Below are 56,943 nucleotides of genomic sequence, written 5' to 3' on the forward strand. Positions count from 1 at the left end.
AGTGAGGTTGCGGACGCAATCGTGAGCCTTCTCAACAACGCAAGCTAGGTGTGTGAAATCGCGCGCTTACGCTTATGCAGAGGCCAGGGAGCGCAATCCACGGCGTTGGTCCCGATCAACGCGTAATTGGGAATTGAAGGATGAAGTCTGGCTCAATCCGGAGCGCATGCAGCCGGAAGAACTAAAGCAGTTTGCTTGAAGTGACACGACAAGTACGTTGACAACCGCCGCTGACAGGACGCGATGCCTAAAGAACTCATAGACGACGAATTGTGATCACTCCTAGAACCAGGGCTACCTTCGCGGGCACCGCGCAATCGCCAGTATGCGGGTCGTAAATCAATACCCGACCTAGTGGTGGCGTCTAACATAAGCACGCTGTCTTAGAAAGACCCCAAATGGTTGAGGCGGGAGCTGGTCCACGCTCGGTCTAGTTTATCCAGATCGACAGGTTGGCGAACTCCCCTATTAGCCGCTTCACGTTTGCGTGTGCAATAGCGATCCCAACACTAGTCAACCCGAAGTTGACCATCGACGAACGCGCCCAGACGTCAAACAGCTCCTCCATATATGGCCGGATTTCGATCACCTTAGACCTAACCTCAGAGGCATCCATCACATTCAAATGAAACAAATGAGTGATAGCCTGCTTGTCATGCTCTCCAATGCCAAATCGCCTGAATTCACCTTCCAGGTCGGCTAGCGAAAGCTGCCGAACCTGAATCTTGGTCCCATCATTGATGCAGGGGATAAAGAATCTTATATCCTGGCCAATTGATATTGACTTCTCTGCTATCAACTCTGCACCAAATCCCTTGGCAAAAAGCGTCCGATATTCATTGCTAAATACGTCCGGTAGCTGCCTCATTACTACGCCGGTCGTACCGCAGCCGGCAAACTCCAGATGCTGAAACGTCGCTTGATTTTCCACAAGCTTCCCGGAAAATAGACTCCTATGCTTATCAAGATAGGCGCCTAGTACGTCATGCGACACGGAACCCAAGTTCCTGGTGTATCCAAACAGAAAGATGACGGTCAACACAGCAAGCTGCTGCGCTGTCAGCTTTGGTGCAGTATTCAATGATTCATTCAGTACAATCTGAAGAATATTGCGCTCCTGCTGTTTGCTCCGATCACACAACAGGTCCACCAGCAAGTCGCCTAGTTCCTTGTCACCGCTCCGGGCATATTCGCGCTGCACCGTAAAAAGTGCGTACTGGAAGTCAGGATCATCCGCCTTCTTAAAGTTTTCGGGACTTTCCTTTTGAAGCTTCGAAAGAAATTCTTCGGTGATTTCTTCAGCTCTCGCTCTCGCAATCTCTTTTGCCTGACCTGCCATTTCGTAGAAATTGGCCCGAAAAATATCCAAGGCCATTTCTTTTATTTGCTCGTAAGATGGTCCCACTTGAACAACGGTGACATTTCCTGCAGCCTGAATAGCCGTGCTACCGTCGGAAGCTTTTTGTGATTGATCTCTGCTAAGCATTGCCTGCCTTTCTATTTCGAGCCAGATTTGTTGGAAATGTTTCCCACGTGTACATCTCCACCGGCTTGAATGCCGACCGATGAACCAGAAATTGACTGATGCTGCGCGGGTGAGCGCCTCTTGCGACGCTCGACTACAAAGCACCCAGCAAGTGCAACGAGGGTTGTTATCAACGATAGCGAGGAATCAAATCCCGGCTTCGTCAGCACCCATGCGGCCGATGCCAAAACCCCTATTACGCATAATATCTTTACGATTTTTGTCACAGTGATGATCCACTTTTTTGCGTCGTTCTAGTCTATCAATCGAGTGTTCAAAGCGAAATACGGTCCGCAGAATTTTTGTGCGAAAAGTCACCAGTACGTCTTCTAGGACAGCCCGTGAATGTATTTCGAAGTCATCTTTCCTATCCCTCTAGACCAGGTTTTACGACTCAGGATGAAGAGAGACTGCTCGTCTGTCCACGCATCAAGTTGGACGGAAGGGTGCAGCGCGTCGAGCTGAGCGAGGCTCGTTTGTTTCGTCATCAAGGCAAAGCAGTTTGCCATGCTATATCAACGACGCCGGCTTCCCCAAATGTGGATTGTCAACGAAGTGTGTAGCCGCGCCAAATGTCCGAAACTTGCCGACACCGGCCGATTTGCGGGCCTAAGTAATCGACCGAGAGATGTTCGGCAACGGTTCCCCTTTCGCTTCAAATGCCACATGCTTGTCAGCTTCGTCACCGTGCGCTTATTGGTGCGCCGCATCAGCCGACGCACGTGCGACCAGCACGGTCCCGCTAAACCACTGACTCCGCAAGCAACCGGGCCGCAATCCGCAGCGGTTCGACATGCCGACAGTGACAGCAGCAGCGCACATATCCGGCGAACCGATCAAGCCCGCTACGCCAGCCGACAGACGGTCGAGATGAACATCAGCTTGATCCAGTTGAGGCGCAAGCGCAGGAAGCGTCGCACGACCGCGACAACACCACAAGTCGGTGTGACCGACAATTTGCCCTCTGGCTTGCCAGAAGAGACGCCATGCGCTTGGCCGAGCGGCTTCGCAGCGGAGCAAGTGCAAAGCCAGCAAGCGTGCCAAAACGCCATTCCCACAAACCGCGCACGCCCGTATAGTCATCGTTTGCCGAAGGCGCCCTGTCTTCGGCGACATCAACGATCGAGATGACGCATGGGAGAAAGCAACAGCACCGAACTCTTGCCCGGGGACTTCATAACGACGGACGTCTACCACAATACGTTCGATGACCTGTACGAAAAGCTCCTCGATGAGGCGGCCTACCTCTATCACCGCAGCAAGAAAGAGGGATGGCAAATACAAGACCATGACGTTGAGGATTATCGACGTGTCCTTGGGGTCATCAACGAATTTCGGCAGACAATCGTCATTCCGTTGATGGCGACCGCTGAACTCGATCCTTATGCGATGCAGGGCTCTGTCTCTAACGCTCGGACTAAAGCTCTCCTCGACTATGTGCGTACGTCAATTGCCTGGGCAGTAACGGGCCAGAAGTCGTGGGAAGCGGGTAATCAACACAAGGCTTGGGGGTGCATGTGCCGCGCCCAATATTGGCTTGGGCGAGCAAATCAAGTCGCCCGACTACCGACCGCCGTGAAACGAGACGCGTCTAAACGAGCACAGGCAGGTGCAACCAAGCGCGATGCGAAATTCGAGCCGCTTCGCACGTTAGCGCGACATCTCGCAGCGAGAAGGCGTTTCCCAAGCAAGCGCAACGCTGCATTGTCCATCAAGCCGGAGATTCTGGCGGCGGCGAAAGAGCAGAACATCAATCTTTCCGAGATGCAAGCTGAACGCACAATCACCGGCTGGCTCGACGGTATGTCGTTTGGTAGCAAACAGTGAGTCACTTGCCTGCAAACGGTCAACCATGTGCCGGCAAACGGCGTATGTCTGGTAGCAAGCGGGCTATTTCGCATTACCGCTCCAAATTAAAGTCCGTCTTGTCGAATCACTGTTCGACAAATAGCTAACTTTAAAAGGAGCAAGATATGCAAATCCAACGTCGCAACGACCCCGTTTCCCGTCAAGCCCACGCCATTCTTTCCATCAAGCCAAGCGCCCGTGTTTTCGCAAAGCAAGCCTTTCTCCAGAAATCGGATATCGCTCCGAAGACGGATACGCAGCAAGCTGACATTCAAAATCGCGAATTGTCGGGTTCCCCGACATCTCCTCACGAGACGCCTCAAAACGAGCCTGTGACCAAGAAAACGGAGCAATCCGCACAATCCCAAGCTGAAACGCAAAGTGGTGCCAATTACGCACACGAACCTTTCGATGAGGAGACGGTTCTTCCGCTCCTCCGAAACGACGTTGCTGAAATCTGCAAAGCAGGTGATGAGCTTAAGACGGAGGAAACCGCATACAGCAACAAGACTCAAGAGCTTGCGATTAAGGCTCTGGCTAAAATCCTCGGCCTCCGCCACAAGTACTTTAATCCCATCGCAGACGATACCGTCGCAATCGATACGCTCAAGGATGAGCTTTATAAACAGTGCGAACGCAAACGGAAGTCGGAGGCTACCCACGAATTTCACCTGTTTTCGATGATCTTTCGAAAAAAGGATCGCAGGCAAGCGTCGGCAGATACAAAAGTTTTGAAACGTGCACATGCCGAAGGGCAGACGGAGGAATCTTTCGCAGCTTGGGTCAAAAAGAATCGCAGCCTGAGCGATATCGTCAAAAAGGTCAACAAGGACGAACGAGAAGCACAGGAAACGAAGGAGCAGCGAAAGCAGGCTCAGCGGGCAGCCAAAGGCAAAGCAAAAGCCCTCTTCGACGCCGCGCTCGAAGCGTCATGGATGCACATGGGACGCTATGGTCGCGACGAGTTGCCGGAATCCATGATTGACTTGATTCCCAACGCAGGCTTCTGGCGTCCGATCGCCATCAAGTACGACGGCGAAAAAGTGATTTTCTACTCACTTCAAAAGGACTCAAACTACAACGAGTTGAACGGTCACAAGATCGAAAACATTGAGCCGGAAAGCGACGCCGACGGCGACGACATCGCAGACGGGAGCATTTCAAACAAGGCTGACGAATCGGTTACAGCTTGAGTCCACTGACGGAATTGTCGGCCCAACCGACAATTCCTAGCAGCGCCGGATATGTTCGCGAGCCGACTGAAACTGGTCGGCGCAATGCGGACACGAATTGGCGCGTCCTCAACATCCACTCTTTTCTTGATGATGTGCAACCCAATAGCTATCTTCCGCATGTCAATGCGCACGGTGCCAGCATATTTAGATCCGCGCATTAAAAGAAACTCCACGGTTGAGATAGCGAAAATGTTTGCGATTACCCGTTTCCACAATTTCATGTCCCTATACCAAGGCCGGTATGCGACCGCTCTGGCAAAAACGCTGAATACATCCGTGTTCCCCGCAAAAGCACTCGACATTGCTCTCTCCACTGGCGAAATATCCCTCGACAAGCTCCATCTGCTACTCGGTTGCAGTCGCGGTCGGGCAATCGGTGCCGCGTTCGACTTAGAGGAACATGGTCTTGCCGAGCATATCGAGTCTACGAAAAACCAGAGCGGCGAATATTTCCTCGTTCCCATCGACACGCGATGCGGAGCTGCCCGGCTGTATCGGGCAAAGCTGGAACAACTCAGCCGTGACATGGGCCTGTACGAGGCATTAGAAAAAACGTTACCCGCCTTGCAGGCGATTTTCATCGAAGCCCTGTCTTCAATGGAAGCAACGCAGATCAAGCGTTGAAGTATGCGCCCTTTGCTTGGGCGCATGTTCGGCCCTGCTCGGTTCGACCGGTACCGAGAACCGCCGCGATCATTATCCTCCCTACTATCCAAGCGCTTCAACGCAGACGCAGCAGCGCCCCTCGCCTGTAACGGCGGCTGCGCGCCACGCCGATGTGGACAAAAATTTTGCGGCTGCCCTAAAGTTCGTCCTAACGAGGCCGAAAACCAGGTGTTGACGTTACGATGCGCGCCGAGCCTTGCTTGCTTTTTCCCAAAACGATATAGTTTTTATAACGATGAACCTGAGAGAAAATATAAAAACGGAACAGGTCACACGGACCGACCGGTTGACCGAAGCGCGTCGCCCAGTCGGTCGCGTTCCCAGCGCATGGCTCGCTTGCTATCCGATCTTTCAAGATGCGCTGCGCAGCGGCGAGATGACATTTCGGGCGCTGCCCGACTACGCCAAATCGGTGGCCCTCCGGCGCACGACCATCGACATAGCGGAACAGGCGATTGCATCGACAACTCTTGATCAAGTCCATGTGTCTTTTGTCGAGCTTTGTACGCAATCCGTGAGCGGGGCTGTCGAGGATTACCTTGGGAGCGCGGACAACGGGACAAACGCGTCACTCGTCGGTTCCGCTATATCGCCGCAAGGCCTCGCCGAACAGTTTGCGCCCACCAGCTATCCCTTGATTGCAAGACCTCCCTGCCTGCTCCGCCCGGGACGCCATGTGTTTCTTGATGGCTGGATGCGATTCTTCTCATACAGCTCACGCGGCGATCGGACGATCCCGTTACTCGCTATTGATTGGCTGGACTTCCATGATCGGCTGAAGGCACTAGGTGTGCCGGATGAGCTTTGGGGGCATCCGGCTAAATCAATATACTTTTTATATCAAACAGATCGACTTGTCGCTCCATTAAACATTCACTAGAACCATCATGAGTCTCGCGCCCTCCTTCACCACTGCTGTCGGACTTTGCGGAATTTTGCTCGCCTGCGGATTCTGCAGGCAGCCTAACGTTCGGTTCTTCAGCTTCATCACGATCTTCAACCGTCGAAAAAAACTTACGCCTTATGGGGCGAGAGTCTATTTGACCAGCGTAATCGTCGTCCTGCTAGGGTGCATGCTGCAAGCACTTTCCTCGGGGGGCAGGAGCGGCTTGCCAGCCTGCGACGCGACGGATACGCAAAATCTTTTGCAGCAAGCCTTTGATGGATCCCAGTTCGCGCGAGCAGAAAATCTTAGCCTTATCGAAGCATCAGACATCAAAGAGCTACCTGGCAGCAACCAATCGATGCGTGCGTGCCAAGCACAGGTTAGCTTGAATAACGCGTCGAATGCCCAGGTCACCTACAAGATGGTGCGTCACGGAGATAACGTGCTGCTTACCGTGCATGCCGACGACATTCCCGACGATGGCCAAGGCGACAACTAGCTTCGCCCCTGCAATGGCACGTTTCGCCGCGCCCTAATCGATATATTTTTTATATCGATTAAAACCATTACCACGTGCCAACGCGTGCGGCTATGAAAGTAAAAAGATAAGGAACTCAAATGATTCGACGTAGTAGCGTTGTCCTTTTGGCTTTCACATTGAGCGGTTGCGGTTCGAAGATGCCATCGGCGTGCGAAGAATTCGTAAAACTCGTGCTCGCTCAGGCGCAGCATAACGTTGACGCGAGTCAGACGCCGGACAGTAAGGCGAAAAACCAAGGCATTCTCGAATCGCTGAACAGCGCGCTCAAGCAGGAGGCCAACCTCACGCCTCCGAAGACCTACGATGCGGGTGCATGCGAGATTGCCGTTGCAAACTGGAAAACCGTCGCGACGGATGGACCGAGCAACGCGCTAAGCGCCGAGGCGATCGCGCAGCAAAATCCGGCAAATCAATCCACGACCGCGGCTCATCCAGCCGCTAGCCCGACGCAGACCGCCTCCGACGCCGCGGCAGCGGCAGCGGCAGCGGCAGCGGCAGCGGCAGCGGCAGCGGCAGCGGCAGCGGCAGCGGAGGCGGCAGCGGCAGCAGACGCAGCAAACACAGCCGCTGCGGGAACGCAACCGTCCACGCTTCCGGCTGCAACAAACGAAACGTCTGCGTACGCCCAGCAAGCGCCGACATCAGCGTCGGTCACTCAGCCCCGAGTGAACGCCGTCGACTCGTCAGCGTCCGCAGCCAGCCCGGCAGCAGGGAGCACATTGCAAGTCAGTTGTGCTACGGCTGTTTCCTGCGCAAAAGATATGCTTAATTTCGCGCGGTCGGAAAACCTCGCGGGAGCGATGCAGGCAGCGAGCGCCATCGACGCACTCGCCAAGCCAGCGCGCGGCGATCGGGCCAATGCGCGCAAGCTTAATCAAACGGGTTTAGGTGCACTCAACGAATCGAAAACGGACGACGCTGTTCACTTGCTTGAACAAGCCAATCGGCTTGATCCCGGCGACGAGGAAATTATCAGCAATCTTGCGTACGCTTATGCGATGAATGGGCAACTGGCCCAATCCGAGGATACAGCGGTGCTGGCATTGGCATTGAATCCACGCCGCACAAGTATCTGGGCGCCCCTTGCCGTTACGCTCCAAAAGGAGAAACGCCCGGATCAGGCGATTGAAGCCATGTGGCTCGCTTATCAATTTTCCGCAGACAAACAGAAGACGCTCGCGTTCATAGACTCTCACGTGACCAGCGAGCGTGACCCCGACGTCAAGTCGCTGTATGAGCGTAGCAAGGCATGGTTTGTGGCGAACCAGAAGCCTTCTTTCAACACACAAGGTTAGGACAATGCGAATTACAAGAGACGCGGCAATAGCCATGCTTGTCACGGGCAGTTTGCTTGCCGTGCCGGCGCTCTCCGCGACGCCCACACAAAGCTCCGGATTGCCATTCGACAGTCTGCCGTTTGTCCGCGCACAGGTTGAGCACAATGCCGACGTTGTGGCTGACCGGGCCACGGCAAGCGAAGCCGCAGCACAAGCCGCCAAAGCAGAGGCAGACGCAGAACAAAGCGCTGCGCAGGCCGCAGCCCAACAACAAGCCGCCGCCGCAAACGACCCGTTCCCGTACCTCGCAGTGGTCACTTGCTCCTTCAGTGGGATGAGAACCGCACTGCTCGCCTGCTTTGCCGGCAAACAGGGCAGTCCTGATACAAACTTCGAACTAAGAAACGGTAAGAGCTATGGACTTTATCAGCCGTATCAGATTGAGGAGTTAGGCCGCGAGGCCGACGACGGACTGGAAATACCGCTCACGAGACATTTCGAAATCACCGCACAAAACGCTGCCGACTCATTAATCCTCGGCATCAAGATCATCGACAAGCACTCACATAACGTTCTATTCGAGAAACAAGTTGGGCAGTTCGACGCGATCTTCGCGTCTTCCAATTACCTGGATCGCTAATTGTCCCGTTTTTTTCGCGCGGACGTTATGGGCGACAAAAATTTTCCTAGCTTATGGAATACAAAGGAGGTCGATCACCATACACCTAACACGTTTGAACAGACTCCGAGACGTCGGATAGCACTCCCAACATGGGTGCCCCGAAAACGAACCAACTTTAAGGAAATAAACATGCACAAAGCAGGCGGAATTATTGGAATTATCGCGGGTGTCTTCGGTGTGTTCGCCGCACTCACCACGCTGTTTGTTGGTGGCATCGGCTCGGCTTTCAATGCAGACGGCGCGTCAACGGTCGTTGGGCTTGGCTGGGGAGGCGTGCTGTTCTCGTTTTTGACGATTGTGTGCGGCGCGGTAGTCTTTGCGAAGCCCAAAGGCGCGGGTATCGCACTTGTTATTTCGTCGATTCTTGGCGCGGTTCTCGGCGGTACGATAGTCGCTATCTTTATGGCCCTTTCGTTGATCGGTGGCATTTTGGCGATCATCGGAGCAAAAGGTTACGCGCAAGCGCAACCGCGGGCAGTCGCCTGACGCAGGCAACCGGACCAGTTCCACGGGATGTGCGTCTCACAGCGCGCGTCCCGGCAAGCGTTCCATTCCACTACGTAATTTTCTCGCGCTAAAGAATGAATAAATTACCCACACTCAAACCGACGAGTACCGCCGACGAAACTTATGGCGGAGTCACGTACCACATCGGCGGCGAGCTTGTACCGGTGCTATCGATCGACGTGTCACGGCAGTCGGTCTTCTTCGAGCACCACATCCTGCTCTGGAAAAATTCAAATGTTAAGATTGGACTGCGCCCCATGAAAGGCGCCTTGAAGCGCATGATGGCGGGCATGCAGGTCTTCGTCACCGAGGCAAGCGGCGACGGGGTGATTGCTTTCAGTCGGGATGGAGTCGGGCATATAGTTCCGATTCATCTTGGGCGAGGGGAGGAACTTCATGTCCGCGAGCATCAGTTTCTAGCAGCAACGGCCAACATTGACTATACGTTCGAGCGAGTGCGCGGCATCAGCAATATGCTCTTCGGTCAGAGTGGCTTCTTTATCGATAAGTTTCGAGGTGAGTCGGGCGACGGTGTGCTGTGGCTTCACGGATACGGAAACGTGTTCGAAAAGGAGCTTGCGGCCGGTGAAACAATCGATATAGAGCCGGGCGGTTGGCTCTACAAGACGCCGGGCGTAAAAATGGAAACGGTAGTAGACAAGCTCTCGAGCGGACTCTTCGGCGCTGGCATGAATTTCATCGTGAACAGGTTTACGGGTCCGGGCCGCGTTGGCATTCAATCGATGTATGTAAATTACGATAGCGGCGATAAGTGAGCCATGGATGCGTCGAGCAGAAGCACGACGCAGCTCCTGCACGTTCAATGTCTGCCGACCAGCTCTTTACTGCAGCCGATTGTTATAGGCGCTATCGAGCGCCAAGCGGACCCTAAACATGCCACCGGTCATAGGCGAACGGCTCGACTGTTTCGGCAACAAGGCGAGGATTCCCTTCATCGAATACAGCATGATCAGCGCACCGGTCAGGTCGCCCACGAACATCATGACGAAACTTTCGCCAATGTTTTGCGTATTGCCTTGCAGCGCGAACCAGATGTGGTGCAACAGCGGATTCGCAACCGAGTACGCAACGGCCAGTACGAGCAGTCGCTTCGGCGTGAGATTTGTCAGCGACGCCTTCAGATCGTAGCGCTCCAGCGCAAGCCTATAAACCAGATAGGGCGCTAGCGAACCCAGAATGGCTCCCGCAATTGAGCGAACCGGGTCGTGTGGAAACCAATAGAAAAAGTCCATCAGTAAACCGCCAACCAGCAGGCCAACGAATCCATCAAACCCAACCAGCAAAGTGCTCAGAAGCCGGACGCCTGACGGAAGAAAAATCCAGTTTATGCCTCGAACGAAAGACGTGTGAGTGAACACCTCCTGGTTGATCCACAGCGACACCAAAAACGCGATCAGAGTCCCAGTGATCGACCAGAAATGCAAACGTAAGCTAGACATTGCGGTAAACTACTCTTCCATGTTTATTATCGAGCGAATCATAGCGCGCCTGTATGTCATCCCGCGAGCGCCTATCTTCAACGGTGCGTAAGCAATGACACGTCCTGCTGATATCTACCTGCGATTCCTGCAGCTGACCGAGGCCCTGCGGGGTCTGCCTACGCTTCCTGTGCTCGATCCGCTCGAAGAGAAAATCCTCGAATTCGTCGCGCGCATGGCGCAAAAAAACGATCGTCTTTCGGTTCGGGACATGATGGCTCACAGCGAGCTTGGTTCGCCCGCGACTCTTCACGCCCGTATCACGTCGATGCGGGAAAAAGGCTGGCTCACGCTGAGCGACACTGAAGACACACGCCGCAAGCAGATCGACCTGACGCCTGCCGCGCTCAAGCACTTTGACAAGCTCGCGGAGGCCTTCGCCAAAGCTGCAAAGGGTGCCTGACATTCTCCAAATTGTCGCGGCAAACGATAACTCCAGCTTTTTGCCGATCGCCATCAGCGATCAGAAGAAGTTTCGCATGCCAATTGCGATCCCAGTCTGGTTGCTGCGCCCCGGCAACTCCACAGTAGCCGCTCCATTGACCTTGTTGAAATCGACCGTGCCGTACACTTCGGTGCGTTTCGACAGTGAATATTCGGCCAACGCGACTGCCGTGTAACGGCTACCGCTCCCAAGTGTATTGGAGCCGGTCGCGGCATTCCGCATATGATCGTAGTAAACCGCGCCGGTAAGCAACAGCGGAGCGCTCACCTGCCACGACACGCCAGCAAACGGACCGTCGTCGATGCGATCCGTATTCTTCAACTGGCCGATGTCTGGAATCGGCTGCTCGGCGAGAAGCGCATCGACAAGGCCGGTATTGTCCTGCGAATGCATATACCCGAGATAGAGCTTCGTCTGGCTGATTACGTACCTGATGTCTGCGTGATAAAGCGTCTGCTTGTTGTTCGAGTTGTCGCTGACCTGCTGTACACCGGCACCGATGCTGAGCGGACCATCCGCATACGACGCGAGGAACCCGAACATATTGCCGGCTCCCATATGACCCGGAACCTGCCCAGAGAAACCGTCTGCACCGCTCGGCTCATAGTTATTGCCGAACGAGTAGATCGCGCCGATATACAGGCCACCGAACTGGCCGACGTACTTGATCGAGTTATCGACGGTCAGCCCCGCACCAAGCGCATAAGGCAGCCACGAATTTTCCGGATAGTTGGCGTAAGTCAGCGGGTCATACGTGAAGACCAGTTGATTAAACAGCGGTGTCGTCTGACGGCCCAGCGTCAACGTACCGAAGTCGCCGGCTAAGCCAACATCTGCCGTACTGTCGAAAAGTCGCCCGCTATCGCCAAGGCTACCGTTCTGCGGATTGATATTGCTTTCCAACTGGAAGACGGCTTTCAGCCCACCTCCAAGGTCTTCCGCCCCTTGCAGCCCAACGTGACTATTGATGACAGCGCCGTTAGTCATGAACAGCCGACTGTCGTTCTGTGCATCAACATTCGTCAGATAACGGATGCTCAGATCCGTCATGCCGTACAGCGTTACCGAACTCTGTGCCGAAACATGCTGGCAAGCCAGAGCCAATGTAAGGCCGCTAACGGCGGCAGCGATTCCCGTGCTTCTCAAGCGAATTCCCGATATTCTTTGACGATAAGTCTACTGATGAACCGTGTATATCCGGCAATCTCGTGGAGAACTTGAGCACGTCGGCCAAACGGATAAGTCCGACTATCGAACTTGCCGTAGGCAAGCTCATATCAACCCACGCTGCACATCTCGGTTAAATCGAGATGCTTCAAACCAGATCCACCGCTGCACGCTGCATCTCGTCGTTCACGTCAATGTATCGCTGCGTCGTCGAGATGTCCCGATGCCCCGCAAGCGCCATCAGCACTCGAACACCCACGCCCTTGCTTGCCAGATTCGTGATAAACGAGCGTCGGCCAGAGTGGCTGCTCGCCCCGTCGATGCCAACTTCTTTGTACAGCCAGTGGAAGTGCTGACACAACGTGTTGGCGGTAAACCCCTGCTTCTTCTGCGTAGCGAACAGCGGTTTGTCGGTTGACCGACACTTCAGTGTCGCAACATACGCCATCAGTTCCTTGCGAAGCCTCTGACCGACAAACACCGTTCGCGCATGCCGACCTTTCGTCTGTTCTGCAAGCAGCCGGATTTCCGATTTAATCGAGTTGTCCGCGTTCAGTACGTCGCCGATTCGCAACGCAGCGACCTCGCCTACGCGCATACCCGCCCAATGCGTTAGCAGTAGCATGGCCCGATTACGTGCTGCGTGCCGCTTCAGCGAGATGTACGTCAACACCTGCTTAAGCTCTTTCTCGGTCAAGGTTTTGGCCTGCTTCATGCCTAATTCTCCTAAAGCAATGATTTTCTCTCGCCAGAGGATGCTTTCTTTGTTTATGGGAATCAATAGAAGAGTGACGCCGCACGAAGCTCATAAGAAACAAAAACTTGCGCGAAAACCAAAGCTTTTTGCTATTTGCTTTGCTTTCGGTTTTGTCGTTGCATCCCTGTAGCTATTTGCGCTTGGGAGTTGCTGCATGTGCCCGAGCGTTAGCAGTTAGCGGCTAGGCCAGTGCGATTTTCACATCTATTTGCATCGACTTAGTTTGCGTCGCATCCTCTGCTCGAATCTACGTGGCTGGGCCCTCCAGGATCTACAGTCTTGGCAAACCATTAAAGATTCTTAATCTCAGCACGAGTCATCTTAAGGGCACTTACGCCAGCAAGGGTATGATGTGTTCCGCGTCTCAGGCGACCAACGCGTCGGTTCGCACATTGCCGCGCGCTCCGAGCATGAGTCACATCACGCAGTTACCTAGCCGGAACACTATCTATTTAACGCGACATCAATCACATGAAGCAAAACGCAGACGGCCTGAGACTAGATCAGACTTACAGCTTCGATGTCGTAGTAGACAATCACGGCACGAAGTTCGGCGGGAAACTCAACCTCTCCCCCAACAAATGCACTCTGCTCGTGTCCGGCGAAATTTCGCAGGATCGTCAGGCAAACTTTGAATTTGAAAACGTAAGCCGCGTCATATGCAGAGACGTTGCAACGACCTTCATACTGATCGATCTGAAAGTCACACATTTCTTTTCTGGAGTTCTTGAGCGTCACCCGAAGACAATCAAGACTTTCGAGATCGCTTACGAGATAGCGTATGTTATCTGTACCAGCGCAACGTCTAGCCGCAATGCGCGATTCTTCGGATTCGAACTGGACTCATCTTCAGTATCCCTATGGATCGGTGAGACGAAAACTCAGCATGACATCATATCGAAGTTTAGCAGCGGCAAACTGTTCACTGACGGCGAAGCGATCCCCTTCGAGTTTGAACAGCCGGTTGATGGAGTTGGGGTATTAGCTCTTGGCTATGATGCTTCTATGCATTTTTCTACGTCTGAATTTAGTGCAGGCGTTCGATTTCCGCCGAGATTAATCGCGTCCTTTGACGAGGCGAAGAACGAACTAGAGACAATCGAAAATTTTAATACACTACGCGATCTGCTTTCGGTCGTGGTCGGAAGCAGAGTTTCACTTCAGGCAATCAGCTTGATTCCAGAGAGTCCTTCCGGCCCCTTCCGCCCGACACTGTATTTTTCGGAACCCCAGCACTCCGCCAGTAAAGCACGCTACGTGATGTTCCCGCTTGGATGCAATCCGGCCCGGAATCAACTTGGTCTCCCTGCGTTTCCATTGACAAGCTTCAACGCCTACTTTGCCGCCGATAGCGAGATCCGAACATATTTCAAAAAGTACGTTAGGTATCGAGCATTGGAAAACCCAGAGGAACGGTTTTTGGGATATTTCCGCTTGCTTGAGAAACTCACCTTTCAGAAGGACAGTTTCGTTGACGAAGGAAGACTCGATTTGCTTCTGAACCGGGCGAAACCTTTGGTGGTGCGCTATTTCGGTGGATCGTCTGCCGTAAATAGCCTCCTCAAACAGATACGCAGATCGAACCAGTCTAAGCTGAACACGGCCAGCTGCATCATCAAGTTCATGAAACAGCTACCGACTGAATTGTCTACCGAATGGATATTCGACAAGTCCCACATCGAATCAATCTGCAAACTCCGCAATGATCTGACTCACGCGAACGAGATCGAACCGGACACGCGAGACGTCGAGGCCCGTGCGAAATTCATCGAAGTGTTGCTGGTCATCGCGTTGCTAAAGGCAATAGATGTACCGCCTGAAAGCATGACATCGATTTCGCCCAGAATGCACGGTTACGATTTGATTAGGAAACGCCTTGACCCCGTGGACGTAACGGTCACGGCATCTAAAGACATGGGAACAGCATGAATTGTCGTAGTCGAGGAAACACAAGGACCGTAACATGACACGGTCGCTGCGCCCACAGCGATCGGGACAATGTCATATTTTCCCACTCCGCACACGGGGAGAACTATCTATTCGCGTGATGGTGGCGTGATAAGCAAGCTGATAGCCCTTGGTTTCAGTTTGGGGTCGTAGTGAGGCGCAGATCTTGCCGTGCGCCGCGTCGCTGCCCGCCCCGACGTCAGCAGTGTCGCTTAACCGACAATTCACGATCAGCAATTGGCTCCGCAGATTTGGGAAAGAACACCGGCATGACGCGTCCGCTTCGACGATCTTTTTGGTACTATGCGTCTTCTTGTTCTGTTGCTCAAGAATCACTTTTGGTTTTGGTCTCATATTCCCTCGAATTCTTCCTGAAATGACCATGCGTCGCTCGTGTTCTCGAACACAATTTTGACTTTCTGCGATTGGGACCAAAGACGTATCTCGATCGGAATATTCTTATTAAGCAGCCAGTGTGATATAGCTCTCCGGTACGTCATAAACGCTTCTGCAGACGTTGTTAGATACATTTTCGGCATGCTGCTTTACCTTTCGCGGCGAAATTGCCGGCCCGGATATTTATATTGACAGACGCAGTTGTACTGGCTGGGAGACTTATAGTTGTATCTGCTAATTTCTATCGAGGGATTTCTTTTCGGAATTTTCTGGAATTATTCGCAAGTGTCGCATGCTTCTCAACCAATTCAATGGTATACAATAGGGTGTAGACGTGATAGTGGTAATCTTTAATCATTGAAACAAGTACATTCTCACGGAACAATCATCGAGTTGTTCCCGAAGAATTCCAGAAGTATCTCAGACATACTCCGGTGAAGTATTCGCGAAGAAAGCCTCGAGCGGCATTTACGAATACCACTATGGTCATTTTTGACAGACATGTGTTTCATCGCTTCCGTAGATATTTTATTATCCTACCCCGCGTCGCTATAGATAAATAAGAGGTGGTACGTGCAACGCGTACTCGCTTATTCATTGCTGTTCTATTTTTTCGTAAGTTCTTTGGGGAAACTGTGGTGGTTTCCCCTTCTTTTTGGAATTTTGCGGAATCGCGCTATTCAGCGTGACCTGCATGAGTTTTATAAATAATAAGAAGAACGCGACCTAACCAGCCGAAAAAATAAGAAGAACAATAATGACACTAGCATCCCTTTCAGGTACATACGTACCTAATCTTCATAATCCCAAGTACAAAGAGCGCACACTGAGGCGCATCAAGCAAGCATTCGGCTGGGCTTTGGCAGTGCTGGGCGACGAACCACGCGAACTAGCTAAAAACTGGATCGACGAACACCTGGGACAACAACAAAAGCCGCTATCCCAATGGCTTCGCGCAAAGCTGCTGCTATGCACGGACAGTCACTATGCTTTCGGCTCAGATGGCGCAGCATGCAAAAAATACACACTTAACCGCTCAGGCGTTAGCGAAGTACGGTCAGTTTTGCAAGGCGCAGAACCAACACCGGTTGCAGCGCTTCTGGCAAACCCAACAGCAGATACAGACGAGGCTTACGACTTGAAGCTCGTTCAGTACTGGGTCATGCACGCATATGGTGCAGAGATGCAATCACTGGAATTCGAATACCAAGAGAAAGCAAGTGCCAGACTTTGGCATCCGCTGCAAAATCTTCGTAAAGCGGCCAAAGAGCAAGTCTGGAATGCAGCCGGTCTGAAATACAACTACGACATCAAGGCATGCGCCCCAACGTTGATCCTACAACACGCACAACAGCTTGGTATGGACGAGTGGCTTTTCGGCATTGACGACTACCTGAAGAACACTGCGGACGTCCGCAAGCACATTGCGGACGTCACAAATATACTATTGAAAGACGCGAAGGTACTGGTTAATGCGCTGTTCTGCGGCGCACGGCTCGGCGCAAGCAAGGAATTCGCTCTGTTTGAACTGGTCGGTTTTGATCGCGAGAAGATCACGATCCTGCAAAACGACGCACGTCTGACCCAGCTACGTGAAGATATCAAAGTCTGCTGGAAAGCAATTGAGCCAACTATGCCAGTTGCACACACAGATAAGGGACGCAAGCTCCCACTTAACTCACGCCGCAAATGGTATCGCTACTTCGAGCTAGAACGCCAAGTTCTGAATGTCACCCGTGCGAAATTAAATAATGCAGGTGTTAAGTGCTTTCTGGAACACGACGGATGGCGTTCTGATACAGCTATTGACTTGAAGCAGATGGAAGACGTGGTATTTCAGGAAACTGGTTATCGAATTACGCTAGTTGCTTGAAGATTACCAGAGCACAGATAACAAAATTAAAAACCACTATCTGACTACACGCGCGCGAGTTCGATTCTTTGCTTGATCTCTTCGTAACCGGAACACATCCTCTTCTGCACATACACACCACAGGAGAGTTACATGAGCACGCTGAACAACCTGAAGCTGGTCGCAACGAAACGTCCCGGTGCTTTGCCCCAAATCGTGCAGCGCCGTAACCGCCTGATCGCGAAAATCTGGGAACAGACGGAACTGGCGAAAGCTCAGCAGGAAGGAAAGTCGTTCTCGCGCACGAAGTACCGTTCCGTGAAGGATGTAGAAACCGGCGAACGCCGTAACGTGGAGGTACAGAAGCGCGTTCGTGCATGGTGGTTCACCGCCGAAAACGGCAAGCTCTGCCTGCAAGTCCGCTATGGTGCGAAGGTACTGGAACTGGCCAAGGGCAAGACCGGCATTGAAGTCGGTGCGACCGACAATTTGATTCCGACGCTCGACGCATTGAAGGCTGCCGTTGCAGCAGGTGAATTGGACGCAGTGCTTGAGGCCATTAGCGCAACGATGCGATCGGGTTTCGCAGCGAACTGACCGGCAACGCTACCTCCTTGCGTTCATAAATATTCGCAAAGGAGGTAGCAATCATGCGATACATCGAAATCATTGGCGAAGTTGATCTGCAGACACAGCAGGTCGATGCGCAAAAAAAAGCAGCTAAGCGTGCAACGCGAGCGGCGAAGTCAGCGGGCCTGCGTCTGAAACTACAGAAGACGCAACAGCAACTAGCGAAAATCAACTCCAAGCCAATCTAATCGGGTCCCTGTCGTCCGACTGGTCTTCAGTGACAGATTCAGGGGCGAGGCGCAGACAGACAACAACTTTGCCGCCTCTCTTCACTGTTTACTCTGTACACAACCTTGCAGAACGAGCAGCAGGGAGACGCCCTTTCATTCTCAGCCGAGCTTTTGAGCTAGCTCCCTTGCAGACACATGGTAATACCGCTTTTCTATGAGTTCTTTCGGTGTACTGTGCTTGTAGCGATCCAAGCTTCGCGGACTCTTTTTCACCGAATACTCATGAAGCATGGCAGCAAAACGGCAAGGGGAGCACTTTCTCCCCTTTGCTCACTTGTACGCGTCTAACAAATACTCGCAGTTGTCCAGCAGATTCGAACGAGAGATGATGCTTTCGTTCACTCCGCACCACCTACAGACTGCACGCACACTCCGCTCGGTTGTTTCGCTAGCAAAAGGCGATACCACAACAGATTCGAGCATGCTATGAACGTCCACCGATACTCTCGCTGATTCTGGCTCCAACAACTCCAAGTGGTTCTCTGGACGCTCGCGAGTGATGAACATTCGAACCTCCTTTTCGTGCTCATAGGCAATCCGTTTGGTCATACACATGACATGACCATCCGCTGATAAGCAGTCGCTAGGCTTTAGGTTCGGGTCATTGAAGTCAAGATATTTTACTGAACCAATATGGATAACTGGCGTTTTTGCGCCGCTGTTCAATGCACGACGTAGCGCTCCGACGCTGGTCTTGATCGCAACTCCACCTCTTGAATATAGCCCCCACAATCCTTCAGATTCGTATCCGCTTTTGTTCCAGCAGTTGACCATCGTACAGGTCATTATATTTTTGACGATCTCACGCATTGTGGGGAGATGCGCTTCTGTATTCACCCGTAGCTGCCGCAACTGCTCTCGGATTTCAGCGGGTGCGTTCGGCGGAATAGTTCTCTCCAACCGATCGACAACCACAAGATGCTGGTCTCGGTAGCTCCTTGAAATGGAGGCCATCGCATTGATCGCAACCTGCGGGGCATAACCCTCAAACGGATCAGTTTTACTGTACCAAGCTAGAGGTGTGAAAAAGAGAGTGTTTGACTCCACGAGATCTATAAACTTGTCGAGCGATAGGTATCTCCACAGCGTATCTGTGTCTTTGAGGCTCTTACCGACTTCGAGTGTTGCCATTTGTCGTCTCGCGTTCGATTGCTTGTTAGGCGTGGCCCTCACCACGCCCAGAATCTTACCCGAGCTTCAACGCGAGTTCTTCTGGCGTCGTGTGGTAGTACCGCTTCAGCATCTGCACATTGCTATGCCCTGTCACTGCACTTAGTTCAATGACGTTAGGCAGTTTCTGCGCAAGTCGAGTTGTTGCCATGTGACGCAGATCGTGGAAGTGAAAATCTTCAATGTCAGCGCGCCTGCAGGCTCTCGGCCATGCGCAGAGCACGACGTTCTGACTGATCGGGATAACGCGCTCATCAACGCGTTCCACACTTTCAAGAATCGCGATGGCTGCGCTACTCAGCGGCACATATCGGTCCTTTCCATTCTTTGTGATGGGCAAATATGCGACGCGTCGCTCAAGGTCAACATGCCTCCAGAGTAAAGACAGCAATTCGCCCTGACGCATTGCCGTTTCGAGCGCAAGCTTAACAAGCGGCACAAGCCACTTGCTACGCGACTCGTGACGCTCTGCATGCAATTCATGCAACAGCCGCTCAAGCTCTGCAGGCTTCAACAAGCGATTTCTACCAGGCGGTAATCGCGGCTTCTTAACAAGCTTTGCAGGATTGTTGAGGCTGAGCCCCAATTCGCGTTGCGCGTGCGTGATGACGGCGCTGATCGTCGCTAGTTCACGACAGACGCATGAATTAGAGGCCTCTTTGAGACGCTGATCGCGGTAATCGGCGAGCACGCTGGTCGTGAGATTGCGCATACTGTACTCAGAGACCTTGTGCCGCATCATTTTGCCGATGCGGTATTCCTCACTGCGTCTGCTGCGTTTTGTCTGTGTAACCGACTCTTTATAACGGTCCAGCAGCTGGCCGAATGTTATGTCGGTCGTGCTAGCCGGATCGACCCACGTTCCGTCATCCAATGCTGTTTCAACGGAACGTGCCCAAACCTGACCTTCTACCTTCGTTGAAAATGATTTGTACTGCGTAGGAAATCCCTTACGGGTTATTTTGACTTGCCAGCGGCCATTACGTTGGCTGAATGTGGCCATGTTTTGCTCCCGATGTTGCGAAGGTGTTGCAAAACATGATTTCGGGACAATCGAAAATGCTGGAAAAGCCTCAGACCACGGTGAAACTTTGATCAGACCCTAATTTACAGTTGATGCACTCGTCGGTAATGAACAGGGCCATGCTTTACTCTCTTCGTCCGGCATCTCAGCCGGCTTTTTCGGTTGCCCGCGCGCCCTGGATGAGCGCGCTTCACGGAGCGCTTTAAGCGCTCACGGCACCGTTGGGTCCGGCGCAATCGGACCGACCTTGTCCTGCAAGCGCTTTTCCACCGAGGGAAAAACAAACTTGCTGACATCGCCGCCGAGTTGCGCGATCTCGCGCACGATCGTGCCCGAGATGAATTGATATTGATCCGACGGCGTCATGAACATTGTCTCGACGTCGGGCAGCAGATAACGGTTCATGCCCGCCATCTGGAATTCGTATTCGAAGTCGGAGACGGCACGCAGACCCCGCACGATCACGCGCGCGTTGTTCTTGCGCACGAAATCCTTCAGTAGCCCCTTGAAACTCATCACCTGCACGTTCGGATAGTGGCCCAACACGTCGTGCGCTATATCCAGCCGCTCCGCCAAACTGAAGAATGGCTTCTTGTTCCGGCTATCTGCAACTCCTACCACGAGCGTATCGAAAATACTCGATGCACGTCGCACGAGGTCTTCGTGACCACGCGTGAGCGGGTCGAACGTTCCGGGATAAACGGCTACAACCATGGGGCATCTCCTCTTCTGATACTTCTTCTGGTATGTCTTGCACAACAGATTGGGCCGCCACCGGCATCGACAAGACCAGAAAATTCCGCCGGTACTCCGTCGCCAACCAAGTCCACCAAGCCCGCTACATCCATCACGCGGATCAAGCCCCGTCCGCAGCCGGCCGGAGATCGCCGGCCAGGCATTTTGGAACGCGCATTATTCCTCATTTTCGCGCCGCAGCAAATGATAGCGGACCGCGCCAGCCTTGCCTTCGCGGGTAATCGCCCATCCGGACAACGCCGGCGTTTGCGCAGGATCGACGGGTTCACCCGATTCGACGTACAACGCGCCGCCCGGCGACACCAGCGGCACGGCGAGCTCAATGGCGCGCTGGAGCATGGAGGTGTCTCCAAAAGGGGGATCGAGGAACACGACATCGAAGGAATTTGACGCGAGGCCCGCAGCAAGCCGCAGCGCGTCCGCCTCCACGATTTCGATGTTTTTCGCGGCCAGGCGCGTCTGGTTCGCCTTCAGTTGCGCCACTGCGCGGCCGCTGCGTTCTACCATCAGCACACGTAGCGCACCGCGCGACGCCGCTTCGAAACCCAAAGCACCGCTGCCTGCGAAGAGATCGAGGCAGCGCCGGCCGTCGAGCGACTGGCCCAGCCAGTTGAACAGCGTCTCGCGCACCCGGTCCGGCGTTGGACGCAGGCCGTCCAGGCTCAGAACAGGCAGCGGCGTGCGCTTCCAGTCGCCGCCAATGATGCGAATGGAATGCGGCTTGCCGCCGCGCGATGGCGCAGTTTCGCGGACTTTCGGTGTGTGTTCGGGGCTGCGTTCGCGATTTCGCTCGGGATTTCGCTCTAATGCGCGGGTGATCGAGGAACGGGACATGGACGTGCGTAGGTAAGAGGCGGCGGGATGACCCGCGCGGGTCGGGTGAGAATGTGATCGGTTTGCAACATTCGGTCTGCAACATTTCGCGTGTCGCCGATGCGGGCACGTTACCACAGCCCCGCCGCGCCCGATGCAGGGGTTCGCCACCACCGGGCCGGCCACTACAATCGGTGGCGGCTGATAAAATACGCGTCTTTCGCCTTTTTGCGCACATGCCCGGCTTTTCGCCGCCGTTTTCGGCGGTTTTTCGCGGCACGGCGGCCATCGTCACCTTTGCGTTTGCGTTGTTCGCACGTTCGACGCAGGAACACGGTTGCGACCGCATAGATAGAACGCGCCACCCCCACCACTGCAGACCATGTTCAGCTTTTTCAAACGATTAGTAGGCAAATCGACCGATACCGATACGGCTACCGATACCGATAAGCCCGAGGAAAACGAAGCCGAGGACGCTGCTGAGGCGCGTTCTGAAGGGGCTGAGGCGTTGCGGCCCGCTAGTACCCCGGTGACGCCGGCGCAACCGGTGGAAACCGCGCGGGAAGGCGCTGCAACGGCGTATCGGGATTCGGGATCGAGCGTTGACGCGAGCGCTCTTGCACCACGCGGCCCGGATGCGCCTGCGAGCCGGACGCAAGCCGCCGCGGCTGGTCATTCGGGGTCTGGATTGGTTTCATCTGCAGATTCGGCTCAGGGCGCGCTCGGCGATTCGGGCCCTCCTGCCGCACCGACGACGCTAACTCCGCCGGCAAGCCCAACTGCGCCCGCCTCGGTTGCGCAAGCGGATACCTCTGCAACGACGCCGGCCGCGCCGGCACAGCAACCCCCTGCGTCCGCCCTGGAAGCCAAACCTTACTGGCAAGGCCGCACGGTATCGCAGTGGAAAGCGCCGGCGGAAACCGTCGAGATCGTGCCACCACCGGAGCCGGAACCAAGCGCCAAGCGTTCATGGCTCACGCGCCTGAAAACGGGCCTGTCGAAAACGAGCTCGGGCCTGACGGGGATTTTCATCGGCGCGAAGATCGATGAGGATTTGTATGAGGAACTTGAAACGGCGCTGCTAATGTCAGATGCCGGTGTGGATGCCACCGAATATCTGCTCGAAGCGCTGCGTGAGAAAGTCCGCAGCGAGCGGCTGACCGATTCGATGCAAGTCAAGGCCGCACTGCGCTCGCTACTCGCGGAACTGCTGCGCCCGCTCGAGAAGTCGCTGATGCTCGGTCGCGCCAAACCGCTCGTGATGATGATCGCCGGCGTGAACGGCGCGGGCAAGACCACGAGCATTGGCAAGCTGGCCAAGCATTTGCAGCGCTTCGACCAGTCCGTGCTGCTCGCCGCCGGCGACACCTTCCGTGCTGCTGCGCGCGAGCAGCTCACGGTTTGGGGACAACGCAACAACGTGACGGTGGTATCGCAGGAAAGCGGCGATGCAGCCGCCGTGATCTTCGATGCGGTCGGCGCCGCGCGTGCCCGCAAGATCGACGTGATGATGGCCGACACGGCGGGCCGCCTGCCGACCCAGCTTCACTTGATGGAAGAACTGCGCAAGGTGAAGCGCGTGATTGCAAAGGCACAGCCCGATGCACCGCACGAGGTACTGCTGGTTATCGACGCAAACACGGGCCAGAACGCGCTTGCCCAGGTGAAGTCTTTCGACGATGCGCTGGGCTTGACGGGTTTGATCGTGACCAAGCTGGATGGCACCGCGAAGGGCGGCATTCTCGCGGCCATTGCACGGCAGCGGCCGATTCCGGTGTACTTCATTGGCGTAGGCGAGAAAGTCGAGGACTTGCAGCCGTTCAGCGCCGACGAATTTGCGGACGCGTTGCTCGGAAGTTAAACCAGTGCCGCGGCCTGGCGTTCAGCCAGACCGCGGCCGCGCAAGCTATCGCGCTACCGGGACACGAGCAACGCCCCGGCAATCCACCACATCACAATCCCCACGATCACATCGAGCACCCTCCACGAGATATCTTTCTCGAAGAGAGGCTGGAGCAAGCGCGCACCGAACCCAAGCGCGGTGAACCAGATGATTGACGAACACATTGCCCCTGCGGCGAACCACGCGTTCCCCGGCCAGCCGTACCGGGCACCAATGCCGCCGAGCAACACAACGGTATCGAGATAAACGTGCGGATTCAGCAGCGATAAAGCCAGTACGGTCGATACCGCGCTCAACACCGTCTGCGACTCTCCGTTCTCGGTGTGTAAATGTCCCGGCCCCTTCCACGCCGCGTGGAACGCCCGCAGACCGTAGAGAAACAGAAACACGGCTCCCGCCCAGCGAATGACCCCCAGCAGCGCTGGTACTCGTGCAATCAGCGCCCCCATTCCGCCAATACCGAACCCGATCAGCAATACGTCGATCAGTGCGCAGATAAAAACGACCCAGCCCACGTGCCGCCGTTTCAGGCCTTGCCGCAACACAAATGCGTTTTGAGCTCCAATCGCGATAATCAGGCTTGCGCCGAGCCCGGCGCCGGATAAAAAAACAGCTGTCGTCATTCGGCGTCCGGTTGCTGCCCAGGCGCGGCACGCGCGAACGCATCGATTTGCCCGGCGTGATTCGCGATACGTTCGATCGTCGGATAACGGCTCATATCGAGATTAAAGCGCTGCGCGTTGAACACTTGCGGCACGAGGCACAGATCCGCGAGCGTGGGAGTATCGCCGAAACACAGCTTGCCCACGCGCGAGTCGTTCGCAAGCCGCTTTTCAAGCGACTCGAAACCCGACTCCAGCCAATGCCGGTACCAAGCGTCTTTCTCTTCATTACCAACCTTCAGCGTGTGCTTCAGATATTTCAGCACGCGCAGGTTGTCGACGGGGTGAATCTCGCACGCAACCTGAAGCGCGACCGAACGGACGAACGCGCGATCCAACGCCGTGCCCGGCAACAACGGTGGCTCGGGATGCGTCTCTTCCAGGTATTCGATGATCGCAAGCGACTGTGTAAGCACGTTGTCGCCGTCGATAAACGTTGGCACGATGCCGTCCGGATTCAGTTCGCGATAGTCTGGCTTCAGTTGTTCCCCGCCATCGCGCAGAAGATGGATTGGCGCGTACTCGTAAGCGAGCCCTTTGAGATTCAGCGCGATTCGCACGCGGTACGCCGCGGAGCTACGAAAATAGCTGTATAGCTTCATGAGTCCCCTCCGTTTTTATAGTCAGACCACGCGCACGGAGAACTCTCCGATTCCGTCGACACCGCCCTTCATCAGGTCGCCCTTTTGAATGGCGCCGACGCCTTCGGGCGTGCCGGTGAAAATCAGGTCGCCGGGGAACAACTCGAACAGCGTCGACAAATACGCGATCGTGTCGCCCACGGACCAGATCAGTTGCGAGATGTCGGACCGCTGCTTCTCTTCGCCATTGACGGTCAGCCAGATCGCGCTTTTTTCCAGATGCCCAACCTTTGCTACCGGATGAATCGGACCCAGCGGCGCCGAATGATCGAAGCCCTTGGCCGTGTCCCACGGGCGCCCCAGTTTCTTCGCTTCGGCTTGCAGGTCGCGGCGCGTCATGTCGAGGCCGAGCGCGTAGCCGTAGACGTAATCGAGCGCTTTCCCGGCAGGAATGTCCTTGCCTTGCTTGCCGATTGCCGCCACGAGTTCCATCTCGAAGTGCACGTTCTTCGACTGCGACGGATAGGGGAATTCGCCGGTCGCACCGGGCGCGACGTACAGGACGGCGTCGGCGGGCTTGGCGAAGAAAAACGGCGGTTCACGATCGGGGTCATGCCCCATCTCGCGCGCGTGCGCCTCGTAGTTCCGGCCAACGCAATAAATCCGGCGAACCGGAAACTGGTCGCTGGACCCGACAACGGGCACCGCAACCGCGGGTGCCGGAGCAAATACGTGACTCATTGCGCTTTCTCCTGTTTGATGAAGCATCGACCTGAACCTCAAGTTTAACGTGCATAGATACCCGTCGCGACTCGGCTGAACGGCCTAAGAGCCCCGGGGCAACGAACCCAGAAACCAGCCGCTGGTCTGCGATTCCCGTGGGCGGTCTTGAACCCGCGACCATCGAACAAACGAGCAGGCAAGTGCTCCGAAAACCCTCCGCCGAACAACCCCGCGACTTGCAAGCCCGGCTCAAATGCGGTACTGAATGTGATTCCTGTATTTCCTGAATTGCAGCGCCTATCGTGTACAAGGCGATTCAGCCCCATACGCCGGCCGCCCGCTCAGACCAATCAATGACCGACACAACTGCTTTCCCGTGCGCCCGTTTCATCAAGGAAATCGGCCGCGGGCCGAACGGCGCGCGAGCGCTGACCCGAGAGGACACCTACGCCCTCTACGAAGCCATGCTCGACAACCGCGTCTCGGATCTGGAACTCGGCGCCGTGTTGCTGGCGTATCGGGTGAAAGGCGAAACGGCTGCCGAACTCGCCGCGATGCTGGCGGCTGCGCATCGCTCGTTCGAACCGCTGCATATTCAGAATGGCCGCGACCATGCGCGGCCCGTCTCCATCCCCACGTACAACGGCGCCCGCAAGCAACCCAACCTGACGCCACTGCTGGCGATGCTGCTCGCGCGGGACGGCGTGCCGGTGCTCGTGCATGGCGTAACGACCGACCCTGGCCGCGTGACGAGCGCTGCGATTTTCGCCGAACTGGGCATTCCGGAATCCACTTCCCACGATGAAATCGAGGACAACCTCGCCTCGCGACGGCTGGCGTTCGCACCAATCACCGTGCTCGCGCCCAAGCTTGCGCGCCTGCTCGCGATCCGGCGGATCATGGGCGTGAGAAATTCCACGCATACGCTGGTGAAGATCCTGCAACCGTTCGCGCAACCTGGTTTGCGGCTGGTGAACTACACGCATCCGGAGTACCGCGAGAGCCTGACTGGGCTATTCACCGAACATCCCGATGCAGCGGCCGGCGGCGCCCTGCTCGCACGGGGGACGGAAGGCGAAGCGGTAGCGGATACGCGCCGGCAGGTGCAGGTGGACTGGTTCCACGAAGGCCGCACGGAAACGCTGCTATCGGCGGAGCGCTCATCGCCCGACGCGCCTGCGGTGGCCTTGCCCGAGGCCCTGGATGCCGCTACCACCGCACGCTGGATCGAAACCGTTCTGCGCGGCGAAGCACCCATTCCGCCCGCACTCGCTCGTCAGGCGGAGTTGATTGCGGACATCGTCAGGCGCTAGGGCATTTGCTAAGGCATTCTTCAGTCGAGAAAGCGTGTCTGTTGACAAAAGCGCGCGCCCTGCGCTAATGTGCAGAAATGAGCTTTACCCAATTCCCCTCCCTTCGAATTACTCAGGGTCGCCTAGCGCGGCCCCTATCGCTACGTCTAGCGTAAGTCGCTAAACGTGGCGCCGCGCGTTCCTCGCGCGGTCCCGCCCGCAGTTTCGTAGTCCCCTTTTACCACCCGTAGTCGTTTGCTTTCGTCCGCTCATCCGCGGCTCGAAAACGCGAGGATCACATGCACGCTGCATTTGCATCGTTCACGTTCGTCACCGGCGTCACCCACGCCACGGGACATCGCGAACCTGTGCAGCACGCATCGGAACGATGCCGGCAAGCCGCCGGCCACTCGCCCACCTCGCAGCGACTGCGCTTTCACGCGTACAACGCGTTCAGCCGAGGCCCACGATGATGATGCGCAACCCTTCCGAGAAATACCGCCCTTTCCCTCAAGTCAACCTCAACGGCCGCCGATGGCCCACTCGTACGATCGAGCGCGCGCCCATCTGGATGAGCACCGATCTTCGAGACGGCAACCAGGCCCTGATCGACCCGATGAGTATTGAAGCCAAGCTCGAGTTCTTCGAGATGCTGGTGGCGGTGGGTTTCAAGGAAATCGAAGTGGGCTTTCCGTCGGCATCGCAGACGGATTTCGACTTCGTGCGCAAGCTGATCGTGGAAAACCGCATTCCCGCCGGTGTCACCATTGAAGTGCTCGTGCAGTCGCGCCGCGAACTCATCGAGCGGACTTTTGAAGCAGTGGAAGGCGCCCCCCGGGTGATCGTGCACCTGTACAACGCAATCGCGCCGTCGTTTCGCAAGATCGTCTTCGCGCAGTCCAAGGAAGAGACCAAGGCGCTGGCCGTGGAAGGCACGCGGATCATCAAGGAGTGCGCCGCCGCGCAACCTGGCACCCATTGGATTTATCAGTATTCGCCGGAAACGTTCAGCATGACCGAGCTGTCGTTTTCCCGCGAAGTCTGCGACGCCGTCGCGCAAATGTGGCGTCCCACGCCCGACCACAAGATGATCGTGAACTTGCCGGCGACCGTGGAAGCCGCCATGCCGAACGTGTTCGCCGACCAGATCGAGTGGATGGATCGGAACATGAGTTATCGCGACAGCATCGTGCTCTCCGTGCATCCGCATAACGATCGCGGCACGGCAGTCGCCGCCGCGGAACTCGCGATCCTTGCGGGCGCCGAGCGTGTGGAAGGCTGCCTCTTTGGCAACGGCGAGCGCACGGGCAACGTGGATCTCGTCACGCTCGCAATGAATTTGTACACGCAGGGTATCGACCCTGGTCTGGATTTTTCGGATATCGACGGCGTGCGCCGCGTGGTCGAGCGCTGCAACCGGATTGCCGTGCATCCGCGTCACCCGTATGCCGGCGATCTCGTGTTCACGGCTTTCTCCGGCTCGCATCAGGACGCCATCCGCAAGGGGTTTGCCCAGCGCGAAGCGGGCACGGTGTGGGATGTGCCCTATCTCCCCATCGACCCGGCCGATCTCGGCCGCAGCTACGACGCCGTGATCCGCGTGAACAGCCAGTCGGGCAAAGGCGGCGCGACGTATCTGCTCGAACGCGGCCTGGGCTTCACGCCGCCGCGCCGCGTCCAGATCGAATTCAGCCACGCCGTGCAGAAAGTCGCCGATGCTTCCGGCGCGGAAGTCTCCGGCGACGCCATTTGCGCATTGTTCAAGCGCGAATACTTCGAGGTACGAGGGCCGGCGTCGCGAGTGGATGCGTCGACCATGCACTTCGATGGACGCACCGTGAAGCTGCCCGTATCCACGGTTGCTGACGAGCCGCACGCGCGGGCAGTCGCTGCGGCCGTGGTCAGCGTGGCGGGTGTGGCAGTCGAGGTGACATCGTTTGAAACCGCTGCGACCGCGAAGGGCGAGACGGCGGTGTTTATCGGCTGCCGGATCGGCGATCAGGTCATGCGGTTCGGCGTCGCCGTGCATGCAACCGCGACTCAGGCGGTCGCCGATGCCATTGTCAGTGCGGTAAATCGCGCGCGCTGGGCCGGGCGGAAGCAAGTGGAAAGCGAGGCGGTCGCCGCGTAACGAGCGCGGCTTTCTTTCCAGCAACGAGCAGCGAGGTGGATAAAACGCGCTGGAATTGGCCCAGACGTGGGCCAAAGGAATTCGGTGATGCTGCGAGACACCGTTTTCCAGCCCAAGCGCGGCAGAAGTTTGCGAAGCAGGCAATAAAACACGATACCGGTATTGGCATGGCGACCGGCGCTCACAAGGCGCCAGCCCGCCGGCCGAACCGCGACGCCCGACCGAACGGCGTCGAACCGGTGCTAATCCAGCGCCACGCGTGTTGCCTGCATCGCGAGCAACTGCCATTGCTCATCGACCTGAATGTGGATGGCCGTGTAGGCGATGGGGAACAGCAAGGCGCCGTTCTTCGACTCCATCTCGAGCAGCGCACGCCCATACACAATCCACGTGTCCCGCCCGCCGGGCACCAGCTCCTGCGACTGAATCTCGATCTGCCGATAGCGCCGGCGCCCTGCCGTGATCGCATCAATGAACTGACGCTTCGTCTCGCGCTTGCCATTGGTGTGGACGTAGCTGGCGTTCTCCGCCAGCAGCGCGTCCAGCAGTTCGCCGTCACCGTCGACCATCGCACGGAAGCGGTCGCGCTCGAGCTCACGGATTGCCTCGATGGGTGTACCGATGGGTTGTGCCGGCATCTGTCGATTCCTTTCGCGCTTGAGGAACCGATGGACGCGGTCCTCGTCAGAAGTTGTACTGCAGATATATCTGGCTGAAATTTATACCAGGATTCGGGTGTTCGATACCGGCGTTGGATAAATGCTGAAACCGGAAGCCCGCCTGGTAGTTTTGATGCGCGCCGAATTGAGCCCCCACACCCACGACGTCGGCAAACTGAAAGGCCGAAGAGAACGTCCGCGTCTCCGTCTCGCGAACATGCGACAGGAGGCGTACACCCACGCCCGCTTCCACGTAGGGTCGAAACCATCCCGAACTCTTGATGAAGCGGAACATTGGTGTGAGGCCGAATTCCCAGATGCTCGGATTCGATGCCTGGTTTTCGCGAATATCCCAGTAGGCCACGTGCGCTTCACCCACAACGGTGAAGTGGAAACCGCCGATTTCCCACCACGTCCAGTTGGGGTCCCAGACTACGCCTACATCCGCTTTCCGGACGTCATGGTCGGCAACCCCGCCTGCGATCTGCAGGCCGAACTGATCGGCGTGGGCAGTGGCCGAAGCCAACGCCAGCGAGCCGAACAAGGCACCGTAAAGAGAGCACTTTTGCCAGACACTTTTCTTCTTATGCATGAATACTCCGGAGCTGGATTCTCAGAAGACAGGCTCGCCGCCGACGCAGCAAGCCGCCATTTTAGAGACGGTCTCGAAATTGTGCTCAGAAGAGTTCTGCCGAATGGGGAAAACACGGAATTAAGTTTCGTTGAATCCTGATTGGCGGGTAAATCGTGCGAAATCTTGCAAATTTCTTTCGGCAAGTTTGACAGAGAAAGCGTTTTGCGAGGTGCAACGGTACGGGAAACCACTTATCGGCTATTGGAGCGTTGATTCTAATAGTGTATGGGAACTTGACCACACATCCACTCTCTAATCTTTAGCACTCGAAATGACAGAGTGCTAATATCGTGGCTAGACCCGGTTTCTCATCGGGTTTTTTGTTGATAAGGAGCATACAAGCGTGACCAATGCGATGACCCTCCCGAATACCGGACACTCGGCACCGGCCAAGGCCGCTTCGGCAGGTGCGCTGACGTTTGCGCAGTCGTCCATGTTGACTGGCCAGATCGGCAACATCGACGCCTACATTTCGGCTGTCAACCGGATTCCGATGCTTACGCCGTCGGAAGAACGTCAGTACGCCACTGAATTCCGCGAAAACGACAACCTGGACGCCGCCCGTCAGCTGGTGCTGTCGCACCTGCGCCTGGTGGTATCGATTGCCCGCAATTATCTGGGATATGGCCTTCCCCACGCCGACCTGATTCAGGAAGGCAATATCGGCTTGATGAAAGCCGTGAAACGCTTCGATCCGCAACAGAACGTGCGGCTGGTGTCGTACGCCATGCACTGGATCAAGGCTGAAATTCATGAGTACATCCTGCGCAACTGGCGCACGGTGAAAGTGGCGACCACGAAGGCGCAGCGCAAGCTGTTTTTCAATCTTCGCAGCCACAAGACCGGGCACAACGCGTTCACGCCGGATGAGGTCGATAGCCTGGCGAAAGAGCTCAACGTGAAGCGCGAGGAAGTCGCGGAAATGGAAACGCGTCTTTCCGGCGGCGACATCGCGTTGGAAGGTCAGATTGACGACGGCGAGGAATCGTACGCGCCTATCGCCTATCTGGCCGACTCACACAATGAGCCGACCAACGTGCTGGCGTCGCGTCAGTTTGACAAGCTGCAGAGCGAAGGGTTGTCGACCGCGCTCGAATCGCTGGACGAACGCAGCCGCCGGATCGTTCAGGCCCGCTGGCTTGAAGTGGAAGACGACGGCTCGGGCGGCAAGACGCTGCATGAACTCGCGGACGAGTTCGGCGTGTCCGCAGAACGGATTCGTCAGATCGAAGCGAGCGCAATGAAGAAGATGCGTTCAGCGTTGAACGAATACGCCTGATGGGCAGCGGGCGGTAGATCGCTCGCCGAAGACTTGAAAGCCCGCCGTCGAAAGACGGCGGGCTTTTTCTTTTGCGTTTGGTCTGCGCAATAAAGAACGGCGCCGGAGGTCTCCCTCGGGCGCCGCGTTCTACGCTGCTTGGGGCGAAACCCCTGCCGCTTAACGCGACATCATGTGGTGACCGACGTTATTCAGCACCCACAGCGTCCCTCCGATCACGATCACCGCCACCATCACGGTGAATCCGAACGCGAGCACGTTCCATCGCTGCGATGACGACGTGTTCATGTGCAGGAAAAACACCAGATACACGAGGATCTGGATGAACGCGAGCACCGCAATGGCGATGATCGATTCTGTCGGCCCCATCAACTGCTGTGTGACCACGCCAAAAGCGGCGACAGTCAGCACAACCGACAAGATGAAGCCGAACAGCGTGAAAAACGCCGATAAAAACGCACTGCGCTCCGGTCCGTAACCCTGGGCGATCAGCAAGCTGAACTCATGGATTTCCAGCCCGATAAACACAGCGCCCAGCAGGAACGTGACACCAAGCCAGGCCAGCAACGCGGTCGACTTGCCCTTGTGAGCGGCCAGCATGCCGAAACCGAACGTGATGCTGCTCAGCAACAGGATGGCCGTTTCCATCATGACGCCGGGAAGCTCGAAGACGTCCTTGCCTGACGGGCCGCCCGCGAACTGATGGCCCATCACGGCGAACACCGTGAACAACGACGCAAAGATGATGCAGTCGGTCATCAGGTACAGCCAGAACCCGAGCACGGTATTCGAGGCGCCGTGATCATCGTGTGAACCCGGCAGGTTCAGTGAGAGTGTTTTTTGCAGCATTACAGTGCCTCCTGCAAGTCGAGCTCCCGAGCCGGTGTCGGCGTGCCGTCCATGCCGGCAACGGTTTCAGCCGAAATGGTGTAGTCGATATCGTCGTCGTAACTGCGCATGATGAGCGTGACGACCACGCCCAGCAGCCCGGCGATTGCCAGCCACCAGATGTGCCAGACCAGCGCGAAACCAATAGCGAGGCTGAACAAGCCGATGATCAGCCCGGCGCTCGTATTGCGCGGCATGTGGATGTCGCGGTAGTCCTCGATTGCATGGCGCGTGCGACCGCGTTCCTTCATGTGCGCGAAGGCATCGAGGTCATGTACCACCGGCAGCACCGCAAAGTTGTAGATGGGCGGCGGCGAACTCATAGCCCATTCGAGCGTGCGGCCATTCCACGGATCGCCCGTGACATCTTTGTACTCAGGCGAGTTGCGCTTCACCACGCTGACCACGACCTGAGCGACCTGGAACAGCACCCCGGCGAGAATGATCAACGCGCCGATCAGCGCAACGACCATGTACGGCTGCCAGCCCGGCGTGTCGTAGTGATTCATGCGGCGCGTCGCACCCATGAAACCCAGCACATAGAGCGGCATGAACGCGGTCCAAAAGCCCACGAACCAGCACCAGAACGCGCACTTGCCGAGCGTTTCGTTCAGCTTGAAACCGAACGCCTTCGGGAACCAGTACGTGAAACCAGCGAGATACCCGAATACCACGCCGCCGATAATCGCGTTATGGAAGTGGGCGATCAAAAAGAGGCTGTTGTGCAGCACGAAGTCCGCGCCCGGCACCGCGAGCAGCACGCCAGTCATTCCGCCGACGGTGAAGGTGATCATGAAGCCGATCGTCCACAACACCGGCGAAGAGAATTCCAGCCGGCCCTTGTAGATGGTGAACAGCCAGTTGAAGATCTTCACGCCAGTCGGAATGGCGATGATCATGGTCATGATCCCGAAAAACGCATTCACGTTCGCGCCGGAACCCATCGTGAAGAAGTGATGCAACCAGACAAGCAGCGACAACACCATGATCGAGCATGTGGCGTAGACCATCGTCTTGTAGCCGAACAGCGGCTTTTTCGCGAACGTGGCCACGACTTCCGAATAGATGCCGAACGCCGGCAGCACCAGGATGTACACCTCGGGATGGCCCCACGCCCAGATCAGGTTCAGATACAGCATGGCGTTACCGCCGGCGTCGTTCGTGAAGAAATGCATGCCGAGGTAACGGTCGAGCGCCAGCAACGCGAGCGTTGCGGTGAGGATCGGGAACGTGGCGAGGATCAGCACGTTCGAGCACAACGCGGTCCACGTGAACACCGGCATCTTCATGAACGTCATGCCGGGCGCGCGCATCTTCACAATGGTGACGAAGAAGTTGATACCGGTCAGTACGGTCCCTATGCCGGAAAGCTGCAGACTCCACAAGTAGTAGTCGACACCCACACCCGGACTGAACTGCAACTCCGACAACGGCGGATACGCGAGCCAGCCGACCTGCGCGAAATCGCCGATCACCAGCGAGATGTTCATCAGCATTGCGGCAATCGCGGTCATCCAGAAACTGAGCGAGTTGATGAACGGGAACGCAACGTCACGCGCGCCGATTTGCAGCGGCACGACAATGTTCATCAAGCCGATCATGAACGCCATTGCCATGAAGAAAATCATGATGACGCCGTGGGCGGTGAAGATCTGGTTGTAGTGCTCCGGCGGGAGGAATCCCGGGCCGTTATAAGCGACGGCAAGTTGCGCACGCATCATCAGCGCATCGACGAAACCGCGCAGCAGCATCAAAACCGCCACGACGATATACATCACCCCAATTTTCTTGTGATCGACGGAGGTCAGCCATTCGCTCCAGAGGTAACCCCACTTCTTGAAGTAGCTCAACGCAAAAATGACCGCGAGCACAATCACGGCCATGAACGCCGCCGCGGCCATGATGATTGGCTCATCGAACGGGATATCCGACAGAGTTAGTTTGCCCAGCAAATTCATGATGCCCCCTTCGTGCGGCAGATCGGGTCGGGTATGTTGCGAGCATGCCCGTTGTTATATTTCGCGACGATGTTCTGGAACAGATTGGCATCGACCTTCGAGAAGTACTGAACCGGATGCTTTTCGGTCGGCGCTGCGACGGCCGCGTAGTTCACGCCGTCAAGCTGATTCGGCGATGCCTTGACCTTCTCCACCCACGCCGCGAATTCCTCGGGGGTCGTTGCGACGGCGCGAAACTTCATGTCCGAGAAACCTGCCCCGCTGAAATTGGCGGAAATGCCGGCGTAGTCACCGGCTTCATCGGCGATCAAGTGCAGCTTGGTATGCATGCCGGCCATGGCGTAGATCTGGCCGCCCAGTTGCGGGATGAAAAACGAGTTCATCACCGAATCGGATGTGATCTTGAAGTTCACAGGCGTGCCGACCGGAAACTCGATCCGATTAACCGATGCAATACCAAGTTCGGGATAAATGAAAAGCCATTTCCAGTCGAGCGCTACGACTTCAACGTTAATTGGCTTAACCTCGGAGACCAGCGGCTTATACGGATCGAGCGCATGGGTGCTCTTGTACGTCAGAATACCGAGATAAAGGATAATCAAGCTCGGAACAAGCCAGATCACGATTTCAATCTTGGTAGAGTGAGCCCATTTAGGTAAATACTCGGCTGACGTATTAGATTGCCGGTATTTCCACGCAAATAGCAGCGTGAGGAAGATCACCGGCACGACCACGATCAGCATGGCGTACGTGGATGTAAGAATCAGATTCTTCTCGGCCAGTCCGATACTGCCTTTAGGATCGAGAAGATCCATCTGGCCGCAGCCAGACAGAAGAAGAGCCGGGAACATTGCTAGAAATTTGCAAAATCCCGAGCCGGATTTTTGTTTCATACCTTGCCCGATTTCAACGTTTTTGAGAGATTACGTCTAGACTTTAATTAGCCTCGGGAGAAGGGTAGCGCTATTTCATGGACGCATTTAATCCAATTTTTTCAAAAAATATTTTGCTTTAATTCGATGCGTCTTGTTGCCACATATTAATCATTACATTTATGCGGCAATTTGCCTCCTATTATCGGGATGATCTCAATTAAATGGGAGCACGCCAGGAAACCTGGGTAACCGAGATTGAGCGCCCGGATCGTGCTCCGGACCCCGCGCCGCTCGGCGCGGGGAAATGCCAGACCATCATTTCAGGTAAAGCCCCGGCGCCCATGAACCGTCGCGCGAGGAAAACTGGAAGGTCTTCCCCGTCGCATTCTTGATGCACAACGCAATTTGCGTCGCCCCTGCGGTCTTCTGCGACGCGACATATGAGCTGATGTCGTTGTTGCGCACCTGCTGCACATTGTTCAGGTAAATGCCGCCAATGCGTTGGCTCGTGCATGCCGATGCCGTCGGCAAATTGCTCGCATCGTCCCAAGTGGTTGACGCGGCGTACAGATCGAGCGTGATGGCAACGGTATCGGTCGTGTTTCCGCCAAAAGTCTGCAGATAGGAACCTGAGTAGGGAAAGTCGTTGAGGTTGGCGGGCATCGGAAATTTGATGAGGACGATGCTACCGGGCGTCGAGTCGAGGGTAGTGTTTGTCGGGAGGACTGCACCGCCGCTATCGAGCTGGACGTTCGCGCTGCCTTTTGAATAGTAGGTCGGAATGTTGCTGGCGCAGGTAGTGCCGGCAACAGTTTCGCGATTGGAGCAAGTATCGATGATGTATTGCAGGCTTTCCGGGTGCCACGCGTTGATGAAATCGCCGTGAGCGGTGTACATGCTGCCCCATTGCGGAACCCACTGCCCGTTCTGGAATATCGGATCGAGCGACAACTGCGCGCCGGACAAGTCAGGATCGTTGCCGAGCGAGTACTGGACGTTTAGTTGCAACTCGGGAATCTTGACGGGATAAGCACTGGGACACGTGCCATCGGAATTTCTATACGCCACGTTAAGCGCGCCCTTGGCCGCCGCATGGAGTTTGCTCATCACGTTCCTGGCGTCGCTGCGCAGAATTGGCACCAAGGTCTTGCCATCCCAGCAATCTGGAAAATGCACCGAGATATCGAGCTGTGAATAGGTTCCGCTGTTGTCTGTCACGACCGGGCAATTGGTGGGGGCGACCGTTGTATATGAGCCACCCCGGCACAGGAAATTGATATGCGGGTTTGGAGCGGATCCCATGTGATCTCCAGCCAGCATCTCCAGGCCAGCGGGAATTGTCTGAATCGGGACTACGGCCTGGTCATTCTTGTAGTACGTCTTCTGATAATCCGGCAGGACGATCCCGGACGATCGTCTCAATTCCGGCACCCAGTATGCCGAGATATCGCCCTTCGAATCGCACGTGGTAATGCGGTTGCTGTTCAGCGAATCGTAGGTGCTGTTGGCATTGGTACTGGTATTGCCGAAGAACTCATGCACCATGGCCTCTCCCACCTTTCCCGGATATACGATGGGGTCGTCCGCCAGCGTGTGCGAATAGCTGCATTTCACATTGAATGAGTTGCCGGCATGTGCGGCGCCAGCGGCAAGCATGAACACGATCCAGACGACAATGCGTGCTTTCATCTAAGACTCCTGATAGAGAAACGACAGTGGGTTTTGTTTCTTTCTTTAATTTAATTAGGCTAACTTAATAATTTAAATGATGAATAGCTGCCAGGTTTACTGGCGTTACCAAAACGCCTTCAACATAAAAGTAGAACAAACACGGTATTCGTTTCGAATCTTTTATTAATTAGACTTACTTATTATTTTCCACGCAAAGAATAAACCCGGTTCGTGACTTTCGCCAGACCGGGTCTTGAAATATCTAAAAGGATTTGAGGCTGTGCGAACTCATCGTTGCAGATGAGTTCGCATTGCTGGCGGCTTGTTCTTGGCCGGGCTTTCAGAGCCGGCCATCGCCGCATGGTTGCGGGCCTGGCTTAGGCCGGCAATGGCGCCGTGCCGCTGCCCGGCGAAAGGCGCTTCGCCATGGTATCGGCGTAACGTTGCGCCGCATTGCCCACGACGATGTGGAACGTATCGGCGGAAACCCACGCTACGTCGAGCGCAGACAAGCGCTGACGATCCACCGACGACGGATCGCGCACCACTACCCGCAGCCGCGTTGCAGCGACAGCATCGAGCGACGCTACATTGGTCGCACCACCGAACACTGCGAGCCAGCGTACCGGATCGGGATCGAGCGGGCCTTGTTCGCCTGGGGCGACAGCGGCCAGGGGAGCTGCAGCCGGAGCCGATGAAGCAGCCGTTGCGCCACGTGTGGACGTACGTTCGAGTTCGGTGCGGATTTCATCGGAGATGAGATCGGCTTCCGGCCCGATGATGACCTGCACACTCGTCGGGCCACGCTTCAACACACCACGAGCACCAATCGACTTCAACTCGGGTTCCGAAACCTTCGCCGAATCCACCACGGAAAGACGCAGACGGGTCGTGCAGGCATCGACGAGCGTCAGATTCGACGCACCGCCCAAAGCAGCGATGTAACGTACTGCACGCGGCACCGTAGCGCCGGCGGTCGGGGAAACAAAACCCGTGTTGTCATACGACTCAACTTCTGCATCGGTCGTAGCGGGCTCACGGCCCGGCGTCGCCATGTTGAACTTGCGGATGAAGAAGCGGAACAGCCCGTAGTAAACGAGTCCGTAGACCAGGCCGACCGGAATCGCCAGCCAGCCGCGCTGCGAAAGCCCGTAGTTCAGCACGTAGTCGATCGCCCCAGCCGAGAATGTGAAGCCGAGGTGAATGCCCAACGCCGAGCAGATCGCAAGCGACAGGCCCGTCAGCACCGCGTGGATTGCATACAGCACCGGTGCAAGGAACATGAAGGTGTATTCGATCGGCTCGGTCACGCCCGTCAGGAACGCGGTCAGCGCCATCGAGAAAAGCAAGCCGCCCACCATTGCGCGGCGTTCCTTCGGTGCTTCATGGAACATGGCCAGACACGCTGCCGGCAAGCCGAACATCATGATCGGGAAGAAGCCCGTCATGAAGCCGCCCGCGGTTTTATCGCCGGCAAAGAAGCGATGCAAATCGCCCGTCACCGCCGCGCCGCCGCCCGGGGGCGTGTACGAGCCGAACACGAACCATGCAAGCGAGTTGATGATGTGGTGCAGACCCGTCACCAGCAGGATCCGGTTCAGTACGCCGAACACGAACACGCCGAGTGCGCCTGCGCCGGTCAGCCAGCCGCCGGCTGCATCAATGGCCGCCTGGACCGGTGCCCAGACATAGCCAAGTATGATGCCGAGCACCAGACAGGTCACCCCCGTGACAATCGGCACGAAGCGTTTCCCTCCAAAGAACGCGAGGTACTCAGGCAGCTTGATGTCTTTGTACTTGTTGTAGAGATACCCGGCCACGCAACCCGCAAGAATCCCCGACAGCACGCCCATGTTGAGCTTGTCGTTGATGTCCTTCATCACCGCGATTTCGATCAGGTAACCGATCGCACCTGCCAGACCGGCCGTACCGTTATTGTCCTTCGCAAAACCAACCGCCACGCCGATGGCGAACAAGAGTGGCAGGTTTGAAAAGATCGTATCGCCCGCGTCGGCGATCATCTTGATGTTGAAGACATCCGGCTGGCCGAGGCGCAATAGCAGCCCGGCCACCGGTAGCACGGCAATCGGCAGCATCAGCGCGCGGCCGAGACGCTGCATTCTTGCAAACAGGTTGGCGTCCATCAGGTTCTCCAGAGATAAGTGTCTTGTCGTTGATCGTGTTGTTGCGACATGTTGTCGATCGAAGCTTTTTTTACTAATGAACGCGAAGGCTGGCTACCGGACGGACGTGTTAGTCCAGCGGCCAGATTTCGCGGCTTGCTGCTCTTACTGCCTGTGCTGATTCGAGCGCCAAGGCATCCTCAGCGCGCTGACGGCACAGTGGGTAATCGAGTTTGCGCACGAGCGCCTTGATGCCGGGAACCGAAACCGGGTCCACCGACAACTCCGTCACGCCAAGGCCCACGAGCAAGGGCACGGCAACCGGATCTCCGCCCAACGCGCCGCACACACCGACCCATTTGCCGTGTTTGGCGGCGCCGTCGGTCGCTGCCTTGATCAGGCGCAGCACGGCGGGATGCAAACCGTCGGCTTGAGCGGCGAGATCGGGCTGGCAACGGTCCATGGCGAGCGTGTATTGCGTGAGATCGTTTGTGCCGATGGACAGGAAATCCGCGTGTCGCGCGAGTTGATCGGCCAGCAGCGCCGCCGACGGCACTTCGATCATCACGCCCACCTGAATAGGATCGGTCCGGCCGATTTCCGCGGCGAGTTCGTCAATGCGCTTTCTCAGGCGCACGAGTTCGCCGGAATCGGTGACCATTGGCAGCAGGATGCGCACCGTGCCGAACGGCTTCACCGCGAGCAGACCACGCAACTGGTCGTCGAGGAGATCAGGGCGCACCTGCGCCAGGCGAATGCCGCGCAAGCCCAGCGCCGGGTTTGTTTCCGGCGGCAGCGTGAGGTAATCGACTTCCTTGTCCGCACCCACGTCAAGCGTACGGATGATTGCCGTGCGTCCGTTCAGCGCTCCCACGATGGATTGATAGCTTTCGCGATGTTCGTCTGCCGTCGGGGCCGACTGGCGGTGAATGAACAACAACTCCGTGCGCAGGAGGCCAACGGCATCGGCGCCGTTATCGACGGCGGTTTTTGCGTCGTCGAGTGTCGCGATGTTCGCCGCGACTTCGATCGTGCGGCCGTCGCTCGTGGCCGCCGCTTCCTGCGACGTGCGCCGGTTCACCTCACGCACGCCCGCGAGACGCTGGCGCTCAAGACGTGCACGTTCCACATCGAGTTCGGTCGGTGCGTACTCGAGGCGTCCCGCGGTGGCGTCGACCACGACCTGCGTGCCGTCGGGAATCGCGTGCAATGCGTCACCCACCGCGACCAGCGCCGGAATGCCGATCTGACGCGCGATGATCGCCGCGTGAGACGTCGCGCCGCCGCGTGCCATCAACAGCGCGGTCACGCGTGTGCGGTCGAGCGACGACAGGTCCGAAGGGGTGAATTCATCGGCGGCGAGAACGGCTTCGTCGGGCAATTCACGCGCTGCCGTGTTCGTATAACCGAGCGCGCGCAGCACACGTTTTTCGATATCGCGAAGATCCGCAGCGCGCTCGGCGAGCAACGCATCTTCAATAGACGACAGCAACACGATCTGCGCGCGAATCGCTTCGCGCCACGCAAATCCGGCGCTCTTGCCGAGGCTGATCAGGTCGCGCGCGGCGTCGAGCAGCGTCGGATCTTCCAGCAACACGCGATGCACCGCGAAAATCCCCGCTTCACCGACTGCACCGCGTTGCGAAGCAGTGCGTACGGTTTCGGCCAGTTCCGCATCGATGCTGGCAATGGCTTTGTCCAGCAAGTGGCTTTCCGCGGCCGATTGACCGGTTGCCTGTTCAGGCGGCGTAATGTCGTTATCGTCCCAGCGCACGAGTTTGCCGACTGCAACACCCGGCGATGCGCACACACCGGCAATGGTGTTGGGATCAAGCGGTTTGCCGGGATCGCGTGCTGCAGCGATGGGCGCGGGCGATTGCGTGCGCGCCGGTTTCTCCTCCACCTCACCATGCGCTTCGCGCAGCAATTCCGCCGCGACCCCTTCAACCGCGGCAGCCGCTTGCGCGCCGACACCAAGCAGTTCGATAGTCGCACCTTCACCGGCGCCAAGCCCAAGCAAACCGACCACGCTTTCAATGGGCGACTTGCGGCCGTTGAAGCGCACTTCCACCTTGGCGTCGAAACCACGTGCCGCTTCGCGGGCGCGAGCCGCAGGCCGCGCGTGCAAACCACCGGCATGCGCGAGCGTCACGCTACGGCGCGCTTCGTCGGTGAAATTCGAATCGCTGCGGGCCGCATCTGCTTTCGCGCCGCCCTTGCCGCGCAGCACCAGCAACTGGCTTTCGCCTGCCTTCAGCATGCCGCGGCCAGCCCGGTCGACAATCTCGAACGCGTCGCTATTGGCAATCGCAATCACGGAAACGAGGCTCGGTGCGTGCTGGGCAACGTAGTCCGCGTCGAATTCGATCAGCACCTGGCCTGTGCGCACGCTCGCGCCCTGCTCGACCTTCGGCGTAAAACCTTTACCTGCAAGCTCAACCGTATCGATTCCGATATGCACCAGGATTTCCGCGCCTTGCGGCGTGCGCAGCGTCACCGCGTGATGGGTACGCGCGAGGTGTGTGATGACGCCATCACAGGGCGAGAGCAGCAAACCTCCAAGCGGATCGATACCAATACCATCGCCGAACATGCCGTCCGCAAACACAGGATCGGGGACATCGGCGAGCGGCACCATCGGGCCGGTGAACGGCGCAAGCAACACGAAATCGTTCGGGTTTTCAGGGGAATGATTCAACAGGGACTCCTCGGCACGGCGCATCGGATGACTCTCGATTAACGGGTTTCGGTGACTTTGGCCAGATGGCGCGGCGCGTCGGGATTGCGCCCGCGCGCGGCAGCCAGGGCATCGGCCATCACATAGAAAGACAGGATCGCGGCGATCGGATCGAGCGCGAAATGGGCTGTCTCAACGAGGGGCAACGTGGCTTCGGGCACGTCCGCGGGTGCGGCGAGCAACACGCGTGCGCCACGCGCGCGCATATCGCGGGCAAGCTGGATCAACCCGGCCTGTTCCGGACCGCGCGGCGCGAACACGAGCAACGGATAGTCCTCGCCGATGAGTTCCATCGGACCATGCCGCACTTCCGCGCTCGAGAACGCTTCGGCTTGTATTCCCGATGTTTCCTTCAACTTGAGCGCCGCTTCCTGCGCAATCGCGAGACCAAGACCACGGCCGATCACAATCATGCGGTCGACGTTTTTCAGTTCATCGACGGCGTGCGACCAATCGAGCTTGCCCGCCGCGCGCAAGGCGTCCGGCAGCGTTTTCAGCGCGCCCAGCAACTCGACATCTTTCTGCACGTGCGCGATCACGATCGCCGACAACGACAACATCGCGATATAGCTTTTCGTCGCGGCCACCGACAATTCCGGGCCGGCCAGCAGCGGCAGGCTCCACTCGCACGCTTCGGCGAGCGGCGAACCGGGCACGTTGACAGCGGCAACAGTCAGTGCGCCGGCGGCACGCAACGCCTGCATGGTGCCGACCAGATCGGGGCTCTTGCCCGACTGGGAAAACGCCACGGCCAATTGGCCCTTCACGCGCAACGGCGCTTGCTGCAGGGTCGCAACCGACATGGGTAACGACGCAACCGGCACGCCGATCCGGCTCATCGTGAGGCCTGCGAAGTAACTGGCGGCGTGATCCGACGAACCGCGCGCGACGGTCAGAGCAACATGGCGCGGCTCTTCGGCGAGCCGTGCGGCGAGTGCTTCAATGTGGGAAGTGTCGGCTAGCTGGGCAGCCACCACGTCGGCGGAAGCCAGCGCCTCATCAAGCATATTCGACAATTGATTCACCCTCTACATAAGTTGCCGTCAACGCGAGTTCGCGATCGAATACAACGAGGTCCGCCCACGCACCGCGCGCGATCCGGCCCCGGTCTTCAAGGCCGAGGTAATCGGCGGCGTAGCGTGACAGGCGATTGGAAACGTCCGCCATCGGCAGGCCGATGGAGACAAGATTGCGCAGCGCCTGATCCATGGTCAGCGTGCTGCCTGCGAGCGTGCCGTCGGCGAGACGCACGCCGCCCATGCACTTCGTCACGTGCTGGCTGCCCAGGCGATATTCGCCGTCGGGCATGCCCGCCGCCGAGGTGCTGTCGGTGACCACATACAGGCGCGGAATGGCGCGCAGCGCGGCGCGGATCGCACCGGGATGCACGTGTATGAGATCGGGGATCAGTTCGGCATACTCGGCATGCGCGAGCGCCGCGCCTACCACGCCGGGATTGCGGTGAAGCAGCGGCGACATGGCGTTGAACAAGTGCGTGAAGCCGCGTGCGCCGTGTTTGAGCGCATTGACCGCGTCGTCGTAAGTAGCGAGCGAATGGCCCACTTGCACACGTACGCCGCGCGCCGCCATTTCCTGGATCACTTCAATATGCCCGGAGATTTCCGGAGCGATGGTCACCACGCGGATGGGCGCGAGCGACAAGTACTTCAGCACTTCGTCCCGGACGGCAACCGCGGCCGCGTCCGGCTGCGCGCCAAGCTTGCCGGGATTGATATACGGTCCTTCCAGATGCACGCCGAGCACGCGGGCACCGCCTGACGCGCGGCGGATGGATTGTTCGCCCAGGCCCTTGACGACCGCCATGAGTTCGTCGCGCGGAGCGGTCATGGTGGTGGCGAGCATGCTGGTGGTGCCATGCTTCGCGTGCTCGCGTGCAACAGTGGTCGCGGCGTCGCCGCCTTCCATGATGTCCGCGCCGCCGCCGCCGTGCACATGGCAGTCGACGAAGCCCGGCAAGATGTACGGGGCATCATTGGTCTTCGGGTCCACGCGCGCGCCTTCGAGCGCGGTCACCCGTCCGTTCGCAAACTCGATCGAGCCGTATATCCAGCCGTCGGTCGTCAGGATGTTTCCTTTCAGCATGAATCTCTCTCGTGAAACGTACCGCTTAACGCGCATTACACGCGCTGGTGGCGCGCGCTGCGCGCGTGATGAAGCTCCATCAACCGTCGCACCTGCTGCGAGCAGGCCGGAAGCTGCCGATGAAATGTTTCCCCGGTGACTTCCCGCAATGGCGTTTTTCGCTTCTGGAATTGTTTTTCGACGCCTGTTTCGACGTCTCGCCGGTCCGGTAGCAGAGGGACTCTGGCGCGATGCTTACCGCACGAACAGCACTGGAACAGGATGCCAGCCGGACACCTTGATTGACCCTTTGCGACCATTTTTTACGATCGTTTAACGAAGCGATTGTGCATAACAATGGTCACTAAACCGACGTCTTTGGCGAGCCCATTATATAACCAAAATAATACCAGTCAATTTTCAAAATCAATTGCCACTTACTCAACAAACTTGTTAATTATCAATAAGTTGAACGCATCTCAAATATATTTCAGGATCGCTTTGGTATCAGTAATTACCCTTGAATGCAGCCCACTTCAACGCGTCTGATCTACACACTATAGACGCCCTCCGGCCACCGCAAGAGGTCTCGGCCGGGCATTTATGCACGATCATGCTTTTATTCGGCACAATAGCTTCGATCGATTCGCCGGGAGAAATGGCGAGCGGCATAAAAACGAGAGAGCGAGGCGGATATGGTCAATTCCTTGAGCGACGGCCTGACGGATGCGGTGCGCCGCTTCCAATGGTTTTATGCGTGCCATGTCAGGGCGCCGCATGAGCTGGTCGAGCACAGCGCGCTGTCGCTGACAGAAATGCGTGTGCTCTTTGCTGTCATGCATGGCGGCGCATGTACGGCGGCGGATATCTCGCGCACGCTCGGACTCGATACCGGTTACCTGAGCCGGATGCTGACGCAATTCGAGCGCAGCGGACTGATTGAGAGGCGTCCCTGTTCCGGCGATGCCCGCAGCACCCAGGTTTCATTGACCGCAGCCGGAGAAACAGGACTGTCCACCGCAAGCGCACACGTGCGCGACGACGTATCGACCACGCTGGACGCCATGACACCGGGCGAACGCGCGCAACTGATCGCATCGATGGGATATGTCCAGCGCCTGCTCTCGCCTCCCGCCGACGCGCCGCAAGTCCGGCTGCGTGGCCCGAGACCGGGGGATTTCGGCTGGATCGTCGAGCGCGAGGCGCAACTCGCCCCCGGCGGGACACATGCGCAGCGCGAACGGGAAACTCGCACAGCAATGGTCGTAGCGGATTACCTGACCGCACCTGATCCGCTTCGCAACGGGTGCTGGATCGCCGAGCAAGACGGCGTCAGCGTAGGCGCGAGCCTGCTGATAGGCGTGTCAGCCGGGAGCGCACGGCTCGCGGCGTTGTTTGTGGAACCGGGGGTGAGGCGCGGCAGTATCGCCCGCCGGCTGATCAAAGCCTGCGTAGCGTTTGCCACGGAGTCCGGGTACGGCCGCGTTGTCTGCGCGACCGATTTGAACCCCGTTTCGGTTGCACCTTTTCTCCGGCCGTTCGGTTTCGAGGAACTAAGCAACCAGGGGGAATGGGAAAAGCACTTGAAAGAACCACACGCTTTTTAAAGCGGAAGCACCGAGCGCCCGTTGCAGGCTTAAGATTGAGTCCCGTTCTCCATCGATTGAAATCGCCCATGTACGTCATCCATCTACGCTACACCGGCGCGCTCGCTGAAATCGACGAAGCGCTCGACGCTCATCGCCTGTATCTCGAACGGCAGTTCGAGGCAGGCGTGTTTATCATCGCGGGACCGAAAGTACCGCGCGACGGCGGCATCATCCTGGCGGCGAGCATTGAGCGGGACCGGCTTGACGCGATCATCGCAGAAGACCCGTTCTCGCAGCAGCGGCTGGCGCACTACGACATCATCGAGTTCACAGCCACGCGGCTCGCTCCCGGGCTGAATTTGCCGCAATCGCTGTGATTGTCGGCGCGTTTCCCGAGTGACCTCCATCGAAGGTCCGGAGCGGAAATCTGCCATGAAAAAAGCCGTTTCAACGCGAGTTGAAACGGCCTTTGCGTAAGCGTGTAACCAGTAGCAGGCGTCGGCCTAGTCGAGCAACAACTTCAGATCGTGTACCCATGTATCCACGCCCTGCCCGTCGCGTGCAAACAACCTGAGCCTGCCTTGCGGGTCGAAGACATAACTCGCGGCCGTATGGTCCATGGTGTATTCACCGGCCGTCTTGCCCGGGACCTGCGCGTAATAGACGCGAAAATCCTTCGTGATCTTGACCAGTTCCGGCGTGTCGGCAGGGCGCAAACCGATGAACGTCGGGCTGAACGCCGACACATATTCACCCAGCAACGGCGCTGTGTCGCGTGCGGGATCGACGGTGACCATCAGCACTTGAACGCGCTTGGCGTCATCACCGAGTTTTTGCAACGCCTGCGAGAGTTCAGCGAGCGTGGTCGGGCACACGTCCGGGCAATGGGTATAGCCGAAGAACAGTACAACGGCCTTGCCTTTGAAGTCACCCAGCGTACGCGTCTTGCCGCTGGTGTCGGGCAACGAAAAATCGCTGCCGAACTGCGTGTTGCCCGTGATGTCGAGATTCGTGAACGCGGGTTTGCTGTCGCATCCTGCGAGCAGTACGGCGGCCAAAACGAATCCCAACCAGACAGCGATCCCTCGAACTGAAAACTTCATAAACCGATCACCGTGCGCACGTAATGATCCACGAGAAGCGCGCCGAACAGCAGCGACAAATACACGATGGAAAACCGAAAGGTCTTGCGCGCGAGAGCATCGGAATATTCACGATAAATCTTCCACGCATACCCGAGGAAAACGCCGCCGAGCACAACGGCCGAGGCCAGATAGAGCAGACCGCTCATGCCGGAGATAAACGGCATCATGGTCACGACAAACAGGATCACCGTGTACAGGAAGATATGCAGGCGCGTGTATTTCTCGCCGTGCGTATTCGGCAGCATCGGCAAGCCGGCGTTCTCGTAGTCCTTGCGCCTGTACAGCGCCAGCGCCCAGAAGTGCGGCGGCGTCCAAACGAAGATGATCAGGACAAGAATCCACGCGTCACCGGGCACATGGCCCGTGACGGCTGCCCAGCCAAGCGCCGGCGGCATGGCGCCCGACGCACCGCCGATCACGATGTTCTGCGGCGTCGCGGGTTTCAGCAGGCACGTATAGATCACCGCATAGCCGACGAACGTCGCGATTGTCAGCCACATGGTCAGCGCATTCGTGAACGTGTAGAGCGTCCACATGCCCGCGCCGCCGAGCACCGCTGAAAACAGCAGGATCTGGGCCCGCGTGATCTCGCCGCGTGCGGAGGGACGCCACGCGGTGCGACGCATCATGGCGTCGATCTTTTGCTCCATCAGGCAATTGATGGCGAACGCGGCGCCGGCCAGCAGCCAGATGCCCACGGTTCCGCCGATCAGCACGGTCCACGGCACCATGCCGGGCGTGGACAGGAACATGCCGATGACCGCGCAGAAAACCGCGAGTTGCGTGACGCGCGGTTTGGTCAACGCGATGTACTGCGAGAGACGGTTACCGGAGGGGGAAATTAGTGTCGTGCTGTCCATAGAAACTCACGGAGCTTGGCGCGGGAGTGATGCGGGAACGGCGTCGCGCGGGGCGGTGGCAGACGGCCACACAACGTGGCCGGGACGGCTGGAAGAGATTCGAAAGTTTACCATAACGAGCAACAGCAAAAGGATGGCCGCCCCGCCGTTGTGCGCCACGGCAATAGGCAGCGGCCACTGCAGCAGGATATTCGACAATCCCGTCAGGAACTGCACGACGATCACGATCATGATGCCGTTAGCGGGTTTTCTCAACGACTCAAATCGCCGCAGCTTCGCTGCGAGCCACAACGTGTATAGCACGACGACGATCGCAAAGGTCCGGTGGGTCCAGTGAATCGCGACCAGCGCGTCCTGCGAAATGACATCGCCGTCGCCGGTCATGCCGAGCGCCCGCCACAGGTGGAAGCCGTGCTCGAAGTTCATCGGCGGAATCCAGGCGCCGTTGCACAACGGAAAGTCCGTGCAGGCGAGTACCGCGTAGTTGGTGCTGACCCAGCCGCCCAACGCGATCTGGACCACCAGCAGCAATAATCCGACGAGCGCAGCGGGCTGCCACCGAGCGGCGGCGGGATCGATCGCCGGAATCGGCGTCTGGCGCGCGGCCAGCCAGCCGAGCGAGCCGAGCAACGCCAGCCCGAGCAACAGATGCGTGGTCACAATCACCGGCTGCAGCTTCATGGTGACCGTCCAGGCGCCGAACGCACCCTGCACCACGATCAGCATCAGGATCCCGGTCGGCCACCACGGCGACACGTGCAACGGCCTGCGCTTGAAACGCGCTGTCCACGCAATCAGAACCTGCGCGATGATCAACACGCCGATTGCCATCGCGAAATAGCGGTGGATCATTTCAATCCACGCCTTGCCGATACTCACCGGCCCTGTCGGCATTGCCTGATGGGCGGCGGTAATGGCCGCATGCGCAATAAACGGCGACGACGTGCCGTAACAGCCCGGCCAGTCGGGGCAACCAAGGCCCGAATCGGTCAGCCGCGTGAAACCGCCGAACATCACCAGGTCGAGCGTCAGGAACGTGGTGAGCCAGACGAGCTTGCGAAATTTGTTGTCATCGGCTTTCACCCACACGTACGAAAGCGGCAACAACGCAATGCAGATGCCGATCAACCCGAGCTGTAAAACGTAAGTCATGCGTGCACTGTCCTCAACTCGCCTTTGGTTCTTTCCTTCATTGGTGCTTGGTCCGTCCTTAGCCGATCCGCGACCACTTCAGCAGCTTCGCAAGATCCGCCTTGATCTTCTCCGGTTCCGGATCCTTGGGGAAACGCATCATCAGGTTGCCATTGGGGTCGACCAGGAAAATGTGGTCGGTGAGTTGTGAATCGGCGCCCGCCGGGAGCCACGCCGCCACCGCTTTGGGATCGGCGACCAGCATGCGCGTGTCCGGCTGCGGATAAGCGGTGCGAATCACACTCGAAACCGGTTTGTCATCGGTCCGAAGCCACACGTTGACCACCCGGTCGCGCTCAGCTGATTGCAGCACGCGCACCTGCCGCATGAAGAACAGACGCGTGACGCATTGCTCGTTGCAGTCGCTGCTGTTGACCGTGACCATCAGCCATTTCCCGCGCAAGGCGCTGAGCGGCATCGGCTTGCCTTGTTCGTCGGTGACGACGAGTTGGTCGGGAATCGGGCGCTGCGGCTCGATCAGCGCACCGTAGCTCGTCGTGCCGCCGGTCGGCTTGACCACGTAGTACATGAAATAGGACGCGATGACCGGCGCAGCGCACACGGCGGCAAGCAGGAGCAGCATCCAGCGCCCCTTGTTCCATGAGCCGGATGTGCGTTGCTGCTGCTGGGCACGCGCCTTGTGGATAGCTGACGCGGACGGTCGGGGAGTTTGCATGGACAAAATGTTGCCTCTATTCGTTGGCGGCATCGCGGACTCAATGTCCACGCGATGCGATCGTTCAAGCGTACGGCGCCAGCTTCATGGCTGCCGGTCGGAACCGGTTTTCGGCCTGGTGCGTCTGCTTGCTGCTGCTTGCTGCTGCTTGCTGCATGTTCCGCCAAGCCTTGCTGCCGCGAAAGCCCAGTCGTCCTTTTCAGGTCGGACCCGCCGCTATCAAGCTTATCGGATCAGACCTTCCCATCAATTGTTTCCTGAGCAGGCTGTCCGGTGCTGTCTTTCTTCGCCGCGCGCCGCGCAGCGTAGAGTCCGAATCCCAGCGCCGCGAGCGCCATGCCCCACCACTGCAGCATGTACCCGTAATTGGTGTCCACGCCCATGGTCGGCGCCGGCCAGTCGCGCACCAGCTTGTCGCCGCTGTTGTTCAATTGCTGGATCACGAACGGTTGCAGCGGCAAACCCGTTTCGGCGGCGTATTTGGCGACATCAAGATTCTGCCGAATTTTTAGTTCCGCCGCGGAACCGCCATGTCCAAGCTCAAAAGCCTGCGACGCATTCGCCCGCGCGATGCCTTCAACCTCGACTTCGCCTGCCGGCGTGTCATACGGCTCAATACCCGTGCGATCCGCCAGATTCCGCGGCAACCAGCCGCGATTCACCAGCACGACCCCGCCGCCATCCAGCTTGAGCGGCATCACGACGTAGAAACCCGGCTGGTCGTTATACGGCCGATTGTCGAGATAAACGACACGATCGGGCATGAACGTGCCACGCGCCAGCACACGATGAAACTCGATGTCCTTCAGCGCAATTGGGGTCGCGCCCACGCGCTGCACGGGTGCGTTTTCAAACGCAACAATCCGCGCGTTCAGTTGCTCTTTTTGATGCGCGCGGTCCCGCTGCCAGAAGCCAAGCCGCACCGTAACCGCCATGACGATCAGGATGATCAGCGCCGGCCAGAAACGAATTTTCATACCGCGTTTCCACCGATGAAAACCTGCACGCCCACGCGGCATGTTACCTGCGGTGCGATAATCGAAGGATCGAACTTCTTAGGCCAACTGGCTGTTTTCATGCACATATTCGTTGCCATTGCATTCATTCTCATCATCGCGAGCCTGGGTTCGGCGCTGTACTTCATGATGACCGACAAGGGCAAGACCAAGCGCATGGTGTGGTCGCTTGCCATGCGGGTCGGGCTGTCGATCTCGCTGTTCCTCTTCATCCTGTTCGCGCACTGGATGGGCTGGATTCAGTCCACCGGGATTCCGCTCGGACGCTAGGCAGGACGCTGGACATCACGTGGGTTGGGCCTTCGGTTGGGCTGTCCGTCGGCACGAAGGTTCGCCCCAAGCATCGCGGAATACTAGCTGGCCGCCAGGTTCAACGCTGCGACAAATCGGCGCATCGAAAACATTGCCTTAACATTCCGTCAGGCCCCTTCAAAAACAAAACGCCGCCCGAGTCAGGTCGAGGCGGCGCTTTGCAAAGCATCTTTTTCAATCGACTTCCTACCACGCTGCCAGACCGGATGCTGCTGGATCAACCCGCCGCATCCACCCAGCCTGCACGCGCTTACAGCCAGTACACAACCACGTACAGTCCAAGCCACACCACGTCCACGAAGTGCCAGTACCACGCAGCCCCTTCAAACGCGAAGTGATGCTCGGCCGTGAAGTGCCCGCGGATCACGCGCACGAGAACCACAGTCAGCATGGTGCCGCCGAGAAACACGTGGAAACCGTGGAAGCCCGTCAGCAGGAAGAACGTGGAACCGTACACGCCCGAAGCCAGCGTCAGGTTCAGTTCGTTATACGCGTGAAAATACTCGTAGCCCTGGCAGAACAGGAAGCAGAGGCCCAGCAGAATGGTCGCGCCCAGCCAAATAATGGTTTTGTTCCGATGATTCTCGCGCAGCGCATGGTGGGCGACCGTCAGCGTTGCACCTGAACTCAGCAGCAGCGCGGTATTGATGGTCGGCAGCGGCCACGGCGTCATGGAGCGGAAGTGCGACACCAGCCCGGCAGGACCATTGTTCGGCCATACGGCGGTGAAATCCGGCCAGATCAGCTTGTAATCGAGGCTGCCCAGTTCGTGCAGCGCAATCTGGCGCGCATAGAACAACGCACCGAAGAATGCCCCGAAGAACATCACTTCGGAGAAGATGAACCAGCTCATGCTCCATCGGTACGACAAATCCACATTCTTGCCGTACATCCCGCCTTCGGATTCCCCGATGGAGTCTCCAAACCAGTGCCACAGCGTGTACAGCAGCCAAAGCAGGCCGATGACAAACGTGATCGGCGCCCATGGTTCACCATTGACCCACGACGCCAGCGAAGCCATAGAGATCAGCAGGCCGGTGGCGGCCATGATCGGATGTCTCGACGGGTGCGGGACGAAATAGTACGGGCTTTCGTTTTGACCGCTCATTATTGATTCTCCACTTCGATCCAGTTGCTTGAAATTTTTGCTGCCATTGCCGTTGCCGCTTGATCCTTTTGCAGCCACGCCACCGGCGTTATCTCACCACCGCCCGCACCACCACCAGCAACACGACGATAAACAGCGCCGCCCCGATAACCCCGGCCGCGATCAGATGCAGCGGATTCAGCGAGGCATCGCTTTCCAGGTCACGGCGACGGCGCACGCCGAAGAACGACCAGAAAACCGCCTTCAGCAACCGAAGAAAACTGTTCTTCGGCACTTCCTTCTGTGTCTCAACCATCTCACGTCTCCGCCGCGTGCCGCGGCTTGTGTACCACCCACCTTGCCGCGCGTACTTGCCGGAAGCGCAGCCTTGGGCTATATACCGCTTCGCGACACCGCCGCGGGCGCGGTCAATTCAAAGAACGTGTACGACAACGTGATCGTTCTCACATCCTTGGGCAGCTTCGGATCCACCACGAACACCACGGGCATGCGCCGCGTCTCGTTCGGCTTCAACGTTTGCTGCGTAAAGCAAAAACACTCTATCTTCTTGAAGTACTCGGTGGCCTGCATGGGCGCGTAGCTCGGAATGGCTTGCGCCTGAACCGTACGGCTTTGCTGGTTGGTCACCTCGTACATCACCGTCATGACTTCACCCGGATGCACGTCGAGCGTGTTCTGTTCCGGCTTGAACTGCAACGGACCGCGCGCGTTAGCATCGAATTCGATGGAAATCTTGCGGCTCGTGTCGACCTGCGTATTCTTTGCTTCCCGTGCGCCCACGTCGCGCTGCACGAGATTGTTGATGCCGGTAATCGAGCAGATCGCGCGATACATGGGCACGAGCGCAAAACCAAAACCGAACATGGCCGCCGCCACGACAATCAACTTGACCATCATCGAGCGGTTGAACGCGCGATCTTCCTTGATCTCCTCAGGCGTCGACACTTCCCTACCCTCTCGAGCGCACGTATTGATCAATGATCGCGGCCAGGCAAAACGCCAAGGCCACCGCTACCAGGATCAGACCGAGCCGCTTGTTGCTCGCCCGGATTTGCTCGGGCATGCGTTGCTTCTGTGAATTCCGGGTCATCCGTTCAGGTTTTATTCCGCTAGTCATGCGCTTCGCTGTCATTGTCCTGCGCGGCACGCGTCCCGTATTGCTTCGATATCAACGCAACGGGACACGCTGCCGGTGCTTCACTCGACGTGTGGCGGCTGCTCGAACGTGTGGAACGGAGCCGGGCTCGGCACAGTCCATTCCAGACCTTCGGCGCCGTCCCACGGCTTGTCGTCCGCTTTCTCCAGTTCACCGCCGCCGCGATACGCCGGCAACGCTACCGCGAACAGGAAGTACACCTGCGCCAGACCGAAACCAAACGCGCCGATAGTCGCCACCTGGTTGAAGTCCGTGAACTGCGCCGGGTAATCCGCATAACGGCGCGGCATGCCGGCGAGGCCCAGGAAGTGCATCGGGAAGAAGGTGATGTTGAAGAAAATCATGGACGCCCAGAAGTGGATCTTGCCGCGCGTCTCGTTGTACATCCAGCCGGTCCACTTCGGCGACCAGTAATACCACCCGGAGAAGAGCGCGAACAGCGACCCCGCCACCAGCACGTAGTGGAAGTGCGCCACCACGTAATAAGTCCCGTGCATCTGGATATCAAGCGGCGCCATGGACAGGATCAGGCCCGTGAAACCACCCATGGTGAACACGAACAGGAAGCCGATGGCGAACAGCATGGGCGTTTCGAAGGTCAACGAACCGCGCCACATGGTCGCGACCCAGTTGAACACCTTAACGCCGGTCGGCACCGCGATCAGCATGGTCGCGTACATGAAGAACAGCTGGCCCGTCACCGGCATGCCAGTGGCGAACATGTGGTGCGCCCAGACCATGAACGAGAGGATCGCGATGGACGACGTGGCGTACACCATCGAGCTATAGCCGAACAAAGGCTTGCGCGAGAACGCCGGGATCACCTGCGACACGATCCCGAACGCCGGCAAGATCATGATGTACACCTCGGGATGCCCGAAGAACCAGAAAATATGCTGGTACATCACCGGATCGCCGCCGCCCGCTGCATTGAAGAACGACGTGCCGAAGTGGCGATCGAACAGCACCATGGTGATCGCGCCTGCCAGCACCGGCATCACGGCAATCAGCAGGTAGGCGGTGATCAGCCAGGTCCAGCAGAACATCGGCATCTTCATCAGCGTCATGCCGGGCGCGCGCATGTTCAGGATCGTCACGACGATATTGATACCGCCCATGATCGACGACGCACCCATCAGGTGGATCGCGAAAATGGCGAAGTCCATGCCCGGGCCCATCTGCGTGGAGAGCGGCGCGTACAGCGTCCAGCCGGCAGCGGTTGCGCCACCGGGAACGAAGAACGACGTGATCAGCAGGATGGCGGCCACCGGCAGCAGCCAGAAGCTGAAGTTGTTCATCCGCGCGAAGGCCATGTCGGACGCGCCAATCTGCAGCGGAATCTGCCAGTTCGCGAAACCGACGAACGCCGGCATGATCGCGCCGAACACCATGATCAGGCCGTGCATGGTGGTCAACTGGTTGAAGAACTCGGGACGCATGATCTGCAGGCCCGGCTCAAAGAGCTCGGCGCGGATCATCAGCGCCATCACGCCCCCTGACAGGAACATGATGAACGAGAACAACAGGTACAAGGTACCGATGTCCTTGTGGTTCGTCGCGAACAGCCAGCGACGCCAGCCGTACGGCAGTTCGTGCGCATGCTCATCGTGATCATGAGCGTGGCCATGGTCGTGGCCCGCGGTTACATCGTGTCCGATGCTAGACATGACAATCTCCTAAAGCGAATACTGCGGCACTTGGGTGTACGCTACGCCAGCTTCCTTTCAGAAGGAAGCTGGCCGGATGGGTACGACCGTCAGGCAGCCGGACTGATCTCTACACGCCGTGCTTCTCTCGCGTCAGCACCGCCCGTGATCGTTTCCGGCTTCTTCAAAATGATGCGGTCTTCAGCTACGCCCGCGGCCTTAAGCGCGTCGCGAACGGCCTGTGCACGCGTCTTCGCGAGTTCAGCGTTCTTCGCGGCGGAGCCGGTTGCATCGGTGAAACCCGACAGCGTCAGCTTTGCGTCCGGATGCGCCTTCGCGTAATCGGCTGCAGCCTGGATCGCGGTGGTTGCGTCGGCAGGCAATGCATCCTTGCCCGTCTCGAAATACACGCTCGCCGGCAACGAAGCCGCCGGAGCCGCTGCGTCCGATGCCGGTGCCGGTGCCGTAGAGGCCGCCGGAGCCGCACTTGCCGCTTCCGAACCAGCCGCCGCACCGCTCGCCGCCGCTTCTGAACCACCGGCCGCAGCGCCTGCGCCCGCCAGATGATCGCCACCTGCCGGCATCTTGCCGTTACGTGCGTCAGCCACTTGCAGGGGTTGCAGGATGTCGCCGGTGTGGTTGCCCCAGGTATTGCGTTCGTACGTGATCACCGAAGCAATCTCGACGTCATTGAGCGTCGCGCCCCAGTTCGGCATTGCGCCCTTGCCCTTCAACACAATGCTCACGTGATCCGCGATCGGGCCATTGGCGATCTTGCTGCCATCAAGCGCGGGGAACTGGCCCCCGCCCTTGCCGGTCGGCTGGTGGCAAACCGCGCAATTGGACGTATAGACCTGCGCGCCGCGCGCCTTCAGTTCGTCCATTGTGTAGGTCTTGTTCGGATCGTCCGCGCTGGCGGCCATTTTCTTCTTCTGGGCGTCGACCCACGCCGAGTAGTCGTCAGCCGACAACACTTCGACCACGACCGGCATGTACGCGTGTTCCTTGCCGCACAACTCGGTGCAGAAGCCACGGAACGTGCCGGTCTTCTCGGCCTTGAACCACGTGTCGCGCACGAAGCCGGGAATCGCGTCCTGCTTCACGCCGAACGCCGGGACGTACCACGAGTGGACGACGTCATTGGCGGTGGTGATGATGCGGATTTTCTTGTCGACCGGAACCACGAGCGGGTTGTCGACTTCCTGCAGATACAGGTCGGAAATGGGCGCCTGGCCGTTCACTTCGCTGCGCGGGGTGGACAGCGTGGACAGGAAGTTGATGCCTTCGCCTGGCCCCTTCACGTAGTCGTAACCCCACTTCCACTGATAACCGGTGACCTTCACGGTCAGGTCGGCGTTGGTCGTGTCTTTCATCGCGACGACGGCCTTCGTGGCCGGCAACGCCATCAGCACGACGATCACGAACGGGACGATTGTCCAGATGATTTCGACCGTGGTGCTTTCGTGGAAATTCGAAGCCTTGTGTCCTTTCGACTTCCGGTGCATCAGGACCGAATAGAACATCACGCCGAACACGCCGAGGAAAATCACCGTGCAGATGATCAGCATGAACGTATGGAGGCTGTAGAGCTCTTCGGCGATCTTCGTCACCGGCGTCTGGAAGTTCAGTTCATTGACTGCAGGACCGCCAGGACTGTCGTTGACCGCCAGGGCTGCGCCGGCGAACAGGAGTCCGCTTAACGCCAGCACGCCCGAGAGGGCTCGCTTGATTGTTTTCATAGCTTCCTTACCCAAAATTTCCATTCAGACCCTCGACCCCCGTATGCACCCGTCCGACTCATGCATCGCCTCCCCTGGAAACGACCTACTCGGCGGCGCGTGTCGATGCGTGTGCCGCTTACTGCTTACTTCCCGATTCCGATACCGTGCCCATTATGCGCAGCGCTGCCATCCGGACATCCTGAACGCACCCAGCCGGCGCATTTTCAGTACGTCAGCCGCAGCGCGTCAGCCACATCCGCAACTCAACGGCAAACTGCTTGCGACGATACTGCGCCAGATGTATCCCGACCGGCACCGACTCCCCGCGCGACACCAGCGTCACCGGATCTCTCGGCGTTGCACCCGGTTCGACTCTCACCCAGCGCGGATTGAACTCCATCTGCGTGAGCGTTTCGGCATCCATCCGCTCGATCAGCAGGCGGTTGTGAAACAGCCGGATCCGCTCGTAGTC

The 56,943-nt window shown here is 57.6% G+C and carries 55 protein-coding genes and 1 pseudogene (1 of these 56 only partly in view); 22 read left to right on the top strand and 34 right to left on the bottom strand.

What is annotated here, in order from left to right:
- Positions 1-243 precede the first annotated feature (243 nt).
- A pseudogene (locus tag AWB69_RS48000) lies at positions 244-372 on the top strand (IS5/IS1182 family transposase); the annotation flags it as partial.
- A gap of 58 nt (positions 373-430) precedes the next feature.
- Here the strand turns inward: AWB69_RS48000 and AWB69_RS27800 are convergent.
- A complete protein-coding gene (locus tag AWB69_RS27800) occupies positions 431-1,486 on the bottom strand; it encodes an LPO_1073/Vpar_1526 family protein (protein ID WP_062090053.1) in 1,056 nt (351 codons plus the stop codon).
- 1,173 nt (positions 1,487-2,659) lie between these two features.
- Between AWB69_RS27800 and AWB69_RS27815 the strand changes: the two genes are divergently transcribed.
- The 5 genes from AWB69_RS27815 to AWB69_RS27835 all read left to right on the top strand — a co-directional run bounded on the left by AWB69_RS27815 (position 2,660) and on the right by AWB69_RS27835 (position 6,659).
- Positions 2,660-3,352, top strand: a complete 693-nt coding sequence (locus AWB69_RS27815) for a hypothetical protein (protein ID WP_062090056.1) — start codon at positions 2,660-2,662, stop codon at positions 3,350-3,352.
- 146 nt (positions 3,353-3,498) lie between these two features.
- Positions 3,499-4,566 carry a hypothetical protein gene (locus AWB69_RS27820; RefSeq protein ID WP_062090057.1) on the top strand — a complete coding sequence of 356 codons (1,068 nt, stop codon included), beginning with the start codon at positions 3,499-3,501 and terminating at the stop codon, positions 4,564-4,566.
- Between the two features lie 51 nt (positions 4,567-4,617).
- A complete protein-coding gene (locus AWB69_RS27825; protein WP_231937261.1) occupies positions 4,618-5,232 on the top strand; it encodes a hypothetical protein in 615 nt (204 codons plus the stop codon).
- Between the two features lie 238 nt (positions 5,233-5,470).
- Positions 5,471-6,154 (top strand): hypothetical protein, encoded by a 684-nt coding sequence (locus tag AWB69_RS27830; protein WP_156528992.1) that lies wholly within the window; start codon positions 5,471-5,473, stop codon positions 6,152-6,154.
- Between the two features lie 7 nt (positions 6,155-6,161).
- Complete coding sequence (locus AWB69_RS27835) at positions 6,162-6,659, top strand: hypothetical protein (RefSeq protein WP_062090059.1); 498 nt, start codon at positions 6,162-6,164, stop codon at positions 6,657-6,659.
- 480 nt (positions 6,660-7,139) lie between these two features.
- Here the strand turns inward: AWB69_RS27835 and AWB69_RS48005 are convergent, their stop codons facing one another.
- Positions 7,140-7,343: a hypothetical protein gene (locus tag AWB69_RS48005; RefSeq protein ID WP_075644001.1), complete on the bottom strand. Its 204-nt coding sequence runs from the start codon at positions 7,341-7,343 to the stop codon at positions 7,140-7,142.
- A gap of 119 nt (positions 7,344-7,462) precedes the next feature.
- On the opposite strand from AWB69_RS48005, the gene AWB69_RS48010 reads away from it, so the two are divergent.
- From AWB69_RS48010 to AWB69_RS27855, 4 genes are all read left to right on the top strand, one after another.
- Entirely contained in the window at positions 7,463-7,996 is a 534-nt protein-coding gene (locus AWB69_RS48010) for a tetratricopeptide repeat protein (RefSeq protein ID WP_075644002.1), read from the top strand.
- Positions 7,997-8,030: 34 nt separating this feature from the next.
- Entirely contained in the window at positions 8,031-8,618 is a 588-nt protein-coding gene (locus AWB69_RS27845) for a hypothetical protein (RefSeq protein WP_062090061.1), read from the top strand.
- The gene (locus tag AWB69_RS27850; protein ID WP_197500340.1) at positions 8,619-9,146 is read left to right on the top strand and encodes a hypothetical protein; all 528 of its coding nucleotides are present in this window, start codon (positions 8,619-8,621) and stop codon (positions 9,144-9,146) included. It begins immediately after the preceding gene.
- A 95-nt stretch (positions 9,147-9,241) separates the two neighbouring features.
- The gene (locus AWB69_RS27855) at positions 9,242-9,943 is read left to right on the top strand and encodes an AIM24 family protein (protein WP_062090063.1); all 702 of its coding nucleotides are present in this window, start codon (positions 9,242-9,244) and stop codon (positions 9,941-9,943) included.
- Positions 9,944-10,009: 66 nt separating this feature from the next.
- On the opposite strand, the gene AWB69_RS27860 is transcribed toward AWB69_RS27855, so the two are convergent.
- A complete protein-coding gene (locus AWB69_RS27860) occupies positions 10,010-10,420 on the bottom strand; it encodes a hypothetical protein (RefSeq protein WP_407923061.1) in 411 nt (136 codons plus the stop codon).
- 301 nt (positions 10,421-10,721) lie between these two features.
- Between AWB69_RS27860 and AWB69_RS27865 the strand changes: the two genes are divergently transcribed.
- On the top strand, positions 10,722-11,069 hold the full coding sequence (locus tag AWB69_RS27865; protein WP_062090065.1) for a hypothetical protein: 348 nt from the start codon (positions 10,722-10,724) through the stop codon (positions 11,067-11,069).
- Between the two features lie 60 nt (positions 11,070-11,129).
- Here the strand turns inward: AWB69_RS27865 and AWB69_RS27870 are convergent, their stop codons facing one another.
- Entirely contained in the window at positions 11,130-12,257 is a 1,128-nt protein-coding gene (locus AWB69_RS27870; RefSeq protein ID WP_062090066.1) for a porin, read from the bottom strand.
- Positions 12,258-12,426: 169 nt separating this feature from the next.
- Positions 12,427-12,993, bottom strand: a complete 567-nt coding sequence (locus AWB69_RS27875) for a tyrosine-type recombinase/integrase (protein ID WP_062090067.1) — start codon at positions 12,991-12,993, stop codon at positions 12,427-12,429.
- Between the two features lie 513 nt (positions 12,994-13,506).
- Here AWB69_RS27875 and AWB69_RS27880 point away from each other — a divergent pair.
- The 4 genes from AWB69_RS27880 to AWB69_RS48800 all read left to right on the top strand — a co-directional run bounded on the left by AWB69_RS27880 (position 13,507) and on the right by AWB69_RS48800 (position 18,048).
- On the top strand, positions 13,507-14,964 hold the full coding sequence (locus tag AWB69_RS27880; protein WP_062090068.1) for an ApeA N-terminal domain 1-containing protein: 1,458 nt from the start codon (positions 13,507-13,509) through the stop codon (positions 14,962-14,964).
- Positions 14,965-16,135: 1,171 nt separating this feature from the next.
- Positions 16,136-17,251 carry a hypothetical protein gene (locus AWB69_RS27885; protein WP_156528993.1) on the top strand — a complete coding sequence of 372 codons (1,116 nt, stop codon included), beginning with the start codon at positions 16,136-16,138 and terminating at the stop codon, positions 17,249-17,251.
- Between the two features lie 132 nt (positions 17,252-17,383).
- Positions 17,384-17,827, top strand: a complete 444-nt coding sequence (locus AWB69_RS27890; protein WP_062090070.1) for a DUF6641 family protein — start codon at positions 17,384-17,386, stop codon at positions 17,825-17,827.
- A 53-nt stretch (positions 17,828-17,880) separates the two neighbouring features.
- Positions 17,881-18,048 (top strand): hypothetical protein, encoded by a 168-nt coding sequence (locus AWB69_RS48800; RefSeq protein WP_197500341.1) that lies wholly within the window; start codon positions 17,881-17,883, stop codon positions 18,046-18,048.
- 312 nt (positions 18,049-18,360) lie between these two features.
- Here the strand turns inward: AWB69_RS48800 and AWB69_RS27895 are convergent, their stop codons facing one another.
- The 4 genes from AWB69_RS27895 to rsmD form a co-directional block, all read right to left on the bottom strand.
- Entirely contained in the window at positions 18,361-19,221 is an 861-nt protein-coding gene (locus tag AWB69_RS27895) for a hypothetical protein (RefSeq protein WP_062090071.1), read from the bottom strand.
- A 55-nt stretch (positions 19,222-19,276) separates the two neighbouring features.
- Positions 19,277-20,263: a tyrosine-type recombinase/integrase gene (locus AWB69_RS27900; protein WP_062090072.1), complete on the bottom strand. Its 987-nt coding sequence runs from the start codon at positions 20,261-20,263 to the stop codon at positions 19,277-19,279.
- Between the two features lie 231 nt (positions 20,264-20,494).
- Entirely contained in the window at positions 20,495-20,998 is a 504-nt protein-coding gene (gene coaD / locus AWB69_RS27905; protein WP_062090073.1) for a pantetheine-phosphate adenylyltransferase, read from the bottom strand.
- 198 nt (positions 20,999-21,196) lie between these two features.
- Positions 21,197-21,874, bottom strand: coding sequence for a 16S rRNA (guanine(966)-N(2))-methyltransferase RsmD (rsmD, locus tag AWB69_RS27910; protein ID WP_082913626.1), 678 nt, complete (start codon positions 21,872-21,874; stop codon positions 21,197-21,199).
- Between the two features lie 361 nt (positions 21,875-22,235).
- On the opposite strand from rsmD, the gene ftsY reads away from it, so the two are divergent.
- Positions 22,236-23,714, top strand: coding sequence for a signal recognition particle-docking protein FtsY (gene ftsY / locus AWB69_RS49645; protein WP_231937262.1), 1,479 nt, complete (start codon positions 22,236-22,238; stop codon positions 23,712-23,714).
- Between the two features lie 53 nt (positions 23,715-23,767).
- Here the strand turns inward: ftsY and AWB69_RS27925 are convergent, their stop codons facing one another.
- Genes AWB69_RS27925 through AWB69_RS27935 form a run of 3 tightly spaced genes read right to left on the bottom strand, consistent with a single transcriptional unit; the run spans position 23,768 to position 25,740 of the window.
- A complete protein-coding gene (locus tag AWB69_RS27925) occupies positions 23,768-24,379 on the bottom strand; it encodes a LysE/ArgO family amino acid transporter (RefSeq protein WP_062090075.1) in 612 nt (203 codons plus the stop codon).
- The gene (gene maiA, locus AWB69_RS27930) at positions 24,376-25,020 is read right to left on the bottom strand and encodes a maleylacetoacetate isomerase (protein WP_062090076.1); all 645 of its coding nucleotides are present in this window, start codon (positions 25,018-25,020) and stop codon (positions 24,376-24,378) included. Before maiA ends, AWB69_RS27925 begins: the two co-directional genes overlap by 4 nt.
- Before the next feature lie 21 nt (positions 25,021-25,041).
- On the bottom strand, positions 25,042-25,740 hold the full coding sequence (locus tag AWB69_RS27935) for a fumarylacetoacetate hydrolase family protein (protein ID WP_062090077.1): 699 nt from the start codon (positions 25,738-25,740) through the stop codon (positions 25,042-25,044).
- A gap of 335 nt (positions 25,741-26,075) precedes the next feature.
- On the opposite strand from AWB69_RS27935, the gene ybiB reads away from it, so the two are divergent.
- Positions 26,076-27,035 carry a DNA-binding protein YbiB gene (gene ybiB / locus AWB69_RS27940; protein ID WP_062090117.1) on the top strand — a complete coding sequence of 320 codons (960 nt, stop codon included), beginning with the start codon at positions 26,076-26,078 and terminating at the stop codon, positions 27,033-27,035.
- Between the two features lie 451 nt (positions 27,036-27,486).
- On the top strand, positions 27,487-29,145 hold the full coding sequence (leuA, locus tag AWB69_RS27945) for a 2-isopropylmalate synthase (RefSeq protein WP_062090118.1): 1,659 nt from the start codon (positions 27,487-27,489) through the stop codon (positions 29,143-29,145).
- Between the two features lie 242 nt (positions 29,146-29,387).
- Here the strand turns inward: leuA and AWB69_RS27950 are convergent, their stop codons facing one another.
- Together AWB69_RS27950 and AWB69_RS27955 are read right to left on the bottom strand one after the other, a co-directional pair.
- Positions 29,388-29,783 (bottom strand): nuclear transport factor 2 family protein, encoded by a 396-nt coding sequence (locus AWB69_RS27950; RefSeq protein ID WP_062090078.1) that lies wholly within the window; start codon positions 29,781-29,783, stop codon positions 29,388-29,390.
- 46 nt (positions 29,784-29,829) lie between these two features.
- On the bottom strand, positions 29,830-30,396 hold the full coding sequence (locus tag AWB69_RS27955) for an acyloxyacyl hydrolase (protein ID WP_062090079.1): 567 nt from the start codon (positions 30,394-30,396) through the stop codon (positions 29,830-29,832).
- Positions 30,397-30,781: 385 nt separating this feature from the next.
- On the opposite strand from AWB69_RS27955, the gene rpoH reads away from it, so the two are divergent.
- On the top strand, positions 30,782-31,717 hold the full coding sequence (rpoH, locus tag AWB69_RS27960; RefSeq protein ID WP_062090080.1) for an RNA polymerase sigma factor RpoH: 936 nt from the start codon (positions 30,782-30,784) through the stop codon (positions 31,715-31,717).
- A 159-nt stretch (positions 31,718-31,876) separates the two neighbouring features.
- On the opposite strand, the gene cyoD is transcribed toward rpoH, so the two are convergent.
- The 8 genes from cyoD to nagA all read right to left on the bottom strand — a co-directional run bounded on the left by cyoD (position 31,877) and on the right by nagA (position 44,072).
- Positions 31,877-32,566, bottom strand: a complete 690-nt coding sequence (gene cyoD, locus AWB69_RS27965) for a cytochrome o ubiquinol oxidase subunit IV (protein WP_062090081.1) — start codon at positions 32,564-32,566, stop codon at positions 31,877-31,879.
- Positions 32,566-34,557 (bottom strand): cytochrome o ubiquinol oxidase subunit I, encoded by a 1,992-nt coding sequence (gene cyoB / locus AWB69_RS27970; protein WP_062090119.1) that lies wholly within the window; start codon positions 34,555-34,557, stop codon positions 32,566-32,568. The genes cyoD and cyoB overlap by 1 nt, the downstream gene beginning before the upstream one ends.
- A 2-nt stretch (positions 34,558-34,559) precedes the next feature.
- The gene (gene cyoA, locus AWB69_RS27975) at positions 34,560-35,456 is read right to left on the bottom strand and encodes a ubiquinol oxidase subunit II (RefSeq protein WP_062090082.1); all 897 of its coding nucleotides are present in this window, start codon (positions 35,454-35,456) and stop codon (positions 34,560-34,562) included.
- Between the two features lie 297 nt (positions 35,457-35,753).
- Positions 35,754-37,127 carry a DUF1996 domain-containing protein gene (locus AWB69_RS27980; RefSeq protein WP_062090083.1) on the bottom strand — a complete coding sequence of 458 codons (1,374 nt, stop codon included), beginning with the start codon at positions 37,125-37,127 and terminating at the stop codon, positions 35,754-35,756.
- A 359-nt stretch (positions 37,128-37,486) separates the two neighbouring features.
- Entirely contained in the window at positions 37,487-39,253 is a 1,767-nt protein-coding gene (nagE, locus tag AWB69_RS27985) for an N-acetylglucosamine-specific PTS transporter subunit IIBC (protein ID WP_062090084.1), read from the bottom strand.
- A gap of 109 nt (positions 39,254-39,362) precedes the next feature.
- A complete protein-coding gene (gene ptsP / locus AWB69_RS27990; RefSeq protein ID WP_062090085.1) occupies positions 39,363-41,954 on the bottom strand; it encodes a phosphoenolpyruvate--protein phosphotransferase in 2,592 nt (863 codons plus the stop codon).
- Positions 41,955-41,968: 14 nt separating this feature from the next.
- Positions 41,969-42,976, bottom strand: a complete 1,008-nt coding sequence (locus AWB69_RS27995) for an SIS domain-containing protein (protein WP_062090086.1) — start codon at positions 42,974-42,976, stop codon at positions 41,969-41,971.
- A complete protein-coding gene (gene nagA / locus AWB69_RS28000; protein WP_062090087.1) occupies positions 42,969-44,072 on the bottom strand; it encodes an N-acetylglucosamine-6-phosphate deacetylase in 1,104 nt (367 codons plus the stop codon). The genes AWB69_RS27995 and nagA overlap by 8 nt, the downstream gene beginning before the upstream one ends.
- 674 nt (positions 44,073-44,746) lie before the next feature.
- Here nagA and AWB69_RS28005 point away from each other — a divergent pair.
- The gene (locus tag AWB69_RS28005) at positions 44,747-45,658 is read left to right on the top strand and encodes a bifunctional helix-turn-helix transcriptional regulator/GNAT family N-acetyltransferase (RefSeq protein ID WP_062090088.1); all 912 of its coding nucleotides are present in this window, start codon (positions 44,747-44,749) and stop codon (positions 45,656-45,658) included.
- 68 nt (positions 45,659-45,726) lie between these two features.
- Positions 45,727-46,017, top strand: coding sequence for a YciI family protein (locus tag AWB69_RS28010; protein ID WP_062090089.1), 291 nt, complete (start codon positions 45,727-45,729; stop codon positions 46,015-46,017).
- Positions 46,018-46,143: 126 nt separating this feature from the next.
- Here AWB69_RS28010 and AWB69_RS28015 read toward each other — a convergent pair whose 3' ends face one another.
- From AWB69_RS28015 to AWB69_RS28035, 5 genes are all read right to left on the bottom strand, one after another.
- Entirely contained in the window at positions 46,144-46,743 is a 600-nt protein-coding gene (locus AWB69_RS28015) for an SCO family protein (RefSeq protein ID WP_062090090.1), read from the bottom strand.
- A complete protein-coding gene (gene cyoE / locus AWB69_RS28020; protein WP_062090091.1) occupies positions 46,740-47,645 on the bottom strand; it encodes a heme o synthase in 906 nt (301 codons plus the stop codon). The genes AWB69_RS28015 and cyoE overlap by 4 nt, the downstream gene beginning before the upstream one ends.
- A 6-nt stretch (positions 47,646-47,651) precedes the next feature.
- Positions 47,652-48,797 (bottom strand): COX15/CtaA family protein, encoded by a 1,146-nt coding sequence (locus AWB69_RS28025; RefSeq protein ID WP_062090092.1) that lies wholly within the window; start codon positions 48,795-48,797, stop codon positions 47,652-47,654.
- A gap of 58 nt (positions 48,798-48,855) precedes the next feature.
- Positions 48,856-49,512: an SCO family protein gene (locus tag AWB69_RS28030; protein ID WP_062090093.1), complete on the bottom strand. Its 657-nt coding sequence runs from the start codon at positions 49,510-49,512 to the stop codon at positions 48,856-48,858.
- A 233-nt stretch (positions 49,513-49,745) separates the two neighbouring features.
- Positions 49,746-50,489, bottom strand: a complete 744-nt coding sequence (locus AWB69_RS28035) for an SURF1 family protein (RefSeq protein ID WP_062090094.1) — start codon at positions 50,487-50,489, stop codon at positions 49,746-49,748.
- A 99-nt stretch (positions 50,490-50,588) separates the two neighbouring features.
- Between AWB69_RS28035 and AWB69_RS28040 the strand changes: the two genes are divergently transcribed.
- The gene (locus AWB69_RS28040) at positions 50,589-50,798 is read left to right on the top strand and encodes a twin transmembrane helix small protein (protein WP_047895574.1); all 210 of its coding nucleotides are present in this window, start codon (positions 50,589-50,591) and stop codon (positions 50,796-50,798) included.
- A 292-nt stretch (positions 50,799-51,090) separates the two neighbouring features.
- On the opposite strand, the gene AWB69_RS28045 is transcribed toward AWB69_RS28040, so the two are convergent.
- The 7 genes from AWB69_RS28045 to AWB69_RS28075 all read right to left on the bottom strand — a co-directional run.
- Positions 51,091-51,948, bottom strand: a complete 858-nt coding sequence (locus AWB69_RS28045) for a cytochrome c oxidase subunit 3 (protein ID WP_062090095.1) — start codon at positions 51,946-51,948, stop codon at positions 51,091-51,093.
- A gap of 88 nt (positions 51,949-52,036) precedes the next feature.
- Positions 52,037-52,243, bottom strand: a complete 207-nt coding sequence (locus AWB69_RS28050) for a DUF2970 domain-containing protein (protein ID WP_062090096.1) — start codon at positions 52,241-52,243, stop codon at positions 52,037-52,039.
- 77 nt (positions 52,244-52,320) lie between these two features.
- Positions 52,321-52,893, bottom strand: a complete 573-nt coding sequence (locus AWB69_RS28055; RefSeq protein ID WP_075644003.1) for a cytochrome c oxidase assembly protein — start codon at positions 52,891-52,893, stop codon at positions 52,321-52,323.
- 4 nt (positions 52,894-52,897) lie between these two features.
- Positions 52,898-53,038 carry a cytochrome oxidase small assembly protein gene (locus AWB69_RS49650; protein WP_231937264.1) on the bottom strand — a complete coding sequence of 47 codons (141 nt, stop codon included), beginning with the start codon at positions 53,036-53,038 and terminating at the stop codon, positions 52,898-52,900.
- A gap of 107 nt (positions 53,039-53,145) precedes the next feature.
- Positions 53,146-54,771, bottom strand: a complete 1,626-nt coding sequence (gene ctaD / locus AWB69_RS28065; protein ID WP_062090098.1) for a cytochrome c oxidase subunit I — start codon at positions 54,769-54,771, stop codon at positions 53,146-53,148.
- Positions 54,772-54,860: 89 nt separating this feature from the next.
- Complete coding sequence (gene coxB / locus AWB69_RS28070) at positions 54,861-56,513, bottom strand: cytochrome c oxidase subunit II (protein ID WP_062090099.1); 1,653 nt, start codon at positions 56,511-56,513, stop codon at positions 54,861-54,863.
- Between the two features lie 190 nt (positions 56,514-56,703).
- On the bottom strand, positions 56,704-56,943 hold the 3' portion of the coding sequence (locus AWB69_RS28075; RefSeq protein WP_062090100.1) for a DUF2244 domain-containing protein. Its footprint extends 237 nt past the window's final position; only the last 240 of its 477 coding nucleotides appear in the window; the start codon falls outside the window, past its right edge — the gene reads right to left on this strand; it ends in the stop codon at positions 56,704-56,706.

Source organism: Caballeronia udeis (assembly GCF_001544555.2).
GTDB lineage: Bacteria > Pseudomonadota > Gammaproteobacteria > Burkholderiales > Burkholderiaceae > Caballeronia > Caballeronia udeis.

Excerpts from the sequence above, each read along its gene's own strand:
- AWB69_RS27925 (WP_062090075.1), bottom strand. The coding sequence starts at position 24,379 with ATGACGACAGCTGTTTTTTTATCCGGCGCCGGGCTCGGCGCAAGCCTG.
- AWB69_RS49650 (WP_231937264.1), bottom strand. The coding sequence starts at position 53,038 with ATGACCCGGAATTCACAGAAGCAACGCATGCCCGAGCAAATCCGGGCG.
- AWB69_RS27900 (WP_062090072.1), bottom strand. The coding sequence starts at position 20,263 with ATGGCCACATTCAGCCAACGTAATGGCCGCTGGCAAGTCAAAATAACC.
- AWB69_RS48005 (WP_075644001.1), bottom strand. The coding sequence starts at position 7,343 with ATGTCGGCGCTTGCTGGGCGTACGCAGACGTTTCGTTTGTTGCAGCCG.
- maiA (WP_062090076.1), bottom strand. The coding sequence starts at position 25,020 with ATGAAGCTATACAGCTATTTTCGTAGCTCCGCGGCGTACCGCGTGCGA.
- cyoA (WP_062090082.1), bottom strand. The coding sequence starts at position 35,456 with ATGAAACAAAAATCCGGCTCGGGATTTTGCAAATTTCTAGCAATGTTC.
- AWB69_RS27820 (WP_062090057.1), top strand. The coding sequence starts at position 3,499 with ATGCAAATCCAACGTCGCAACGACCCCGTTTCCCGTCAAGCCCACGCC.
- AWB69_RS28035 (WP_062090094.1), bottom strand. The coding sequence starts at position 50,489 with ATGAAAATTCGTTTCTGGCCGGCGCTGATCATCCTGATCGTCATGGCG.
- ptsP (WP_062090085.1), bottom strand. The coding sequence starts at position 41,954 with ATGCGCCGTGCCGAGGAGTCCCTGTTGAATCATTCCCCTGAAAACCCG.
- nagE (WP_062090084.1), bottom strand. The coding sequence starts at position 39,253 with ATGGACGCCAACCTGTTTGCAAGAATGCAGCGTCTCGGCCGCGCGCTG.
- AWB69_RS27860 (WP_407923061.1), bottom strand. The coding sequence starts at position 10,420 with ATGGACTTTTTCTATTGGTTTCCACACGACCCGGTTCGCTCAATTGCG.
- AWB69_RS27890 (WP_062090070.1), top strand. The coding sequence starts at position 17,384 with ATGAGCACGCTGAACAACCTGAAGCTGGTCGCAACGAAACGTCCCGGT.
- AWB69_RS28045 (WP_062090095.1), bottom strand. The coding sequence starts at position 51,948 with ATGAGCGGTCAAAACGAAAGCCCGTACTATTTCGTCCCGCACCCGTCG.
- AWB69_RS28015 (WP_062090090.1), bottom strand. The coding sequence starts at position 46,743 with ATGAAGTTTTCAGTTCGAGGGATCGCTGTCTGGTTGGGATTCGTTTTG.
- rsmD (WP_082913626.1), bottom strand. The coding sequence starts at position 21,874 with ATGTCCCGTTCCTCGATCACCCGCGCATTAGAGCGAAATCCCGAGCGA.
- AWB69_RS27865 (WP_062090065.1), top strand. The coding sequence starts at position 10,722 with ATGACACGTCCTGCTGATATCTACCTGCGATTCCTGCAGCTGACCGAG.
- AWB69_RS27815 (WP_062090056.1), top strand. The coding sequence starts at position 2,660 with ATGGGAGAAAGCAACAGCACCGAACTCTTGCCCGGGGACTTCATAACG.
- cyoE (WP_062090091.1), bottom strand. The coding sequence starts at position 47,645 with ATGGACAGCACGACACTAATTTCCCCCTCCGGTAACCGTCTCTCGCAG.
- ftsY (WP_231937262.1), top strand. The coding sequence starts at position 22,236 with ATGTTCAGCTTTTTCAAACGATTAGTAGGCAAATCGACCGATACCGAT.
- AWB69_RS27825 (WP_231937261.1), top strand. The coding sequence starts at position 4,618 with ATGTTCGCGAGCCGACTGAAACTGGTCGGCGCAATGCGGACACGAATT.
- coxB (WP_062090099.1), bottom strand. The coding sequence starts at position 56,513 with ATGGAAATTTTGGGTAAGGAAGCTATGAAAACAATCAAGCGAGCCCTC.
- AWB69_RS27835 (WP_062090059.1), top strand. The coding sequence starts at position 6,162 with ATGAGTCTCGCGCCCTCCTTCACCACTGCTGTCGGACTTTGCGGAATT.
- AWB69_RS27935 (WP_062090077.1), bottom strand. The coding sequence starts at position 25,740 with ATGAGTCACGTATTTGCTCCGGCACCCGCGGTTGCGGTGCCCGTTGTC.
- AWB69_RS27950 (WP_062090078.1), bottom strand. The coding sequence starts at position 29,783 with ATGCCGGCACAACCCATCGGTACACCCATCGAGGCAATCCGTGAGCTC.
- AWB69_RS27895 (WP_062090071.1), bottom strand. The coding sequence starts at position 19,221 with ATGGCAACACTCGAAGTCGGTAAGAGCCTCAAAGACACAGATACGCTG.
- AWB69_RS27875 (WP_062090067.1), bottom strand. The coding sequence starts at position 12,993 with ATGAAGCAGGCCAAAACCTTGACCGAGAAAGAGCTTAAGCAGGTGTTG.
- ctaD (WP_062090098.1), bottom strand. The coding sequence starts at position 54,771 with ATGTCTAGCATCGGACACGATGTAACCGCGGGCCACGACCATGGCCAC.
- AWB69_RS27980 (WP_062090083.1), bottom strand. The coding sequence starts at position 37,127 with ATGAAAGCACGCATTGTCGTCTGGATCGTGTTCATGCTTGCCGCTGGC.
- AWB69_RS28030 (WP_062090093.1), bottom strand. The coding sequence starts at position 49,512 with ATGCAAACTCCCCGACCGTCCGCGTCAGCTATCCACAAGGCGCGTGCC.
- AWB69_RS28010 (WP_062090089.1), top strand. The coding sequence starts at position 45,727 with ATGTACGTCATCCATCTACGCTACACCGGCGCGCTCGCTGAAATCGAC.
- AWB69_RS27845 (WP_062090061.1), top strand. The coding sequence starts at position 8,031 with ATGCTTGTCACGGGCAGTTTGCTTGCCGTGCCGGCGCTCTCCGCGACG.
- AWB69_RS27800 (WP_062090053.1), bottom strand. The coding sequence starts at position 1,486 with ATGCTTAGCAGAGATCAATCACAAAAAGCTTCCGACGGTAGCACGGCT.
- AWB69_RS28025 (WP_062090092.1), bottom strand. The coding sequence starts at position 48,797 with ATGACTTACGTTTTACAGCTCGGGTTGATCGGCATCTGCATTGCGTTG.
- AWB69_RS28005 (WP_062090088.1), top strand. The coding sequence starts at position 44,747 with ATGGTCAATTCCTTGAGCGACGGCCTGACGGATGCGGTGCGCCGCTTC.
- AWB69_RS27855 (WP_062090063.1), top strand. The coding sequence starts at position 9,242 with ATGAATAAATTACCCACACTCAAACCGACGAGTACCGCCGACGAAACT.
- AWB69_RS27995 (WP_062090086.1), bottom strand. The coding sequence starts at position 42,976 with ATGCTTGATGAGGCGCTGGCTTCCGCCGACGTGGTGGCTGCCCAGCTA.
- AWB69_RS28040 (WP_047895574.1), top strand. The coding sequence starts at position 50,589 with ATGCACATATTCGTTGCCATTGCATTCATTCTCATCATCGCGAGCCTG.
- AWB69_RS28050 (WP_062090096.1), bottom strand. The coding sequence starts at position 52,243 with ATGGTTGAGACACAGAAGGAAGTGCCGAAGAACAGTTTTCTTCGGTTG.
- AWB69_RS27880 (WP_062090068.1), top strand. The coding sequence starts at position 13,507 with ATGAAGCAAAACGCAGACGGCCTGAGACTAGATCAGACTTACAGCTTC.
- leuA (WP_062090118.1), top strand. The coding sequence starts at position 27,487 with ATGATGCGCAACCCTTCCGAGAAATACCGCCCTTTCCCTCAAGTCAAC.
- AWB69_RS48010 (WP_075644002.1), top strand. The coding sequence starts at position 7,463 with ATGCTTAATTTCGCGCGGTCGGAAAACCTCGCGGGAGCGATGCAGGCA.
- AWB69_RS48800 (WP_197500341.1), top strand. The coding sequence starts at position 17,881 with ATGCGATACATCGAAATCATTGGCGAAGTTGATCTGCAGACACAGCAG.
- nagA (WP_062090087.1), bottom strand. The coding sequence starts at position 44,072 with ATGCTGAAAGGAAACATCCTGACGACCGACGGCTGGATATACGGCTCG.
- coaD (WP_062090073.1), bottom strand. The coding sequence starts at position 20,998 with ATGGTTGTAGCCGTTTATCCCGGAACGTTCGACCCGCTCACGCGTGGT.
- AWB69_RS27955 (WP_062090079.1), bottom strand. The coding sequence starts at position 30,396 with ATGCATAAGAAGAAAAGTGTCTGGCAAAAGTGCTCTCTTTACGGTGCC.
- AWB69_RS27885 (WP_156528993.1), top strand. The coding sequence starts at position 16,136 with ATGACACTAGCATCCCTTTCAGGTACATACGTACCTAATCTTCATAAT.
- cyoD (WP_062090081.1), bottom strand. The coding sequence starts at position 32,566 with ATGCTGCAAAAAACACTCTCACTGAACCTGCCGGGTTCACACGATGAT.
- ybiB (WP_062090117.1), top strand. The coding sequence starts at position 26,076 with ATGACCGACACAACTGCTTTCCCGTGCGCCCGTTTCATCAAGGAAATC.